The sequence below is a fragment of the Paenibacillus cymbidii genome (genome assembly GCF_004764705.1).
Classification (GTDB): Bacteria; Bacillota; Bacilli; order Paenibacillales; family NBRC-103111; genus Paenibacillus_AN; species Paenibacillus_AN cymbidii.
On record NZ_SHLX01000008.1, the window covers coordinates 113,991 to 171,661 of the forward strand.

General features: G+C 59.7%; 50 protein-coding genes, 1 pseudogene and 1 riboswitch (2 of these 52 cut by a window edge). Of the genes and pseudogenes, 4 read left to right on the plus strand and 47 right to left on the minus strand.

What is annotated here, in order from left to right; all coding sequences use genetic code 11:
* The 29 genes and pseudogenes from EXY20_RS13015 to EXY20_RS13150 form a co-directional block, all read right to left on the minus strand.
* Positions 1 to 576, minus strand: the 5' portion of a protein-coding gene (locus tag EXY20_RS13015; protein WP_135551623.1) for an HD-GYP domain-containing protein. 510 nt of this gene lie to the left of the window's left edge; the window shows 576 of its 1,086 coding nt (coding positions 1-576); it begins with the start codon at positions 574 to 576; the stop codon falls past the left edge of the window.
* 169 nt (positions 577 to 745) lie between these two features.
* Positions 746 to 1,453 carry a FadR/GntR family transcriptional regulator gene (locus tag EXY20_RS13020; protein ID WP_135551625.1) on the minus strand — a complete coding sequence of 236 codons (708 nt, stop codon included), beginning with the start codon at positions 1,451 to 1,453 and terminating at the stop codon, positions 746 to 748.
* Between the two features lie 192 nt (positions 1,454 to 1,645).
* Positions 1,646 to 2,134: a GerW family sporulation protein gene (gene ytfJ, locus EXY20_RS13025; RefSeq protein WP_135551627.1), complete on the minus strand. Its 489-nt coding sequence runs from the start codon at positions 2,132 to 2,134 to the stop codon at positions 1,646 to 1,648.
* Positions 2,104 to 2,775: a DUF2953 domain-containing protein gene (locus tag EXY20_RS13030; RefSeq protein WP_167859202.1), complete on the minus strand. Its 672-nt coding sequence runs from the start codon at positions 2,773 to 2,775 to the stop codon at positions 2,104 to 2,106. Before EXY20_RS13030 ends, ytfJ begins: the two co-directional genes overlap by 31 nt.
* 91 nt (positions 2,776 to 2,866) lie before the next feature.
* Positions 2,867 to 3,661, minus strand: a complete 795-nt coding sequence (locus EXY20_RS13035) for an MBL fold metallo-hydrolase (RefSeq protein ID WP_135551631.1) — start codon at positions 3,659 to 3,661, stop codon at positions 2,867 to 2,869.
* 265 nt (positions 3,662 to 3,926) lie between these two features.
* A pseudogene (gene scpB, locus EXY20_RS13040) lies at positions 3,927 to 4,520 on the minus strand (SMC-Scp complex subunit ScpB); the annotation flags it as partial.
* Positions 4,489 to 5,274: a segregation and condensation protein A gene (locus EXY20_RS13045; RefSeq protein ID WP_135551635.1), complete on the minus strand. Its 786-nt coding sequence runs from the start codon at positions 5,272 to 5,274 to the stop codon at positions 4,489 to 4,491. The pseudogene scpB and the gene EXY20_RS13045, both read right to left, overlap by 32 nt.
* A gap of 37 nt (positions 5,275 to 5,311) precedes the next feature.
* On the minus strand, positions 5,312 to 5,782 hold the full coding sequence (gene ribH, locus EXY20_RS13050) for a 6,7-dimethyl-8-ribityllumazine synthase (protein WP_135551637.1): 471 nt from the start codon (positions 5,780 to 5,782) through the stop codon (positions 5,312 to 5,314).
* A 44-nt stretch (positions 5,783 to 5,826) separates the two neighbouring features.
* Positions 5,827 to 7,065 (minus strand): bifunctional 3,4-dihydroxy-2-butanone-4-phosphate synthase/GTP cyclohydrolase II, encoded by a 1,239-nt coding sequence (locus tag EXY20_RS13055; RefSeq protein WP_135551639.1) that lies wholly within the window; start codon positions 7,063 to 7,065, stop codon positions 5,827 to 5,829.
* Positions 7,066 to 7,125: 60 nt separating this feature from the next.
* The gene (ribE, locus tag EXY20_RS13060; protein ID WP_135551641.1) at positions 7,126 to 7,809 is read right to left on the minus strand and encodes a riboflavin synthase; all 684 of its coding nucleotides are present in this window, start codon (positions 7,807 to 7,809) and stop codon (positions 7,126 to 7,128) included.
* Positions 7,809 to 8,915, minus strand: a complete 1,107-nt coding sequence (gene ribD / locus EXY20_RS13065; RefSeq protein WP_135551643.1) for a bifunctional diaminohydroxyphosphoribosylaminopyrimidine deaminase/5-amino-6-(5-phosphoribosylamino)uracil reductase RibD — start codon at positions 8,913 to 8,915, stop codon at positions 7,809 to 7,811. The genes ribE and ribD overlap by 1 nt, the downstream gene beginning before the upstream one ends.
* A 315-nt stretch (positions 8,916 to 9,230) precedes the next feature.
* A riboswitch (FMN riboswitch) is annotated at positions 9,231 to 9,408 on the minus strand.
* Positions 9,409 to 9,568: 160 nt separating this feature from the next.
* A complete protein-coding gene (locus EXY20_RS13070; protein ID WP_235885801.1) occupies positions 9,569 to 10,066 on the minus strand; it encodes an RpnC/YadD family protein in 498 nt (165 codons plus the stop codon).
* A complete protein-coding gene (locus EXY20_RS39820) occupies positions 10,060 to 10,392 on the minus strand; it encodes an Rpn family recombination-promoting nuclease/putative transposase (RefSeq protein WP_235885804.1) in 333 nt (110 codons plus the stop codon). Before EXY20_RS39820 ends, EXY20_RS13070 begins: the two co-directional genes overlap by 7 nt.
* Positions 10,393 to 10,579: 187 nt before the next feature.
* Entirely contained in the window at positions 10,580 to 13,465 is a 2,886-nt protein-coding gene (locus EXY20_RS13075) for a hypothetical protein (protein WP_135551645.1), read from the minus strand.
* A gap of 234 nt (positions 13,466 to 13,699) precedes the next feature.
* A complete protein-coding gene (locus EXY20_RS13080; RefSeq protein ID WP_235885806.1) occupies positions 13,700 to 15,181 on the minus strand; it encodes an ABC transporter substrate-binding protein in 1,482 nt (493 codons plus the stop codon).
* A gap of 51 nt (positions 15,182 to 15,232) precedes the next feature.
* On the minus strand, positions 15,233 to 16,105 hold the full coding sequence (locus EXY20_RS13085) for an ABC transporter ATP-binding protein (protein WP_135551972.1): 873 nt from the start codon (positions 16,103 to 16,105) through the stop codon (positions 15,233 to 15,235).
* Positions 16,106 to 16,112: 7 nt separating this feature from the next.
* Entirely contained in the window at positions 16,113 to 19,079 is a 2,967-nt protein-coding gene (locus EXY20_RS13090) for an ABC transporter permease (protein ID WP_135551649.1), read from the minus strand.
* Between the two features lie 5 nt (positions 19,080 to 19,084).
* Positions 19,085 to 20,158: an efflux RND transporter periplasmic adaptor subunit gene (locus tag EXY20_RS13095; RefSeq protein WP_135551651.1), complete on the minus strand. Its 1,074-nt coding sequence runs from the start codon at positions 20,156 to 20,158 to the stop codon at positions 19,085 to 19,087.
* The gene (locus EXY20_RS13100) at positions 20,118 to 20,843 is read right to left on the minus strand and encodes an ABC transporter ATP-binding protein (protein ID WP_235885859.1); all 726 of its coding nucleotides are present in this window, start codon (positions 20,841 to 20,843) and stop codon (positions 20,118 to 20,120) included. Before EXY20_RS13100 ends, EXY20_RS13095 begins: the two co-directional genes overlap by 41 nt.
* Before the next feature lie 892 nt (positions 20,844 to 21,735).
* Positions 21,736 to 22,533, minus strand: a complete 798-nt coding sequence (locus EXY20_RS13105) for a polysaccharide deacetylase family protein (RefSeq protein ID WP_135551655.1) — start codon at positions 22,531 to 22,533, stop codon at positions 21,736 to 21,738.
* A gap of 115 nt (positions 22,534 to 22,648) precedes the next feature.
* A complete protein-coding gene (locus EXY20_RS13110) occupies positions 22,649 to 23,083 on the minus strand; it encodes a peptidylprolyl isomerase (protein ID WP_135551657.1) in 435 nt (144 codons plus the stop codon).
* Positions 23,084 to 23,113: 30 nt separating this feature from the next.
* On the minus strand, positions 23,114 to 24,451 hold the full coding sequence (lysA, locus tag EXY20_RS13115) for a diaminopimelate decarboxylase (protein ID WP_135551659.1): 1,338 nt from the start codon (positions 24,449 to 24,451) through the stop codon (positions 23,114 to 23,116).
* Positions 24,452 to 24,562: 111 nt separating this feature from the next.
* Positions 24,563 to 26,113: a spore germination protein gene (locus tag EXY20_RS13120; protein WP_207671269.1), complete on the minus strand. Its 1,551-nt coding sequence runs from the start codon at positions 26,111 to 26,113 to the stop codon at positions 24,563 to 24,565.
* 226 nt (positions 26,114 to 26,339) lie between these two features.
* Positions 26,340 to 26,756, minus strand: coding sequence for a stage V sporulation protein AB (locus tag EXY20_RS13125; protein WP_135551664.1), 417 nt, complete (start codon positions 26,754 to 26,756; stop codon positions 26,340 to 26,342).
* Positions 26,753 to 27,460, minus strand: a complete 708-nt coding sequence (locus EXY20_RS13130; RefSeq protein WP_135551666.1) for a stage V sporulation protein AA — start codon at positions 27,458 to 27,460, stop codon at positions 26,753 to 26,755. Before EXY20_RS13130 ends, EXY20_RS13125 begins: the two co-directional genes overlap by 4 nt.
* 137 nt (positions 27,461 to 27,597) lie before the next feature.
* A complete protein-coding gene (gene sigF, locus EXY20_RS13135) occupies positions 27,598 to 28,353 on the minus strand; it encodes an RNA polymerase sporulation sigma factor SigF (protein ID WP_135551668.1) in 756 nt (251 codons plus the stop codon).
* A 12-nt stretch (positions 28,354 to 28,365) separates the two neighbouring features.
* Complete coding sequence (gene spoIIAB / locus EXY20_RS13140) at positions 28,366 to 28,809, minus strand: anti-sigma F factor (protein ID WP_135551670.1); 444 nt, start codon at positions 28,807 to 28,809, stop codon at positions 28,366 to 28,368.
* Positions 28,806 to 29,159 carry an anti-sigma F factor antagonist gene (gene spoIIAA / locus EXY20_RS13145; protein ID WP_135551672.1) on the minus strand — a complete coding sequence of 118 codons (354 nt, stop codon included), beginning with the start codon at positions 29,157 to 29,159 and terminating at the stop codon, positions 28,806 to 28,808. Before spoIIAA ends, spoIIAB begins: the two co-directional genes overlap by 4 nt.
* 194 nt (positions 29,160 to 29,353) lie before the next feature.
* Positions 29,354 to 30,526, minus strand: coding sequence for a D-alanyl-D-alanine carboxypeptidase family protein (locus tag EXY20_RS13150; RefSeq protein WP_135551674.1), 1,173 nt, complete (start codon positions 30,524 to 30,526; stop codon positions 29,354 to 29,356).
* Positions 30,527 to 30,733: 207 nt separating this feature from the next.
* Between EXY20_RS13150 and EXY20_RS13155 the strand changes: the two genes are divergently transcribed.
* Together EXY20_RS13155 and EXY20_RS13160 are read left to right on the plus strand one after the other, a co-directional pair.
* Positions 30,734 to 31,087, plus strand: a complete 354-nt coding sequence (locus EXY20_RS13155; protein WP_135551676.1) for a cupin domain-containing protein — start codon at positions 30,734 to 30,736, stop codon at positions 31,085 to 31,087.
* Positions 31,084 to 33,240 carry a heparinase II/III domain-containing protein gene (locus EXY20_RS13160; RefSeq protein WP_135551678.1) on the plus strand — a complete coding sequence of 719 codons (2,157 nt, stop codon included), beginning with the start codon at positions 31,084 to 31,086 and terminating at the stop codon, positions 33,238 to 33,240. The genes EXY20_RS13155 and EXY20_RS13160 overlap by 4 nt, the downstream gene beginning before the upstream one ends.
* 303 nt (positions 33,241 to 33,543) lie before the next feature.
* Here EXY20_RS13160 and lpdA read toward each other — a convergent pair whose 3' ends face one another.
* The 17 genes from lpdA to EXY20_RS13245 all read right to left on the minus strand — a co-directional run bounded on the left by lpdA (position 33,544) and on the right by EXY20_RS13245 (position 53,797).
* Positions 33,544 to 34,959, minus strand: a complete 1,416-nt coding sequence (gene lpdA / locus EXY20_RS13165) for a dihydrolipoyl dehydrogenase (protein WP_135551680.1) — start codon at positions 34,957 to 34,959, stop codon at positions 33,544 to 33,546.
* Positions 34,960 to 34,963: 4 nt separating this feature from the next.
* The gene (locus EXY20_RS13170; protein WP_135551682.1) at positions 34,964 to 36,301 is read right to left on the minus strand and encodes a dihydrolipoamide acetyltransferase family protein; all 1,338 of its coding nucleotides are present in this window, start codon (positions 36,299 to 36,301) and stop codon (positions 34,964 to 34,966) included.
* Between the two features lie 41 nt (positions 36,302 to 36,342).
* Positions 36,343 to 37,323: an alpha-ketoacid dehydrogenase subunit beta gene (locus EXY20_RS13175; protein WP_135551684.1), complete on the minus strand. Its 981-nt coding sequence runs from the start codon at positions 37,321 to 37,323 to the stop codon at positions 36,343 to 36,345.
* Positions 37,324 to 37,343: 20 nt separating this feature from the next.
* Positions 37,344 to 38,564 carry a pyruvate dehydrogenase (acetyl-transferring) E1 component subunit alpha gene (gene pdhA / locus EXY20_RS13180; RefSeq protein ID WP_235885808.1) on the minus strand — a complete coding sequence of 407 codons (1,221 nt, stop codon included), beginning with the start codon at positions 38,562 to 38,564 and terminating at the stop codon, positions 37,344 to 37,346.
* 667 nt (positions 38,565 to 39,231) lie between these two features.
* Positions 39,232 to 40,155 (minus strand): lipoate--protein ligase family protein, encoded by a 924-nt coding sequence (locus EXY20_RS13185; protein WP_135551686.1) that lies wholly within the window; start codon positions 40,153 to 40,155, stop codon positions 39,232 to 39,234.
* 30 nt (positions 40,156 to 40,185) lie between these two features.
* Positions 40,186 to 41,487 carry a pyrimidine-nucleoside phosphorylase gene (locus tag EXY20_RS13190; RefSeq protein WP_135551688.1) on the minus strand — a complete coding sequence of 434 codons (1,302 nt, stop codon included), beginning with the start codon at positions 41,485 to 41,487 and terminating at the stop codon, positions 40,186 to 40,188.
* Positions 41,484 to 42,353, minus strand: coding sequence for a purine-nucleoside phosphorylase (locus EXY20_RS13195; RefSeq protein ID WP_135551690.1), 870 nt, complete (start codon positions 42,351 to 42,353; stop codon positions 41,484 to 41,486). Before EXY20_RS13195 ends, EXY20_RS13190 begins: the two co-directional genes overlap by 4 nt.
* A 24-nt stretch (positions 42,354 to 42,377) precedes the next feature.
* Positions 42,378 to 43,202, minus strand: a complete 825-nt coding sequence (locus EXY20_RS13200) for a purine-nucleoside phosphorylase (RefSeq protein ID WP_135551692.1) — start codon at positions 43,200 to 43,202, stop codon at positions 42,378 to 42,380.
* A gap of 38 nt (positions 43,203 to 43,240) precedes the next feature.
* Positions 43,241 to 44,416, minus strand: a complete 1,176-nt coding sequence (gene deoB / locus EXY20_RS13205) for a phosphopentomutase (protein WP_135551694.1) — start codon at positions 44,414 to 44,416, stop codon at positions 43,241 to 43,243.
* Positions 44,417 to 44,551: 135 nt separating this feature from the next.
* Positions 44,552 to 45,448: a site-specific tyrosine recombinase XerD gene (gene xerD, locus EXY20_RS13210; RefSeq protein WP_135551696.1), complete on the minus strand. Its 897-nt coding sequence runs from the start codon at positions 45,446 to 45,448 to the stop codon at positions 44,552 to 44,554.
* 96 nt (positions 45,449 to 45,544) lie between these two features.
* Positions 45,545 to 45,784 (minus strand): DUF4227 family protein, encoded by a 240-nt coding sequence (locus EXY20_RS13215; protein WP_135551698.1) that lies wholly within the window; start codon positions 45,782 to 45,784, stop codon positions 45,545 to 45,547.
* Between the two features lie 87 nt (positions 45,785 to 45,871).
* A complete protein-coding gene (gene ald / locus EXY20_RS13220) occupies positions 45,872 to 46,996 on the minus strand; it encodes an alanine dehydrogenase (RefSeq protein ID WP_135551700.1) in 1,125 nt (374 codons plus the stop codon).
* A 156-nt stretch (positions 46,997 to 47,152) separates the two neighbouring features.
* The gene (locus tag EXY20_RS13225; RefSeq protein WP_135551702.1) at positions 47,153 to 48,493 is read right to left on the minus strand and encodes a hemolysin family protein; all 1,341 of its coding nucleotides are present in this window, start codon (positions 48,491 to 48,493) and stop codon (positions 47,153 to 47,155) included.
* Between the two features lie 201 nt (positions 48,494 to 48,694).
* Positions 48,695 to 49,156, minus strand: a complete 462-nt coding sequence (gene fur / locus EXY20_RS13230) for a ferric iron uptake transcriptional regulator (protein WP_135551705.1) — start codon at positions 49,154 to 49,156, stop codon at positions 48,695 to 48,697.
* A 121-nt stretch (positions 49,157 to 49,277) separates the two neighbouring features.
* On the minus strand, positions 49,278 to 51,119 hold the full coding sequence (locus EXY20_RS13235; RefSeq protein WP_135551707.1) for a cache domain-containing sensor histidine kinase: 1,842 nt from the start codon (positions 51,117 to 51,119) through the stop codon (positions 49,278 to 49,280).
* 28 nt (positions 51,120 to 51,147) lie between these two features.
* Positions 51,148 to 52,668: an extracellular solute-binding protein gene (locus EXY20_RS13240; protein WP_135551709.1), complete on the minus strand. Its 1,521-nt coding sequence runs from the start codon at positions 52,666 to 52,668 to the stop codon at positions 51,148 to 51,150.
* Between the two features lie 37 nt (positions 52,669 to 52,705).
* Positions 52,706 to 53,797 (minus strand): SGNH/GDSL hydrolase family protein, encoded by a 1,092-nt coding sequence (locus EXY20_RS13245; protein WP_135551711.1) that lies wholly within the window; start codon positions 53,795 to 53,797, stop codon positions 52,706 to 52,708.
* A 206-nt stretch (positions 53,798 to 54,003) separates the two neighbouring features.
* On the opposite strand from EXY20_RS13245, the gene EXY20_RS13250 reads away from it, so the two are divergent.
* Together EXY20_RS13250 and EXY20_RS13255 are read left to right on the plus strand one after the other, a co-directional pair.
* Positions 54,004 to 55,680, plus strand: a complete 1,677-nt coding sequence (locus tag EXY20_RS13250; RefSeq protein WP_135551713.1) for an FAD-dependent oxidoreductase — start codon at positions 54,004 to 54,006, stop codon at positions 55,678 to 55,680.
* Between the two features lie 38 nt (positions 55,681 to 55,718).
* On the plus strand, positions 55,719 to 56,780 hold the full coding sequence (locus tag EXY20_RS13255) for a Gfo/Idh/MocA family protein (RefSeq protein WP_135551715.1): 1,062 nt from the start codon (positions 55,719 to 55,721) through the stop codon (positions 56,778 to 56,780).
* Between the two features lie 743 nt (positions 56,781 to 57,523).
* On the opposite strand, the gene EXY20_RS13260 is transcribed toward EXY20_RS13255, so the two are convergent.
* Positions 57,524 to 57,671: the 3' end of a Gfo/Idh/MocA family oxidoreductase gene (locus tag EXY20_RS13260; protein ID WP_135551717.1), read on the minus strand. The gene runs 704 nt beyond the window's last position; 148 of the gene's 852 nt are visible here — the last part of the coding sequence; its start codon lies off the right edge, out of view — the gene reads right to left on this strand; the stop codon is at positions 57,524 to 57,526.

Consider the following 57,671-nt stretch of genomic DNA (forward strand, 5'->3'; position numbering starts at 1 on the left):
TTCCTCTTCCGTCAAGCTGCCCGGCTTGGACAAGATGTCCTGGCGGATCTTCGTCTTGCCGATGTCGTGCATCATCGAACCGAGCGCAAGCGTATACAAATCGTTGCGGGAATAGCCGTGGATAATGCCAAGCGTCGTCGTAATGATCGTAACGTTGAGCGAATGCTGGTACAGGTACGTGTTCATGACGTTCATATTCATCATCATGATGAGCGTATTCTTGTGCTCCACCAAGTCGTCGATAATCATATTGAGCACGTTGCTGAACGATTTGCCCAGCACCGGATGTTTGGCCACCCGCGTCTTGCTGTTCTCTTCCATCATGCTGCGAAAATTGGTGCGGATTTCGGTGATGGCGCGAAGCCGCGTTTCATCGGACAGCGGATCGATAATGTCCACGTCGGACGTATCCGGATCGTGTATGTACAAGTAGTCGATGCCAAGCTGCTGCAGCCGGTATATTAAATTTTGCGTCAGTTCCACTTGCGCACCAAGCAGAATGACGCCGTCCTCATTAAAAATGGGTTTGCCTAGCCGCATGCCGGGCTGGCATGATCTGGTCGGTAATAGTCGCATAAAAACCCTCACTCTTCTAGAGGTCGTGCTGAAAAGCCAACTATTTGAACATCAACTTCTCGATACGCTCCGTTCTTGTCTCTCTTCACTATATAAGAGCAGGCCAAAAAGAGCAATGCAAATTTAGGAAATTGGCCCTATGTCTTTCGCATTAACACGTGACAATTTATTACATTTGCGCACGTCTGAGCACATCTTCCACTTTTTGCAGATGTTCGCGCATTTTGTCCGAGGCCAACGCCCCGTCGCCTTTGCGAATCGCGTCCACGATGTCGCGGTGCTCCTGAAGCAGCCGTTTTGCGGTAGAGCTTTCGCCATAAAACCACAATTTTCGCGAACGTTTCATGCTGTCGTGCAGTCGGCCCGATAGCGACTCCATCAGATGGATCAGCAGCGAATTGTGCGTCGACGCCGCAAGCTGCAGATGAAACCGCACGTCCGCCGCTTCGCCCAGGTCCTCGTCGTCGAGAAAGGTTTCCATTTCGCCGACAATGGCTTCCAGCTTCGCCATATCGGCTGCCGCCCGTTTGGTCGCGGCAAGATGGGCACAGCCGGTTTCCAGCACCTTGCGTACTTCCAGCAGTTCCAGCAGAGACTCCGCTGTTTGGAACAAATCGTTCGCATCCGCCGGCTGCTCCTGCGGCAGCACCTCGACCGCATATGTGCCGCCGCCTTGCCGGATCGTCACAAGCCCCATCGCCTTGAGCGCGCTCAGCGCCTCGCGAATCGTCGAGCGGCCGACGCCGAATTGTTGCGCCAAATCGACGACCGAAGGAAGCTTGCCGCCTGGCATAATGTCGCCCGTTTCGATCCGGCCGCGGATTTGCTGCATGACGAGCTCGTACCCTTTTTGCGGTTGCACGCGATTGTATGCCATCTTTCCTCCCGCTCTCCAGTCGACTTCGTTCCTAATTACCGCATTGGGCCGCTCCACAGGTCCAATCGGCAATGATTTTCACCACTTGCGCCGGGCCTGCTTCGCTGTATTGCATCGATCAATAAATCATTATAACATGAAACGCAAAAAAGCTGCCCCGCTAAGAGCAGCCGCTTGTTGCCGTATGATTCGCTACATGGGGGAATGGCGATGGTCGTCGTGCGAATTGGCGATCGCTTCCGCCGCCGCGTTGTACGCGCTGACGGAGGATCGGCCCTTCATCATGCTTTGCAGCCTGTCGACGACTTGCGGCGCCGAATCGATCAACCGCTCGAACAGATGGGTTTGGTTGTCGAGCGGCACGATTTTGACCCCTTCCTTGCCAACGACGAGAAACGCGATCGGCGTAATCGAGACGCCGCCGCCGCTGCCGCCGCCGAACGGAAGCGCAACGGACGCATGCTGCGCGTCGCCGTGCGCCGTATGAGTCGTTTCGCGTTCGCCCTGGGAAGCGAATTCGCTGCCGCCCGCCGCAAAGCCGAAGCCGACTTTGCTGATCGGCATAATAACGCTGCCGTCGGGCGTCTCCACCGGATCGCCGACAATCGTATTGACGTCGACCATTTCCTTGATATTTTCCATGGCTACTTTCATGAGGCCTTGAATAGGATGCTCTGCCACGTTCTGATGCCTCCCTTCACTTTTAGGATGCCAAGCAGTAAACGGATTGCCGCCCCCATAGCATTGCCCAGTCGGATTTTGGCTATGCACTTCAGCTCCGTGTTGAACATGACGCGGTTGTACTGCGGCTGCACGTTAAGCTCCGGCTTGGCACGCCAGTCGAAGTAGCGGGCGACGAAGCCGAGCGCCGACGATTGCAGTCCCCACACGACGCCGGTGACAAAAGCGGTAGCGGCCGCATCCCCGATGCCGATGCGTGTTTGCCAGCGCATTTCCGTACAGCGAATGCGCGCCAGCAGCCGCCTCGTCCAGCGCTGCAAATCGTCCGCGTGCTCCGTGAGCAGGCGAAAATCGCGGTACATGCCGCGAATCCGCTCGAAATCGAAGCGGTCGTCAGCCTCGCAGTCCGCGCCGAAGCCGCCTGTTTCCTGCTTGATCGTTACCCCGTGCAGCAATCCTTCGAACTGAATGACCGGCACATGGACGGTGCGCCGAACGAGTCCGTACAATGCCCGCACCGACAGCTCGAACCGATCGTCCGATTCGACCCGGGAGAAATACACCGACAGCTGTACCTGGCTGTACCCGAGCGCCACCGCGATGGCGACCAGCGCCGCTGCAGCCGCATAAACCCATCCCATTGTCGCCAAAGCCTCCAGACGAACCCGACGTAACATGATCGCCTCTAGTATGGCCGATTGGCTGGCAACAAATGTACGGCCAGCCAAATCGTCAGCGAGCTGCCAATTCGATGCGCATGCCGGCGAACGCAAGCGCCGCCCTTGGCGGCAGCGGATATCCCGCACGCACGTCGATGCCGTGCGACATATGGGTGAAGCGCGTCAAACCGGGCTTTACTTCGGCCAGCAGCTCGGCCGCTTCGGCGATATCGTAAACCGAGCGGGTTTCATAGGCGGCTTCCTCCCGGTAATAGCTTGTGCCCAGCACGAGCAGATCGAGGCCGAACAACGGCTGCTTCTGCTCCGCTCGCAAGCCGATCGAATCCGGACAGTACGCCCAGTTGAAAGAAGATCCTTCGAAACGATAGGCGTAGGCGTGGCCGTTTTTGCCGTGGTTCACGCGCCACGGGGCGATGCGCCAACCGCCGAACGACCAGCCGTCGTCGATCGCTTCGTAGCTCAATTGCGATTCCAGCCACGGATACATGCGGCGCACGATGTCGAACACGGACGCGGGAGCGTAAGCGCGGCCCTTCGTCCCGAGCCAACGGCAGGCGTCCGCCCATTCGGGCAAGCCGCCGATATGGTCGATGTGCGCGTGCGTCAGCAGCACGCGCTCCGTACGCCGGCAGCCGAGCGTCTCCATCTGCCGGCGCCAATCGGGGCCGCAGTCGAGCAGCAGCGGCCCTTCGGGCGTTTCCAGCAGCGCCGACGAGCGCAGCCGGAGATTTGCCCCCGTGGCGCGCGCTTCGGCGCACACCGGGCAGTCGCAATATACGCGCGGCACTCCGAGCGAATCGCCGGTTCCGACAAAGGAAAGCGTTGAGCGTTTGGCCGATTGGCCCATCGTTGATCATCTCCTGTCTGCCTGCTTTTCCGTTCAACGATAAAAGCCCGCCGCCGCTTCGCAAGCGGCGCCGAGCTTCATTCAACTGTACGAACGCCGTCACATGCCCGCCATTCGTCCGCTAGCGGTCGTTTTCCTCGTCCTGAAGCGCGGCGGCGGATTCCGTCCGGTCGCGAGACAGCGGCTCGTCGGTCGGTTCATCCTGCCACGGCAGCGCTCCCTCCTGCATGCCGTCATCATCCAACTCGTCTTCGTCCATCGCGGCAATGTCGTCGATCGTCAATTGCTGCCCGCCAAGCTTGTCGAACAACATACGCGTGTCTTCTTCCAGCCCGATATCGTTCTCGAATGCCGCCGAATCCGGCAGCTCGCCAATGCCGCCCAGGCCGAAATAGTCTAGGAACGATTTGGTCGTGCCGTACAGGATCGGCCTTCCAAGCGCTTCGGCTCGTCCAACTTCTTCAATGAGGTCTTTGGCGACGAGCGTATGGATCGCACGATCGCATTTGACGCCGCGGATTTCTTCGACCGCGATACGGGTCAGCGGCTGGCGGTAGGCGATGATCGCCAGCGTCTCCAACGCCGCCTGCGACAGCGTGTTTTTCGCCGGCGAATAGGCGAGCCGCTCCAGATAAGGCGCATGAGCGGGCAGCGTCGTCAACTGGTACGAGCCGGCGATTTCGACCACTTGCACGCCCCGTTTCAGCCGCTTGAGATCGCGTTTCAAATCGTTCACCAAATCGGCAACCAGCTTGCTGTCCTGGTCGAGCACTTCGGCGAGCTGCCTCGCTGTCAGCCCTTCGTCGCCGGCGGCAAGCAGCAGCCCTTCAATAATCGATTTCAGCTTGGCCGCTTCCATCAAAGGTCCCCCCCTCCCGAGCCTGGATCACGATTTCGTCGAACAGCCGGTGCTGATAGCAGGTGATCCGTTTTACTTTCATCAGCTCCAGCACCGCAAGAAACGTCACGACGATATCGTCCCGGGTGATGTCGTTTTCGTCGAACAGCTTCGAGAACAGCAGGCTGCCGCCTTGCTGGTCTAGCAGATCGACAAGCTGCGCCATCCGGTCTTTGACGGAAATTTCGTCCCGGCGAATGCGGGCAACGAACTTGCGGCCGACAAGCCGGCGCAGCGCCTTGCGGAAGGCGCGCACGAGGTCGTCGACGTGAAGGCCGACCAGCGGCTGGTCCTTCACATCCGGCACGTACGGCGCCAAATCCAGCGGCTCCCGCGAATACAGCAGGCTGCGCTCCAGCTCCATGCCCCGCAAATGCTCGGCGACGCCTTTGAACTTGCGGTATTCGATCAGCTTCTGCACGAGTTCGGCGCGCGGATCGTCCATGTCGTCGTCCGCCCATTCGTCCTCGTACTCGATGACCGGCGGCTTCGGCAGCAGCATCTTGCTCTTGATGGAGAGCAGCGTCGCCGCCATCACCAGAAACTCGCTCGTGACGTCGAGCTCCAGCTCCTGCATCTGGCTCAAATACTCCATGTACTGATCGGTAATTTCCTTGATCGGGATATTGTAAATATCCACTTCGTTCTTGTCGATCAAATGCAGGAGCAAATCGAGCGGACCTTCGAACGTCTCGAGCTTGAAAGTAACTTTCATGCTTATTGCTTCACCTCGGAAACCGGATGCTTGCTTCTTACGCTTTCAACTGGCGGACGAGATTCGCCATCTCGATGGCGGCGGTCGCCGCCTCCCAGCCTTTGTTGCCCGCTTTCGTGCCGGCGCGTTCCACGGCCTGCTCGATCGAATCGGTCGTCAGCACGCCGAATATGGTCGGCACGCCCGTCTTCAGCGCAATGGCGGCAACGCCTTTGGCCGCTTCGTTGCACACGTAGTCGAAGTGCGGCGTCGATCCGCGGATTACCGCGCCGAGCGTAATGACGGCGTCGTATTTGCCGCTTTCGGCCATCTTCTGGGCGATCAGCGGGATTTCGAACGCGCCGGGCACCCAGGCGATTTCCACGTCGTCAACGCCTGCGCCGTGCCGTTTGAGCGCGTCAAGCGCACCGGCCAGCAGCTTGCCGGTAATAAATTCGTTGAAACGGCCCACCACAATGCCGTATTTGGCCTGTTCGGATACCAAGTGGCCTTCGTATGTTTTTGCCATGATCGTTCCATTCTCCTTTTCCTGTTGGACAAAAATTGTATCGATTACAGCATCGAAGAGTCTTCCGCCGTATCGGGAAATTGCAGCATATGGCCGAGCTTGCTTTTTTTCGTATGCAGGTAATTGCTGTTGCTTGCATTGGCTTCGATCTGCAGCGGCACCCGCTCGACGACTTCCAGCGAGTAGCCTTCGAGCCCGCGGATTTTGCGCGGATTGTTCGTCAGAAGCCGCATCTTGCGCACGCCGAGGTCTTTCAAAATTTGCGCGCCGATGCCGTACTCGCGCAAGTCCGGCGCGAACCCCAACTTAATATTCGCCTCGACCGTGTCCAATCCCTGCTCCTGCAGCTCGTAGGCTTTCAATTTGTTGAGCAGCCCGATGCCGCGCCCTTCCTGCCGCATGTACAGCAGCACGCCCGTGCCGGCTTCGTTGATTTGGTGCAGCGCCGCCTCCAGCTGCGGACCGCAGTCGCAGCGGTTCGAGTGGAATACGTCGCCGGTCAGACATTCCGAGTGGACGCGCACGAGCGTCGGCTGGTTGCTGTCGATTTTGCCTTTGACCAGTGCGACATGCTCCTTCCGGTCCACTTCATTCGAATACGCAATGGCGCGAAAATCGCCGTAATCGGTCGGCAGCTTCACTTCGGCCTCGCGTTTGACCAGCTTCTCCTTTTCGTTGCGGTAATGGATCAAATCTTCGATCGTAATCAGCTTCAGGTCGAATTTGCGGGCGATTTCCACGAGATCGGGCACCCGCGCCATTTCGCCGTCTTCCTTGATCACTTCGCAGATAACCGCCGCCGGATAAGACCCGCACATGCGCGCCAGATCGACCGCCGCTTCGGTATGGCCGGTGCGCCGCAGCACGCCGCCTTTTTTGGCAATCAGCGGAAAAATGTGACCGGGCCGGCGAAACTCGTTCGGCCGCGTCGCCGGGTCGATCAGCGCCTTGACCGTCGCCGACCGTTCGGAAGCGGAAATGCCGGTCGTCGTGGAGACGTGGTCAACCGAGACGGTGAACGCGGTGCCGTGATAATCGGTATTATGAGCGACCATCGGCGGCAAATCAAGCTCGTGCGCGCGCTCTTCGGTAATCGGGGCGCAGACGAGGCCACGTCCTTCCTTGATCATGAAATTGATGATTTCCGGTGTCGCCTTGTCCGCAAGCGCGATGAAGTCACCTTCATTCTCGCGGTTCTCGTCGTCGACGGCGATGATGACTTTTCCTAGCATCAGGTCGTAAATCGCTTCTTCGATCGAATGGAATTTGATGTCCTGGTTCATGTCGGTCACCTCGCTGGATTGGCGGCGCATGCCGTTCGTTCGGATGCGCTCTGCCGTCTTTCAAAACCCGTTGTCCGCCAAAAATTGCGCCGTCAAGCCGCCGCGGGCGCTTCGCGCAGCATCTGCCCCCGCCGCGCCTGCTCTTTCGCCTGCGCCAAAGCCAAGCAGTCGCTCCACGTATTTGCCCAGCACGTCGTATTCGATGTTGACCGTGTCGCCGGGCTGTTTCGTCTGCAAAATCGTTTGCGCCAGCGTATGCGGAATGATCGATACCGCAAGCTGCGTCTCGGTGACGCGAATCACCGTCAGGCTGATCCCGTCGAGCGTAATCGAACCGCGCGGAATAACGTAACGAAGCAGCCCCGGGTCGTCCGGCGCAATCGTAAACACCACGGCGTTCTCCTCCGGCTTGCGGGCCGTTACAGTGCCGGTGCCGTCGACGTGCCCTTGCACGATATGGCCGCCGAAGCGGCTTTTGCCCGCCATGGCGCGCTCGAGGTTGACGCGGTCGCCGATGTGAAGGCGGCGCAAATTCGTTTGCCGGAACGTTTCCGGCATGACGTCGAGCTGAATCGACGCCTCGTCGTAGGCGACCACCGTCAGGCAAACGCCGTTGACCGCAATGCTGTCGCCGATCGCCACATCTTCGAGTATGCGTTTCGCGGCAACGGTCAGCACCATCGCCTGGCCTTGCCGGTCGATGCGCCGCATCGTGCCCATTTCTTCGATCAAGCCTGTGAACATCAGGATCCGCTCCTTTCGTAAACCGGATAACCGGTCACGCAAATGTCGCGCCCGATCGTTTCCACCGCAACGTCAGCCAGTTCAATCGCATCGCTCATCCGCGCAAAACCGCGGAAGTCGAAATTGCCGGGGCCGCTTCCGCCGATCAGCTTCGGCGCGAAGAGCAGGTGGCACTTGTCGATCAACCGCCGCTCCAGCATCGCGCCGTTCAGCGTACCGCCGCCTTCGAGCAGCACGGAACCGATCTCGCGCTCGCCGAGCTGCCGCAGCATCAGCGCCAAATCGACGCGCGGGCCGTCGCCCGCTTCGAGCAGCTCGGCGCCGGCGGCAAGCAGCGCTTCGCGGCGTTGCTGCGACGCGCCGGCGGTCGTCGCGACGATCGTGCGGCCGCCGCCAGCGACGGCCAGCGCCTCCGGCGGCGTGCGCAACAACGAGTCGACGACGATGCGCACCGGATGCAGCGCCGGTACCGGCAGGCGTGTCGTCAGGCTCGGATTGTCCGCAAGCAATGTGCCGACGCCAACCATGATCGCCTGGTGCCGATGGCGCAGCGTGTGCACGAAGGCGCGCGCTTCTTCGCCGGTCACCCACTTGCTGTCGAAGGTGTTCGTCGCAATGCGGCCGTCCAGCGTGCTCGCCGTCTTGAGCGTCACGAACGGCGTCCGGGTTACGATGTATTTGGCGAACATTTCATTCAGCCGCCTGGCTTCGTCCCCGAGCAAGCCGACCTCCGTTTCGATGCCGGCTGCCTGCAGCCTGGCAATGCCGGTGCCGGCCACCTGCGGATTCGGATCGACGCAGGCGACGACCACTTTGGCCACCTTGTCCGCGATCAGCCGGTCGCAGCACGGCGGCGTGCGCCCATGGTGGGAACACGGCTCGAGCGTCACGTAAGCCGTAGCGCCTGCCGCATCGGCGCCGGCCATTTGCAGCGCGTGAACTTCGGCATGCGCCGCCCCCCGCTGCAGATGGGCGCCAAGCCCAACGATGCGGCCGTCCTTGACAATGACGCAGCCTACGACCGGATTGATCCCGGTTTGCCCGAGCGCCCCCGCAGCCAGCTGCAGCGCCAGCCGCATATACGTTTCCGCGTTCATCGTCTCCATCGTTTCGGCTGACCTCCTCTAACGCTATCTGCTCTTTGGCTTCAGGCTTGCTTGCACAAACAAAAACCCCTTATCGGCCGATAAGGGGCGTAATGAACAGGAAAAAACAAACGGTCGCGCCAATCGTGAAAGCTTTTTTTCACTTGCGGGCGCATGAAAACAAGCCATCGGCTTTTCAAAGCACCACATCCGCAAACAAAAGCAAGGTTTGCCGCCTTTGCAAACAGTCGCTGAAAGACAGCGCACACCGAACTTGCGTTCCGACGATTCGATTGTGAAAAAAAGTACATGCAATCCCGATCGACAACCGGTCTCCTGTTCCTTCTCCCATCCAGACTTTTACTGTCGGTCTTGGAGTTGCACCAAGTCCACCGGCCGAATGCAGCTCGCGCTGCAGAAGCATCGGCACGGGTCACGGACTGACTGCAGCGAAACCGAAGTTGCGCCGCCGATCACCGCCGGTGAGGAATTGCACCTCGCCCCGAAGAAACATATGGCGTCGGCAAGAACCGACGTTGAAAGCATAGTATCATTCTCGGATAAAAAATGCAACTATTCCAGCATAAACGAACCAGCTTCCGAAACCTGCCGCCCGTCTGGTCATACTGCTATATCGCGGGTGAGCAGCTTGTCGCTGCGGCCGGATAAACCGGCTACGAACGCATCGAGTCGACCCGATCGGCGGGCAGCCCGGTCGCTCTGGCGATCATATCCGATGCGAGCCCCAAGCGGAGCAAGTTGCGGGCGATTTTTTCACGCTCTTCGTTTTGTCCTTCTCTCTTGCCTTCTCGTTTGCCTTCTCTCTTGCCCTCTAGCATTCCTTCACGTTTGCCCTCCAGTTTTCCTTCTTGCTTGATATCGTCCAACACTTTTTCCAGTCCCATCATCGTCGCTCCTTTCTTGTCCTTGTCGATCCATACGGCCAAATCTCCGCTGCCTGCAGGCAATTTGCCTGCGATTACATTGGCCATCCACGTCAGAAACGGTTTCTGCTTCTCTTCCGGCATTTCGTTGATGACGCCCGGCAGCTTGCGCAGCCGATCAGCCAGCTGTTGCCGGGTTTTCGTCTGGTAGAGCAGGAAAACGGCGCCGATCGTATTGGCGAGCCCGAGCAGCTCCGCTTCGGAATAGCGGGCCACATCGATCAGCACGTAGGAAAAATCGACGATTTGATTGCCGAACCGCGACTATACGGCATCGAAAAGTCAACGCTGGATTGAAGTTCCACGAGCAAGTAAAACACCACCACTTGTCCGCGAATGGAAACCCGATATACGATATCTGCCTCTTTGCGCTTGAAATCCGGCAAAATGAAGGAGCGGGGAATTTGCTCCAGCCCTTCCTCATTTACTTCCTTCACCCATTCCCGGTTGACGAACGACCGGAGCAACTCGATCACGATCATATTGCTGGACAATAAGTACCGAAATGACGTGTCGTGTTGCGGGTGTTTAGGCGGGATATTGGTTTCGTTCAAACGAGATCCTCCAATAATCCAATTATACCATAACGACAGCCACAGCAATCGGCGCCATAAACAAAACGCCGCCCGATTCTCCCAAGGAGAACAGGCGGCGCGTGCTTCGCGTCCGTGTGTTGCAATGCCGCGATTATATCAGGCCGCCTGCGTCCGGCAATGCGAATGTGGATGCAGTTGGATCGCTTCAGTCAATCCCCATGTTCATCCACTTGTACGATTGTGTGGCGAGCTGTCGCCGGTAACCGGCGAATTCGTCATATACTTTGAGCGTATAATCTTGGGCCAGCATCGTTTTGTTGAAGAAGTTCGGGTCCGCGTCGTTGATCGTGAAGCTTGCGTTGCCCGAGCCGACAGCCAGCGTCTGCTCGGCGCCCGCCGCCTTGCCGAGGTCGAAGCTGCGTTCGTACTTGCGCCCTTGCGAATCGGTCAGCTCCAGCACGAGCCGGTGCGGCACGGTCAGCTCCGGAAGCGGTCCGTCCTCCTTCGCCAGCGTGTAGTCGAACGAATAGCTGAAGCTGTTCACCTGAGGCAGCGAATGGATGTTGCGGATCGCAACCGTGTACGGCGCAACGCGCAGCTTGTCCATCGGCTGGGATGCGGTGCTTTCCGCCGGCAGCTGCAGCAGCGCGCCGCGCACATAAGCGCCGGCCTGCCCGCCGTCCGCCGCGCCCGGCAGCGCCTCGCCGAGCAGCAGTTCGAGCTGGGCCGGCTGCACCCCTTTGGGCAGCTCGCCCCAGAGCGCAACGACGGCTTGGCTGCCGGGGCCGATTTTGCCGCTTGGCGATGTGATCGCCAGCGGATAGTACGTGTTGTCCGGCGAGCGGAAATAGCCGAACAGCTTGCCGGCCGCGGCAAGCCGCTTCTCCAGGTTGGTCAGCGTCAGCTCGACATAGGCGAGCGTGCCGGACACGCCGCTGTACGAGCGCAACTCGCGAGCGCCGACCGACGCCGAACGGCCGGTGCCGTTCATCTTGTAGCTGTCGCCCCTGGCGACGACGGGAAGCGCCAGCAAATCGGCATTGTGGCGGAATTCGACGACGGTGTCGGCCGTATCCGCGTCCTTCTTCTCCTGCAGCACCAGCTTGAGATCGGTGAACGTCGTCGCGTAAGGCATTTTGGCGTAAAAGACGACATTAATCCCCGAAGCGGCAGGCACGGCGATCGCCTGATCGAGCTTGTACAACTCGGCCGGCACTTTAACGCCCCCGTCGAGCATAAAGTACGCTTGCAAGTCGGGAATCGGCAGCGAGGCGGAGCCTTTGTTGCCGATCGTCACTTCCGCCGTCAGGATGTCCGCCTCGTCGAGCGGCAGCCGCTGCAGCGCATTCAGTTTGGCCGTATAACTGCCGGCCTTGTTCTGGAACGGGTAATCGACGCCAAGCGAAACGTCGCTGACCGTCGCCTTCGGCATCTGGAAGGTCGCGACCGGCACCAGGAAACGTTCGTCCACACCGTCCGTTGCGGGCGGGAGCACCTGCAGCCGCAAGCCGGCAACTCCCGCTTCGGCAGGCAAGGCGAACGATACCTGCGTCTCCCGCGACGCCTTCGGCGAAAGCGTCACATTGTTCAGCGCCGGCGAAGTTTGCGGATAGGCGAAGCCGCCTTCGGTGACGAGCCGGAACGAGTAGTTCGGCACGGCGGCCGCCTTCGTCCCCTGATTGGCGATACGGAAAAACACGTTCACCCAGTTGCCCGCATCCGACTTGCCCATCGAGACGCGCGCGATCGCGGCGGCCAGCTTGTTGCCGCCCGCGTCCAGCGTTATCGTTTCGCTGGAGCCGGCCGCCGCATCGCCGCTGCCTTCCGGCAGTTCGAACATGGCCACGGGAACCGTCAGTTTGGCCGCGGCATCTTCGACCGTCAGCACAAGCTTCCATTCCTCATCTTTCACCGCGTTCGGAATTGCCGCGTTCAGCTGCAGCTCCTTCTTCTCTTTTGGCGCAATCGTCATGTCTTTGGCTCCAGCCGCTGTCAACGGGTATTGATAGCCTTCGGGGGTGCGGATCGAATAGCCGTAATTCGGCACCGCCGCCGGCTTCAATCCGGTATTCTCAAGCGTGATGACGACGGAAACGAGCAAGGAGTCGGCATTCGTGTCGACGACCTTGCGCCCCACGGCAACGGCCAGCGTCGTATCGGACGACGCCAGGTCGATCGTGCGGCTCTCTCCGGGCGGCGTTGCCGCACCGCCTTGTCCGGGCTCGGGCAGCACGAACGATGCTACCGGGGCCTGCACCTTGAGCGCTTCGTCGTTCCGGGTGACGATCAGCTTCCAGCCTGTCGGCTCGATCTTCGCCGGAACCGTTGCCGTCAGCCGGTACGATTGGCCGGCCAGCGGCGCCACCGCGGCATCCTTGAGCGCGCTCGCGTCCAGCGGATAGACGTAGCCTTCCGCCGTTTCGATCGCGTAGCTGTAAGCCGGCATCGTTACGCTGCGATAACCGGCGTTCTCCACGTCAAGCCGGACGACGGCAAGCGTCGTATCGTCGATCGCGGTCGTATCGAATTTGCTCGCCGACCACCTTAGCGGCGTGCCGTCGATCGTCACGATCCGTTTCGTTCCCGCGGGCGTCAGCGTCGAATAGTCGGCCGGGACCGCGATGGCGCCAAGCTTGCGTTCGTAGTTGTAGACGCTGAAGTCCCAGCGGATAACCGTAAACGTAAAATCGGACAGCTTCGCACCGGCGCTTACTTTGGCATAAAAATGCAGGTCCAGCGCGCTTTGCGCCGGAATCCGGTTTTTGTCCTTGTCCGCTTGCGTCAGGCTGACGGCGTACGACTTGCCGCCGCTGCCCGCCAGCCGGACCCAATAGTCGATCGCTTGCATTTCCTGGTCGCCGCCGTTATGGAACGCAAGCGTAAACAGCAATGTGCCGTCGCCGTTGCCGGGCGCAACGACGGCGTCTTTCAGCTCGACATAGCTGCCGCCGCCGAGCGATACCGAACCGATTGCTTCCGGTTCGGCGATCGCTTCGGACGCATCGTCCGCCATAACCGAAGGCGCAAGCGCGAACAGCAGCGCGCTAACGAGCAGAAGTTGCAACAGCGGGTATCGTTTCTTACGGTTCACGCCAAAATCCTCCTTTAGAGGTTGTTCAAAAAGTCGACTTTTGATCACGAAGCTATTCAGGGAGTGTATTCGGCATCGAATCTTGCGTTCACCCTCGAAGTCCGTTGCTCATTTAGGTTTTGCCTAAACTCCGCTACTCCTTCTTCGGATTCTCGCAATCTTCTCGGTGCTGAAAAGCCGACTTTTTGAACACGCACTTTTCGCCGGATATGTCACCGGGTAGCCTCAGCCTGATCAGCCGGCCGGAACGGCGATCGCCGTTCCGCCGCCCATCATGCCGTTCATCTGTGCATTCGGATCGTTCTTCAGCTGCAGCAGCATCGCGTCGCCTTGCGTCTGCCACGCCTTCAGCGCTTCGCGTACGCCCTTGTTCCCTTGCAGAGCTTGCTGCATTTCGTTCTGGCCGATCCCCTGCGTCTGATAAACATACGGTTTGTCGCGCCCCAGCTTGCTTAATGGATTGTTCGTCGCGATCGGCTTGACGTTCGTGAACGCCTCGAGATGGAAGTCGCCGAACTTCGGCTTGTTGAACGATTTTCGCGAAACGAGCTGCGACATGCTGTTCGCGCGCAGCCGGGCCCAATCGTCGCCGTTGACGAAACGAATGAACTTCCAGGCGTCTTCGGCATTGCCGGCCTTGGCGTTGATGCCCATCAGACCGGACAAATAGACGCCGGTCGACGTGCCTTTGGCCGCCGGATCGCTCGGCACCGTAACGACGTCCCAGTCGATCGGCGTAAAGCCTTTGATGGTTTCGGCGTTTTTGTTGGCGTTGTAGATTTGGCTGAGCTGGCTGTAGTCCATGATCGTCATGGCGAGCCGGCCGGACAGGAAATCGTCGTTCATGAACGGATTGTACGAATCGGACGATTGCATTTTATTCATTTTGCTGTAATCGGGCGGCGGCGGCATCACATGGTCTTTGCTCAACTGGATCAACGTCGTCCACGCCTTCTCCCAGCTGTCGGTATCGACCGTCAGCTTCTCGCCGGCATCGTCAATGAAGTTCAGCTGCAGCGCCTGGGTATACATTTGCGAGCCATAGAACAGATCGCCGCCGGCGCTGGAATAAAAATTGAATCCGTAGCGCGGATTGTCGGCATCGGGTTTGGTCACGCGGCGGGCAAGGTCGAACGTTTCGTCCCAAGTCATGTTGTCCTGCGGAAACGATACGCCGGCGTCCAGAAACAGCTTCTTGTTGTAGATGAGTGCAGAGGACGAAAAAGTCGGCGCCAGCGCGTAGACCGCACCGTTGCCGAGCGCCTTGATCCCGTCCAGCACGGCGGGAACGATGTCGGCGGTGTTGAATTTGTCTTTGGTCATCCGATTGTCGAGCGGCGCCAGCATGTTGTTGTCGATCAGATCGCCGATCTGGCTGTAATCGACGACCACGATGTCCGGCGGATTGGCCCCTTGCATCATTTCCTTCATCTTCTCCATCGGGTCTTCCTGCTTCTGTCCGGGCTGCATCGGCGCATACATGTAACGCCCGCTGTCGACGGGAGAAACGATTTCGATTTTGATGTTCGGATTGGCGTACTCGAACACCTCGGTAAATTGCTGGCGGAAATAAGAATCGTCCGGCCCGTAATTGATCGTGGCGATTCGCAACGTCCGGTCGGCGCCGTCCTTTGATGTGCCCGACTGCGTGCAGGCGGCAATCGTCGGCAGCAGCAGCGTCGCCGCAAGCGCCAAAACGACTTTTGAAGTAGTCACGCTCGTTTTCTCCTCCATTAATTAATATTCATGCCCTTGCGGCATGTCGCATTATTTCGTTTGCCGTTCCGCCGGCGCCTTCAACACGATCCGGTCGCCTTCGATTTCCATTGTCGCCTTGCCGCCGATGCCGAGCCGTTCCAAATACGGCTTCGGCACCTGCAGCCGCCCCGCCCGGTCAAGCACGACAAATTCCTCGTGCGCGTCCTGCAGTTGGCCGAGCTCTGCCGAAGCGTCCAGATTCGGGTTGCGGCGAATGAATTCGGTGCTCGTCATGCCGTCGCGGATGGCGACGACGCGGTCGACTTTGCCGGCCAGCGCCATGTCGTGCGTAACGATAACGACCGTCAACCCCAATTCGCGATTCATCCGGCGGAAAATATCGAGAATCAGATCGGCCGTCTTCGTATCGACCGAGCCGGTCGGTTCGTCCGCCAGCAGCAATGCCGGCCGGTTGGCAAGCGCGATGGCGATCGCCACGCGCTGCTGTTCGCCGCCGGAAAGCGACTGCAGCCGGTTTTTCATCCGCTCCTTCAGCCCGACCCACTCGAGCAGCTGCCGCGCGTAAACGCGGTCGACTTTGCCGCTCAGCATCATCGGCATTTCCACATTTTCCAGCGCGGACAAGTACGGCAGCAGATTGCGGGCATTATTCTGCCAGATGAAGCCGACGGTGCGGCGCTTGTATTCGTCGAGCTGCTCGCTTGTTGCCTTCAGCAAATCCCATTCGCCAACGCGCACTTGCCCGGCGGACGGGCGATCCAGCCCGCCGAGAATGTTGAGCAGCGTCGACTTGCCGCTGCCGCTGTTGCCGATGATCGCCATCATTTCGCCCTTGTCGACGGTGATATTCAGTCCTTGCAAGGCGACGACTTCCAGTTGGTCCGACTTGTAAATTTTGACCAGTCCGTCGCATACGATCATCATCCGCTCAACGCTCCTCTCCCAGCTTGACCGCCTGGTGCACGCGCAGCCGGCGAATGTGCAGCAGCAGCAGCGCCGTGCCGATCATCATCATAACGGCAACCGTACCGTACAGCGGGTACTGGTCCCGCGCAAGGAACACGACGTGAAACGGCGGCGTTTGTGCGGCTGCGCCGCTGTCTGTCTGCAGAAACGGCAGGAACAGGTAGCTGATCAGTTTGCCGATGCCGATGCCGAGCGCAATCGACAGCAGGGCGGTGAACGCCTGCTCGAGCAACAGCATGCCGGTCAATTGCCGGCGCTTCAGCCCCATCGCCCGCAGCACGCCGAATTGCACGACGCGGCCGGACAGATGGAAAAACCAGTACAGCGCATAGCCGAACAACGAAATGAATACCGATACCGCAAATCCCAGGCTCAAAATGCCGAACACGCCGCCTCGCGACGGATGTTTGCTTTGCGCCAGCAGCTCGTTCCGCACATCGCGCGGATTCGATGCAAGCTCAATGTGCTGCTTCTTCAGCGCCTCGATCATCGGCGCCAGCTTCGCGTCCGGCTTCACTTTCAGCCATATTTCGTACGGCATAAGCGGACTTTGGTCAAAAATGTAATCCAGGTTGGCGATAAAAAACGGCGCCTGGTCCGGGTATTCGCTCGGCCAGTACGGCACGATGCCGACGACAACAAATTCGATCGGCTGGCCGCTCACCGCGATGGTGATCACATCGCCTTCCTTAAGCTGCTGTTTTTCGGCAAAACCGGACGGGATCAGCACGCCTTGCCCATCGAACAGGCCAAGCGCGTCGAGATACCGGTACGGATGAACCGGGAACAGGTCGCTGCGGAACCAGGCCACCCGGGCAAAATCGACGTTGTCGATGCCCATCAGATTGCCTTGGCCGGCCGACTTGCCCGACACGATAACGCTGCCTTTCGTCCGCAGCACACGGGCGGCGTGAAGGGCGCCATCCAGTTTGCCGAACGCCTGGAACGGCGGCTCGATGTAGCGGATCGGCGCCGGCGGTCCTTCGTTCGGGTTGCCTCCGGGGCCGCCCTGACCTCCGCCCTGGCCTCCGCCTTGGCCGCCTCCCGAGCCGCTTTGACCGCCTCCATTGCTGCCATTGCCGCCTTGGCCGCCGTTGCCTCCAGCGCCTCCGTTGCCGCCCTGGCCTCCTTGGCCGCTGCCTTGCCCGCCGCTTGTGTCCGGCAGATCGTCGGTAACGCCTTCCCACACCGGCTGCATAATGACATCGGTGCCGTATTGGTATTTGACGCGTTCGACCGAGTTCAGGTCGATCGTACGCGCCGCCGAGGCGTTGTACACGCCGAGCCCAAGCGTCAGCACAAGCAGCAGCATCAGCGGATAGTACGACCCGGCGGAGCGCGACATTTGCGTCAGCGTCAAGTAAAGCGGCACGGAAAGCACGCGGCGCAGCGCCCAGCCGAACAGCCGCAGCAGCCAGGGAAAAACGCGAAGAAAGAACAAACCAAGCGCAAATATCGACAGTGCCGGCACAAAAAACAGCAGCGGCTGCACATGCAGCTCATCGGCCGACAGCCCCGTCTGCAGCGACAGCAGCTTGTTCTCGCGGAACGAATACCAGCCGTAAGCGGACACGGCAAGCAGAACGATGTCGAGATACCAGCGCTGCCAAAACGGCGAACGGTCGCTGCGCGCCTGCTTCTGGCGGTAGCCGACGATCGAAGCCCGGGCGTACGCGATCGCCGGCACGACCGTCGCCGCAATCGCCACAATGACGGCGCCGATGCCGTACAACCAGGCGTCCAGCGTCAAACCGACGGGAACCGACTTGCGGTCGACAAACGTCAGGAAGCCGTTCGAAGAGCCGATCGCCTTTGCCATTACCCAACCGATGGCAGGCCCGAGCGCAAGCGCCGCCAGTCCGAGCAGCGCGCCCTCCAGCGCATACATGCGCACAAGCTGGCGCGTATTGCCGCCGCGCGAACGGATGACCGCCATGTCGCTGCGCTGCCGTTCCAGCGTTTGCCGCGCGTTCATGACAACAAAATAAACGACCATAGCCAGCATCGGCGCCGCAAGCGTAAACAGCAGCAATTGCAGCTGCAGGCTCGTTTTCTTGAAGTCGTCCAGCATCGACAGGAAGGACAAATCGACGCGCGTTTCCTTCAGCTTCTGATATAGCGTGTTGTCGAGCCGTTGCAGCTTGCCGGAAAGCGGCGACAGCTCACTTGTTTTGATTTCGCGCAAATCGAACGCATAATACCAGTGCGCCGCGTTAAGCGGCAGCTTCTTCGCCTGCAGCAGCTCGCCGCGAAACAGCTTGTCGCTGACCAGCAGGCTGCCGAGCAGCCCTTCGAAGCCCTGGAACCAGTAGGCGTCGTCTTCGTCTTTTGGCTGCACCGTACCGACGATCTTCACCTTCAGCTGCGCCCCTGCAACCGGGTACAAATACACGTCGCCGATATGAACGTCGTTGCGATACAATGCGTCTTCGAGCGCCACCGCTTCGATAACGCCTCCCGCTGCCGAACTCGAATCGGCGTACATGCGGCCGCCGGTCAATTCGACATGCGCCGGCAGTTCGCTCAGGCCGGCGAGCGTCATTTGCCGCCGCTTGCTTCTGTCCACCTGCGTCGAGGCGTCCGGCGTCAGCTGCGCCGCTCGCAGCGACAGAACGGTTGCGTACGTCAGATGGGGAAACCCGATCTGCTTGGGCAGGTCGGCGGCAATGTATTGGTCCACATCCGTAAAATCTTCGTAATCGGCCCTTTCGGCGCCGACCGCCTGGTACCGCATGAGCAGCGATCCCGCCGGCAATCCGGCGCTGTCCTGCTGCTCGAGCGACTTGGCGACTACCCGCTTGAGCGCGCCGTCCGCATACATGGGGATGCTCGTCGTGAACGACACGGCAACTACCAAACCGAGCAGCGCGCTCAGCGTAAACCAGCGGTTGTTCCACATTTTGCGCGCAAGAAACCGGAGCATCGCCATACGCGTTATCGACCTACGACTTTCTGGCCGGCAGTCAATCCTTTGACGATTTCGACCGCCGTCGACGTCGTTTGCCCGACTTCCACGTCCACTTCCCGTTTGGCGCCGCTGTCGTCGACGACCTGCACGTAATTGCGTCCCGTAATGGTACGCAGCGCGGCAGGTGGAATCGTCAGCACGTTTTCCTTGCGCGAGACGATGACTGTGGCCGTCAGCGGCGTCCCCCGAGTCAAACCGGCAGGCATCGAATCGAGTTCAATCAGCACGTAATCGTTTGGCGAATCTTTCGGCCTGCCGTTGTTCGGATCGCCGTTGTTGTTATTGTCCTTCGGCACCGGCAGCTGCTTCACTTTGCCTTTCACCTGACCCGCCGTGTTGATATCGACGGCCGCTTCCATGCCGACGGCGATTTTTTTCACGTCGTCCGCCGGAATCGCCGCCGCCACCGTCAGCTTGCTTACGTCGGCAATCACCGCCACCGTGCTGTAGGCTTGCACGGCGTCGCCTTTTTTGGCGAGCACGCTGACGATCGTGCCGGCGAACGGCGCCGTCAGCTTCGCTTGCGCGATTTTGTCCTCCAGATCGGACACTTCCGTCCGCTTCAGTTCAAAATCGATGCGCGCTTGCTCGATTTCTTCCGACGTTTTGTCGCCGGCGTCGCGCAGCAGTTGAATCATCGCCAGCTCGTCCTTGCGCGTTTGCAGCCTTTTCTGGGTGAGCTGGCTTTCCAGATCGGTGACGTCCAGTTCGGCGAGCGTCTGGCTCGCCTGGACGGCGTCGCCGACTTGAACGGCCACGCTTTTGAGCCGTTTGCCTTCGAGCTTGAAGAACAGCTCTTCCTCCTGCAGCGACATCATTTTGCCGTTGCCGCGCACTTTCGTTTCGAGCGTTTCGGTTTTCACTATGTACGTTGGTTTCTGGGACAGCTTCGGCGGATTGATCGTCGGCAGCGCCTCCTCCTCGCCTTCCTTCGGCAGCAGCGAGCAGCCGGAAGCGAGCAGCAGCGCGGCAACCACGGCAACCAGCGCCACGCGCCGCCTAAGCGGAGACGAACTTGCCGTCCGCCATCTCGAAAACATGATCGGCAACCTCCATTATCGTAGGATCGTGCGTAGTCATGCAGATCGTCATTTGTTCGGTTTCCATCACGTGCCGGAACACCGTCATGATCTGCGCCCCCATCTGCGAGTCCAGCTCCGCTGTAGGTTCATCCGCCAGCAGCAGCGGCGGCCGGTGCGCAATCGCTTTGGCGATCGCCACGCGCTGCTGTTCGCCGCCGGACAGCTCGAACGGCCGGTGAAACATGCGCCGCCGGAGCCCGACCAGCTCCAGGCAAAACTCGGCGCGTTCCTTCCATGTCGCGCGCGGCGCGCCTGCCAGCCGCAGCGACAGCTCGACGTTTTCGTAAGCGGACAACAGCGGCAGCAGCGCAAACGATTGAAAAATGAAGCCGATCTCCTTGCGCCGCACCTCCGTCCGCTGCTCGTCGTTCCACTCGTGCAGCGGCTTGCCGCTGAAGACGATGCTGCCGCGGTCCGGCACGTCGAGTCCGCCGATCAGATTGAGCAGCGTCGTTTTGCCCGAGCCGGAACGGCCGCGCAGCATGACGAGCTGCTTGCGGCGAAGCGTCAGGTTGATGCCTTTCAGCACGTCGAGCCGGGCACCGTTCGCCACGAACGACCGTTCCACCCCTGTTACCGCCAGAATCGTATCGTCTTCGGCCGGTTTTCGCTCCCCCTCGTCGCCGGAAGGCGACTGGAAAATATCCAACTATCTCCACCCCCTACTCTCGTAGACGAGCCAACCTTCCAAAAGGTTACATGAAACGGACATCTTTTTAGGTCATTTCTTCCCGAATGGTTGTCGTCAGCATGCCTTCACCGCATGACTAGTCGGATGAAATCAGCGCGAGCACTTGTTGCCTTCATACAAAATAATTAAACATGATAAATATTAATGTGGATAAGAAAAGCTTCTATCGAAGCACTTCGAAGAAGTTGACCCGGCTTTAGCGGTAACTTTTCATGCCGAATCAGGAAGTTCCGCTCCGAAGCTTATACTTTCTGATTCTGTAAGAAAACCGTCAGGGAAAATCACCCTGACGGTCCTTTTGAGTTTGGATTCTGAAAGCGGCTGCTTTTTTTGCCCCGCGGCCATTGGGGCAAGCGCAATGCCGCGCTTTCAATCTGGCTTGGCCGGCAACTGCCAAGTCTCCAGCGGGGCCGGGGCCGGGGCCGATGCAAGGGAAGGCCTGCCTTGTGAGAGAGGATCGCCTATCATGGAACAGACACTTTGCTTCAACCGCGCCATTCCCGCATCTGCCAACTCCCCCTTGCAAAATAGGCCCTATTTTCTTGCCTTTTTCGCCAAAAACGGGCCGCCCCTACGAAATAGCAAGTGATTTCACTGGCTATTTCGCCTAAAGTGCCTATTTGAAGGCGGCCTGGGGCAAATAACCAGTGTTTTCACTGGCTATTTCCGACTCGCCACCCCAAATTGGGCAAACAAGCCATTTTTCATGGGCTATTTTGGTTGCCGAGCAATCAATCGGGCCACACAGGGGGCGGCTCGCCAGGATAGGCTTCTTGCAGCAGCGCGCGCGTACGCTCGTTCACGAAGGAGCGGAGCGGATGAGGCGTGAAGCTTGGAATAAACGCTACAACGTCACCGTCGCCCCGCCGCCGATTTGCACCGGTTCGCCGTCCGCGCTGATCCACACCGGGATCGCCGAAGGATTGTGCACGATCCGGCCGTCGGCCGAAGTTTGCAGCCGGCGAAGAGCCTGCAAATAACGCACGATGTCGCGGTTCGTCGCGAACCAGACATCCGTGCGGCCGCCGGCAGCGGCGCAAAACTGTTCGATCAGCTGCCAGTTGTTGTTCCGCTCGAATTCGTAGCTGTGTCCCCACACATACATGAGCAGCATGTTGTCGCGATGCCAGGCCGACAGAAACTTGTCGAACGTCTCCATAAGCTGGTTATCGTGATGGCAGGTCGGGTTCCAGCGCAGCAAATCGTGCGGAATGCCGAAGTTGCCGGTCGACACAACGGTACGTCCGTAGTCAAAGCCAAGCTGGGCAAGCGCGCCCGCCACTGTATCATTCACCGAGCCGTACGGGTACGACATCCCTTTGACCGGATAACCGGCCAGTTCCTCCAGCCGTTTGCGGTCCTCCCACATCTCGCCCGCAATCCGGTCGAACGGCACCTGCGTCAGGTGCGGATGCGTCACGCTGTGCGCCGACACTTCATGACCGTCGTACAGCGTTTTCACTTCCGCGGCAGTGACGAATCCGGGCTGGTCCAGCTTGCCCGAAATCAAATGAAACGTCCCGCGAATGCCGTGTCGGTTGAAAATGTCGACCAGTCTGCGGTCATAATCGATGCCGTCGTCGTAACTCATCGTCAGCGCGCGCTGCACGCCTCCCGGATAGCGATCCAGGCATAGTTTCATCGGAAGTTCCTCCTCTTCGTCGTCGTGCCCTGGTCAAGACAGACGAAACGGGCACAAATGACGGCTGCCCGACACTTCTGCCCGTTTCCATTTTCCGTTCGCCGAAGACCGGCGACTATTCGTCCCACACTTCAACTTTCTCCATTTTGTCGCCCGCTTTAACCGCGTCGACATGCTCCATGCCGCTCGTTACTTTGCCGAATACGGTGTGTACGCCGTTCAAATGCGGCTGCGGCTCGTACACGACAAAAAACTGCGAGCTGCCGGTATCTTTGCCGGCATGGGCCATCGACAGCACGCCGCGCTCGTGTCTAGTCGTGTTCGTTGCGGTTTCGCATTTGATCGTTTTGCCGCTGCCGCCGGTGCCGTTGCCGCGCGGGCAACCGCCCTGGGCGACGAAACCTTTGATGACGCGGTGGAACGTCAATCCGTTATAAAAGCCGCTGTTCGCCAGCTCCTCGAAGTTGGCTACTGTATTCGGCGCCTCTTCCGATAAAAAGTCGATTTCCACTACGTTGCCGTTTGCCAGGGTAATGCGTCCTTTTTTCATCGTTGCAATCGCTCCTTGGTTATAAATTGACTAAGCTTCCGCATTGGCCGGTTGTTTGGCCAGACGTGCCGGAATGACATCGTTGCGCAAAATGTCATCCAGCGATTCGCGGTTGACCGCCACATCCGCCTGCCCGTCCTTGACGAATACGACGGCCGGACGGCGGATGCGGTTGTAATTGCTTGCCATGGCATAATTATAGGCGCCCGTGCACGCAACGGCAAGCAGATCTCCCGCGTTCACCTTCGGCAGCGAAGCGTCCCAGATCAGCATGTCGCCGCTTTCGCAGCATTTGCCGGCGATCGACACGACTTCCTCGCCCTTGTCGTTCGCCCGGTTCGCCAGCAATGCCTCGTAGCGCGATTCGTACAACGCCGGCCGCGGATTGTCCGTCATGCCGCCGTCGACCGCCACATATTTGCGCACGCCGGGAATGTCCTTGGTCGAACCGATCGTATACAGCGTCGTGCCGGCGTCGCCGACGATGCTGCGGCCCGGCTCGATCCAAATGTCCGGCAGCGGATAACCGCTGTCGGCGAATCCTTCGCGCACGCTGGCGGCAATGGCGCCGACGTATTCGGCCGCAGGCAGCGGCGTGTCGCCGTCGACGTAACGAATGCCGAAGCCGCCGCCGAGGTTAATCACCGCAAACGTGGCGCCAAGCTTCGCGCGTACGTCCAGCGCAAAGGCGACCACCTTCGCGGCGGCAAGCCGGAAGCCCGGCAGCTCGAAAATTTGCGAGCCGATGTGCGAGTGGACGCCGAGCAGCCGCAGCCGCGGCAAGCCGAGCGTCGTTTCGACGGCGCGGAACGCGGCGCCGCTCTTCAAGTCGAAGCCGAACTTCGAATCTTCCTGACCGGTCGTAATATATTCATGCGTATGGGCGTGTACGCCAGGCGTAATGCGCAGCAGCACCTGCACCGTGCGGCCCTTCTCCGCGGCGATGGCATTCAGCAGCGCCAGCTCGGTGAAATTGTCGGCGACGAAGCAGCCGATACCGGCGTCGATCGCCATCTCGATTTCGGACGGCGTCTTGTTGTTGCCGTGGAAATGGATGCGGTCGGCCGGGAAACCGGCCTGCAGCGCGGTGTAAAGCTCGCCTTCGGAAACGACGTCGAGCGACAAGCCTTCGTCTTCGACGATGCGGCACATCGCTTTGACGCAAAACGCTTTGCTGGCGTAAGCAACCTGAAAGCCGAGGCCGCTCTCGCGGAAGGCGCCGACAAATTCGCGGCAGCGCTGGCGAATAAGCGCCTCGTCCATAACGTACAGCGGCGTGCCGAAGGTCGCCGCCAGCTCCGTGGCGTCGCAGCCGCCGATTTGCAAATGTCCGCGATCGTTGATCGCACTGGTGCCGTGTAAATGCAAAGCAATCTCTCCCCATTTGTCGAACGTCTTTTATTAACTAAAGTACCATATCGACAAGCCGATGACAACAGAAGCGGACGCCCGGCATGCGGACAGCCGCTCCGGCAGACATCAGGCGGGTTGGCGCGTTTTGTCTTTCGGCTTCGTCAGCGAAAGCCGGGTTTTGGCGGTCGGGAACGGCTTGCGCACGATGATCGCAAGCAGCGCTTTGCCGTTGAACGGAATGAACGGCCATAAATAAGGCGAATTGTATGAACGCGTGAAAGCAAGCACAAGCACCCATACGGTGATGCCGCCGATAAAGCCGGTGACGTCGAACAGCGCAGTCGACAGCAGCAGCAGGAGGCGTACGATGCGATTGGCCAGACCGAGCTCGTAGCTGGGCGTAGCGAACATGCCGATCGCCGCGACGGCCAAATACAGGATGACTTCGTTGACGAACAGCCCGGTTTTGACCGCAATGTCGCCGACCAGGATCGCCGCCACCAGGCCCATCGCCGTCGCCAGAGGCGTCGGAGTATGCACGGCCGCCATCCGCATCAGGTCGATGCCGATTTCGGCGAACAGAAACTGCAGCAGCAGCGGCAGATGGCCCGGCTGCTGCGGGCCGATCCATTCCAGCGTCGGCGGTTTCAGCTCCGGATGTACGACCATCAAGTACCACAGCGGCAGCAGGAAAATCGAAGCGATCATGCCGATGAACCGCACCCAGCGCAAATATGTGCCAACCGTCGGCGTCTGCCGGTACTCTTCCGCATGCTGGATCAGCGTAAACACTGTCGTCGGCATAATCATCACGCTCGGCGACGTGTCGACGAATACGACGACATAGCCTTCGAGCAGATGCGCGGCGATGACGTCGGGCCGCTCCGAATACCGCACGTGCGGATACGGGTTCCAGTTTTTGCGGACGATCGCTTCCTCCAGCTGCTTGTCGGCCAGCGGCAGGCCGTCGGCATCGACGCCCTTGATTTTGTCGCGGAGCGACTCGACCAGGTTCTGATCGGCAATGTCGTTGATGTAGCCGATGCACACATCGGTTTTGGTCCTTGCGCCGATTTGCAGGATCTCCAGCTTCAGCCGCGGATCGCGCAGCCGCCTGCGCACCAGCGACACGTTCGTCAGCAGCGTTTCGGTAAAGCCGTCGCGCGCGCCGCGCACGACCCGCTCCAGCGCCGGCTCCTCGATCGAGCGCACCGGGAAGCTTTTGGAATCGATTACGAGGGCGCCGGTTTGCTGCTCGACGAACAGTGCCGCCGAACCGGACAGCACCTTGAGCACGATGTCGTCCAGCTTCTCCGATTCTTCGACCTGGATGTGCGGGATGAGATGATCCATCAGCCGCTCCAGCGGGTGGTCGGCGATTTCGCCGATCGTCGCGTACGTCAGCCGGGTCAGGATATCGGTCAGCACCGTATCCTTGGCGAAGCCGTTGACATACAGCAAACCGGTATGTACCGTACCGAACACCATTTCGCGAAACACGATATCGAAACTTTTGCTCAGGCCGACTTTCTCCTCCAGCACTCGTTTCAACTCCGCAAATGTCGGCGGCACGGCCGCCGCCTCCATGAACCGCTTCTCCTCGTCGGTCAGCACCTCCTGATCGTTCGGCTTTTCCCGCTGCGCCATTTTTTTGTCCGCCGCCGTTGGAGCCGCCATGCCCGCAGCCGCGTCGCCTCCCGCATGCGCTCCGGCGTCGTCGCCGTTCTGCCGAACCCGAGCTTGCTCTTCCTGCGTGCGCCATTCCCCGTTTTCCGGCTCGTACGCGCCGCCGTTTGCCACTGCCTCGTGGGGCGGACCGGGTTCATGCCCTTGTTCCTGTCCTTGCCCTTGTTCGTGCGTGTCTGCCAACCGAAACCCCTCCTTGCACATGATCGCGCAACTTCTAATAAACGAGCCACTCGAACAGCGAACCCGCCACTTTGCCAAAAATCATCGCCATCAGCAGCAGCCAAATATGGCGGCGCATGCCGATGCGACCGGCCAAAATCGGCAGCACATTGATCACTTCGGTGAGCGCCGCCGCCAGCATGCCGACGAAGCAGCCCGCGAACAAGCCGACAATCGCCGCGGACAGCGGGGAAAGCGAGCCGCGGGCATCGAACAAGTCGGCGGCGCTGCCGGCCAGCGAACCGAGGATAACAGCCGCTTCGTACTGCCGCAGCTTGCCGTAGGAGCGCGACAGCTGCGCCAGCCGGGGAATAATGTCGAGGACGATCAGGAAGGCGACCATGCCGCTGCCGACCGCGATTCCTCCCGCCAGGCCGATGAACAGCTGCACCGCCGCATAAGCGGCATTCATGCGCGGCCGCCTCCCCCATCTCCGCCCGGGTCGTCCTGAAGCGGCCGGTTCGCCGCTAATTCGCCAGACGCAACTTTAAGACGCTGCTTGCCATATTCTTCCGTCACGACATACCGATGGATGCTCTCCTGATACATGAACATTTCCACCTCAAGCGGGCTCGGCTCGTCATTAAACCGCTTGCGGAACATATGGTTGAAAAACAGCGCCATGCCAAGCCCGATGCCGAGCGAATACGGAATTTGCAGCAACAGCGGATGTTCGCTCGTTCTGCCGGTCAACAGCTCGTAGATGCGGCGATGCACGGCCAGCATGCTGACGTCGGCATGGAAGTTCATGATCGCCAGGCCCGAGCCGATAAACAGCAGCAGCCAGACGAGAGCGACGAGCACCGGATGCGCCTTGCGTTCGTCCGTCCAAATGTCGACCAGCACGTGCGGATCGCCGAAATGTTCGATCTGGATGGCCGGAACGGCTTGACGCACGGCGGCGACAATCGTCATGATGTCGATCAGCAGCAGCGTGCCGTCCGGTTTGCCCGGCGTGCAGAGCGGAAGCGCGGACAGCTGCGGCAGCAGCTCGGGTTCGGTAAGCAATTGGGCGACGTCGCGCAGCCGAATCGTTTCGCCCGCCTTCGCCCGAAACCGCTTGTGCAGGCGAATGTACAGCACAGGCGCTTCATTGCCTGCGGCTTGCCGATCCATCGGCACCACCTCCTTCGATTGCTCAGTCCCGGCGAATGTTGCCATTTTCCCGTAGTATGCAAAAAGAACGCGGCGATTACTCGCGGCGCTCCCTGTGTATAGACGGTAGTATATGGAAAAGAAAGCAACCAGACCGCTTACTGCGCGATCTGGTCCTTGATCGATTGCAATATTTTTTTCTCCAGGCGCGAAACCTGCACCTGCGAAATGCCGAGCCGGCTCGCCACCTCGGATTGCGTCTGGTCGCGGAAGTAGCGCAAGTACACGATCAACCGCTCGCGTTCGTTCAGCGCGCCGATCGCTTGGTTGAGCGCCAGCTTGTCGAACCATTTGTCCTGCGATTCGTCGGCAATTTGGTCCATCAGCGTGATCGGGTCGCCGTCGTTTTCGAACACCGTCTCGTGAATCGAGGAAGGCGGCTTGTTCGCTTCCTGGGCGAAGACGACATCTTCCGGCGAAATGCCGAGCTCGGCGGCCACTTCCTTGATCGTCGGCTGACGGCCGAACCGCTTGGACAGCTCATCCTTCGTCTTCCGCACCTTGTTCGCCAGTTCCTTGAGCGAGCGGCTCACCTTGAGCGTGCCGTCGTCGCGCAGGAAACGCTGGATTTCGCCGATAATCATAGGCACGGCGTAAGTGGAAAATTTGACGTCGTAAGACAGGTCGAATTTGTCCACCGATTTGAGCAGCCCGATGCAGCCGATCTGAAACAAGTCCTCCGCTTCGTAGCCGCGGCCGAGAAACCGCTGCACGACGGACCAGACGAGGCGGATGTTGCAATTGACAAGCGTATCGCGGGCAAGCGTGTCCCCGGATTGGCTGAGCGCAATCAGCCGCTTCACTTCAGCGTCTTCCAAATACGTGTGGGAGGCGTGTTTCAAGTCGACATCCATAGCTCAAGACCCCTAATTCACGAGCGCCCGCTTCGACTCGATGCGCTTCGTCATTTTGACGATCGTGCCTTTTCCTGGTGCGGAAGTGATCTGAACTTCGTCCATGAAATTTTCCATAATCGTAAACCCCATGCCGGACCGTTCCAGCTCCGGTTTGGTCGTAAACAGCGGCTGCCGGGCCATCTCCAGATCGGCGATGCCGACCCCGTTGTCCATGACCGTAACCGTCACGCTGTCGTCCTCGATGGAAGCCGCGATCGTGATGACGCCGTCGGGATCGTTTTCGTAGCCGTGAATGATCGCGTTCGTTACCGCTTCGGATACGACCGTCTTCAGGTCGGTCAATTCCGCGACAGTCGGGTCGAGCTGGGATGCAAAAGCGGCCACCGTCGCCCGCGCGAACGATTCGTTCTCCGATCGGCTGGAAAATTGCAGCGACATTTGGTTGGCGCTCATGATACGACCCCCAGACTCGAAAGCGCGCTGCGCTCGTTATCCTGGAACGTCAATATTTTCGGCAGGCCGGACATTTCGAACAGCCGGTAGACGGCCGGGCTGACGTCGCAGACGACCATTTTGCCGCCTTTGCCGGAAATTTGCTTGTAGCGGCCCAGAATAACGCCGAGCCCCGAGCTGTCCATAAAACTAAGATCTTTCAAGTTCAGCACGACATGAGCGGCATTCCCTTGTTCGATCGCCTGTTCCATCCGCGACCTGACGATTTCGGCCGTATGGTGGTCGAGCTCGCCCTTCAGCCGGACGATCAGCGCCTTCCTTCCCTGCTCCAAATCCATTTGCAGACTCATGTGTTCGCTCCTCCCAGGATGCATGGGCGAGCAGTTCGCCGTCAGACGAACGACCAGCCTTGATGAACACTGAATTCTACGAGGGCGAAGACGATTCCTGCACCGCCGACAAAACTAGAAGCAATGCGCCATAACTAGTTGCGGCTCGACATGAGGAGGCGGGAAGCAAGCGACCGTTCGACGAAAATCGCGCGTCAATCCAGGAAAAACAGATGAGCGGCCGTCCGTTTCATCATCGTCCAAAGGCCCGCTTTATCGACGCTAACCGGCGATTCGATCGGGAATTCGGCGACTTGTTTGTCTCCCCGGTACACGACCAGCTTGCCGATCGGCTGTCCGGCGGTTATCGGCGCCTTCAGGCCGTCGTTCATTTGCAGCTCGTGACGAATATCATCACCCGCTTCGCCTTTGCGGACGAGCAGGCTGTACGGATGTTTGGCGGTCAACGGCACGTCGCGTTGTTCGCCTTTGCTGACGCGGAACGTGCCCATCGGGTCGCCGGTTTTGAAGATGGAATGACTGGCGTAATGGGAAAAAGCGTAGTCGAACATTTGCGACACTTCCGTATTGCGCGTTTTCGTGTTCGGCTCCCCGAGCACGACGGCGATCACCCGCAAATTGTCGCGCTTCGCCGACGCCGACAGGCAAAACTTCGCTTCCGCGGTATACCCCGTCTTCAGCCCGTCCGCGCCGCTGTAGAAACGAACCAGTTTGTTCGTATTGACGAGCCAGAAAGGCTTGGCGGTATCCTTGCGCAAGTAATCCTGATAAGCGCTGGTGAATTGGGTAATTTCCGGGTGCTTGAGCAGCTCCCGCGACATGATCGCAATATCGCGCGCGCTCGTGTAGTGGCCTTCGGCGGGCAAACCGTTGCAGTTCATGAAATGGGTGTTTTTCATGCCAAGCTGCTTGGCCCGTTCGTTCATCATCTTCACGAACGCTTCCTCCGAGCCGGCGATCTTCTCCGCCATCGCTACGGACGCGTCGTTGCCGGACGCCATGGCGATCCCCTTGAGCATATCGCGCACCGTCATTTCTTCGCCCGGCTCGAGGAAAATTTGCGAGCCGCCCATCGATGCGGCGTATTCGCTCGTGCGCACCTTGTCGTCCATGGACAGCTTGCCTTTATCGATCGCTTCCATGATGAGCAGCATCGTCATAATTTTGGTGATGCTGGCCGGGGGCAGTTTTTCGTCGGCGTTCTTATCGAGCATGACCGTGCCGGTATCGGCATCGAGCAATACGGCGGAGCGTGCGTTCGGCGCCATATTCGGCACTGTCGGCGCTTGTTCTTCCGCATACGCGGCGGGTCCGGCCGCAAGCAGCAGCATGAACAAGATTAACGGGACGATCGTCCACTTTTTCATCAATATTATCCCTCCACCGTAACGGATCGGCATTTCCATTCGTTCTCCATTGTTCCCCCGATTGCAGTAAAATATTCCAGCCCCTCCTTTCGCGCTGCGAAATAACCGGCCCTTGCCGGATCCGGCGACATTGGAAAAAAGATTTGCCCCTCTGCGACCCAAAAGCTATACTGTAGAACGGAATACGAACAAAAGGAGCTGGCGGAATTGAGCAAAATCGGGATCTGGGAACAAGCCGAGCCCGGCGTAACAAGAAAAATACTAAACGCAGGCGACAGCTTGATGATGATGGAAGTTCATTTTGAGGCGGGAGCGGTCGGCAACATGCACAGCCATCCGCATGAGCAAATGACGTATTGCTTGCGGGGCAGCTTTGATTTTACGATCGACGGGGTCGTGCACCGACTTCGGGCAGGCGAAACGATCGACATCCCCGGCGGCGCCGCGCACGGCGTCAAGGCGCTCGAGCCGGGCGCGCTGCTGGATGCCTTTACGCCGCTGCGCGAAGATTTGCTTTATGGAACGGCCGCATCCGCTTACGCCAAGGAAGATCGGTCATGAATGCGGCAAGACGCGACAAGCTGCGGGCAAATGCGCAACGGCCGGAGCTGCAGCCGGCATTGGAGCAGCTGCGCAAACGGGCGGACACCGGGCTCGGCATAGAATTCCCGATTGTCGCCGGCGAGCAGGCGGGCTGGGGCCACTATTATTATTGCGAAGACGGCACGGGTCTGCGGTTCGACTGGAACGATCGCAGCCGCCACACTTGCCCTGCTTGCGGGAAAGTATATACCGGCGAGCCTTACGACAGCGCCTGGCTTGGAGCGGCGCATGGGATCACATGCGGCAATTTGATGAGCATGGGGCATATGTACGCCATCAGCGGCGACAATCGGTTTGCGGAGCGGGTCGTCAAGGACCTGCTTGCCTATGCGGAACACTACGAGGGATATACGATCCACGGCGACATTCCGTACAACGGCCCCGGCAAGCTGTTCGCCCAGACGCTGGACGAAGCGCAATGGATCATGAATTTGACCGCCGCTTATGCCTGTGTCGCAGAGCGGCTTGATCCGGAGCAGAAACGGCTGATTGCGGACGGCTTGCTGCGTCCGTGCGCCGCGTTTCTGATCGGGCACAAGGAGCGGCAGCTGCATAATCACGCCATCATCATTACGAGCGCGATTGGCATGCTCGGTTATTTGCTGGAGGACGAAACGATTCATCGCGCCGGCCTGGACGGGCCGTACGGCTTGCTCGATCAAATCGAAAGAGGCGTATTGGGCGACGGCTTCTGGTATGAAGGCGCCTTCGGTTACCACTTCTACGCGCTCCATCCGATTCTAAAATACTGTCAAATCGTCGAAGGTTCGCCGTGGGATTTGCGCTGCCACGCGGCGCTGAAACGGATGTTCGTCTTTCCGCTGCGCTACCTGTTGACCGACGGTTCGTTTCCTTCCGTCAACGATGGCAGCCGCCACGCGATGATGCACAGCTTCGCCTGGGCTTACGAGGTTGCGCTCGAGTGGTATGGCGACAATCTGTACCGGCAATATTTGCGCTGCGCTTACGGCATAAACGACGAACATCAACACGCGTTCCCGCACGCCGCAATTGTGCCGGTGTCCAGAAGTTCACTCGAGGCGCTGCTTTTTGGCGGGGAGTTGCGCGCGGATGCGGCGGATTCGGATGCAGCAGAGGTTTCGGATACGGCGATTGACCAATTCAATCTTGCGCGGATGGTCCGCACCCATTCCGCTTCGGTTTCGGGCGGACTGACGAAGCTGGCCAACGACCGGGGCTGGAACCTGATCGTCAAACATGGCACCTTTGGCGGCGAACACGACCATATGGACAGGCTCGGGCTTTCGTTTACGGCCGGCGGCACCCCGCTCATCGCCGATGTCGGAACGACCGCTTACGGCATTCCCGCTCATTACGGCTGGTTCAAACACACGTATTCGCACAACACCGTCAACATCGACGGCAAAGACCAGCCTCCGACGGACGGCACGTTGAAACAATTTCGCGAAGAACCGTGGGGCGCCTGGCTGGAAAGCGCTGTCGACTGGAACGGCAGGGGCTATTATTTGCAGGACAAAATCATCCTTCCGTCCGAAATGTGCCCTTGGGACGAGGAGGCATACGACGGGGTGTCGATCCGCCGCATCAATGCGCTGAGCGGCGATTGTTTGATCGATATCGTCAAAGTTGCCGTTCCCCTGGCGCGCTACGTTCAGCTGAACTATCATGTGAGCGGCACGCTTGCGCAAGGCGACGGATGGTCGCCTACGGAGGAGCCGTTCGGCGCGCTGGAGGCGATCTGGTTCGGCGACAAGCGCACGAAACGGATGCAGCCGAACGAAACGATCGAATGGGCAGTCAAAAACGGCTTGCTGCTGCAAGGCGGCTGGTGTTCGCGCGACGCCGCGCTGTATACGGCCGAAACGCCGGACAATCCGCCATCCGGCTGCCGGCAGTCGCTCATTCAGCAAGTCCGCACGGACGGCGAAGTTGTTTTCGTCAATGTGTTCGCCTTGGTCGAAGCCGGCGGCAATAACGACCGGGAGCCATTGTCGGTGCGAGTGACGGACAGTACAGACGGCCCGAACGGACTGGCGGCATTCACGCTTGACGTGCGACTGCCAGGGCGTACGGCGCAGTACAAGTTCGGGTGGAGCGAGGATGAAGCGCATTTCGCTGCCATAGGCTGAGCATTCTCCATTCGCCAGCCAAATAGGCCATGTTTTATTGCCTATTTGGCTAAAAACGGGCAGCCTCTCCGAAATAAACAGTGAAATCGCTGGCTATTTCAGCTAAAGCAGCTGATTCGGGGCCAGGCGGAGCAAATAAGCCATGTTTTCACTGGCTATTTTCGAGGAGGCAGGCGAAATCGGGCAAATAAGCCATTTTTCAATGGCTATTCAGGTTACCCGGCCCGAAAGTATTGAAAAAAGCCGTCCCATCGGCGCCTTGCGGCCCGAGGGACGGCTATGCTGTTTTGCATCGACAAATAATTATTTGTTCATCTGGTGCACGGCGTGGCCGAGAGCGGCTTCCGCCGCTTCCATCACGATTTCGCCGAGCGTCGGGTGCGCGTGAATAGTCAACGCGATATCTTCGAGCGTAGCGCCCATTTCGATCGCGAGGCCAAGCTCGGCGATCAGATTGGACGCCTCGGCGCCGACGATTTGCGCGCCGATGACGAGCCCGCTCTTCTTGTCCGCGACAAGCTTCACGAAGCCGTCGGTAGCGGCCAGCGACAGCGCGCGGCCATTGACGGCAAAGTTGAATTTGCCTGCCGTCACTTCGTAGCCCTTCGCTTTCGCTTCGGTTTCGCTCAAGCCGACGCCGGCGATTTCCGGATCGGAGAACACGACGGCCGGAATCGCTTTGTAGTCGACGGCGCTGGGTTGCCCGGCGATCGCTTCCGCGGCGACTTTGCCTTCGTAGCTCGCCTTGTGCGCAAGCGCCGGTCCGGCGACGATATCGCCGATTGCAAAGATGTGCGGCACGCTTGTGCGGCACTGCTCGTCAACTTCGATCAACCCGCGGTCGGTTTGCTTCAGCTTGATCAAATCGAGCCCAAGCTCGCCGTCCGTATTCGGCCGGCGGCCGACGGTGACGAGCACGTATTCGGCCGTGACCGATTTCTCTTCTTCGCCGACCTTATACTTGACGGTAACGGCATTATCCGCTTTGTCGTATCCTTGCGCCAGCGCGCCGGTAACAACGTCGACTTTGGCTTTCGCCAAATGTTTGCCGACGAAACGGGTCAATTCTTTTTCGAACCCGGGCAAAATCGCTTCACTGCCTTCAAGAATCGTCACCTTGGTGCCGAATTTGGCGAACATTTGCCCCAGCTCTATGCCGATGTAGCCGCCGCCGATCACTACGAGGCTTTGCGGAATGTGCGGCAGCTCCAGCGCCTCCGTCGACGACAGGATCCGATCGCCGTACGGAAAAGCTTTCAGCTCGATCGGCCGCGAGCCGGTGGCGATTATGCAATGCTTGAAGCGGTATCGCGGCGCTTCGCTTTCGTTGAACAACCGCGCTTCGTGCTCGTTGATGAACATCGCTTCGCCGCGGAACACCTGGACGTTGTTGCCTTTCAGCAAGCTGCCGACGCCGCCGGTCAGCTTCGAAACGACAGACGATTTCCACGCCTGCACTTTGGCAAAATCGACTTTGACCCCTTCCACGGAAATGCCGATATCCGCCGAGTCGTTCGCCTGTTCGTACCGGTGCGCGGCGGATATGAGCGCCTTGGAAGGAATGCAGCCGCGGTTCAAACAAACGCCGCCAAGCTCGGACTTGTCGACGATCAAAACTTGCTGCCCGAGCTGCGCCGCGCGGATAGCCGCGACGTAACCGCCGGGACCTGCACCAATGACGAGCGTGTCGATATCGAGGGATGCGTCTCCCACTACCATATGGTTACACCTCCATTACAAGCAGATCCGGATCGGACAGGAGCTGCTTGACCATGTTCAAGCATTGCTGCGCGGTTGCCCCGTCGATGAGGCGGTGATCGAAGCTGAACGACAGCGCCATAACCGGCGCGATGACGATTTCGCCGCCACGGACGATCGGTTTTTCGGTGATGCGGCCGGTGCCGAGAATCGCGGCTTCCGGGAAGTTGATGACCGGCGTGAAAAACATCCCGCCCGCCGAGCCGATGTTCGTAATGCTGATCGTGCTGCCGCGCATTTCCTGCGCCGTCAGCTTGCCGTCGCGGCCGCGAGCCGCCAAATCCTTGATCGCCGAAGCGATCGACCAAATGTTGCGGCGATCGGCGTCCTTCACGACGGGAACGATCAGGCCGTTCTCCGTATCGGTGGCAATGCCGATGTCGTAATATTTCTTGTATACAACTTCGCCGCGCTCTTCGTCAAGCGCCGCGTTGACGATCGGGAACGAACGGGCAGCGGCGACCAGCGCCTTGACCACGAAGGGCAAGTACGTCAGCTTGACGCCCTTCTGCTCCGCCAGCGGTTTCGCTTTTTCGCGCAGGGCAACGAGCCGCGTAACGTCGACTTCGTCCATCAGCGTCACATGCGGCGCCGTATACATCGACTTGACCATCGCCGCGGCGATCGCCTTGCGGATGCCTTTGAACGGCACTCGCTCCTCGGCGCGATCGCCTGTTGCCGGCGCCGCTGCTGCAGGCGCCGTTGTTGCCGCCGCTTGCGCCGTTGTTGCCGCCGCTTGCGCCGTTTCGGCTGGCGCAGCCGCTGCCGCAGGCGCGCCGCCTTCGGCAGCCGCCAGCACGTCTTCGCGCGTCACGCGTCCGCCACGGCCAGTCGCCGGCACACTTGCGAGCGCCACGCCGCGCTCGCGGGCAAGCTTGCGCACGCTTGGCGTTGCCAGCACGCTGCGCGCGTCGCCGGCAGGCGCTTCCGCCTGCGCTGCTGCCGCAGCTGGCGCCGGTGCAGCGGACGCCGGTCCCGGAGCGGACGCCGCCGCTGCAGGAGCAGGCTGAGCCGGAGCCGCCGCATGTGCGGAAGCTTGCTGCGCCGCCGCCGGCAGTTCGCCGGCCACTTCGATGATCGCCACCGTTTCGCCAACGGTGCAAACCTGGCCTTCTTTCACCTTCACTTCGAGCACTTTGCCGGTTACCGGACAAGGCACGTCGACGACGGCTTTGTCGTTCTGCACTTCCATAATCGTATCGTCTTCGTTGATCGTATCGCCGGGCTTGATGTTGATTTTGACGATTTCGCCTTCGTGAATGCCTTCGCCAAGCTCCGGAAATGGATAAGTAAACGTAGCCACGCTGTTTCCTCCCGCCTTCTCGCTATCGTATGGATCGCAGCTTAAAAATCAAGCACTTCATTCAGCGCCGCCACGACGCGCGCCGGGTTCGGCAGCCATTCGTCCTCGATTTGCGCGAACGGATACACCGTGTCCGGACCGCATACGCGAAGCACCGGCGCTTCCAGATGGAGAATCGCCTTTTCGTTGATCTGGGCGATGATTTCGGCGGCGGCCCCCGCCGTTTTTTGCGCTTCTTGCACCACAATCGCCCGATTCGTCTTCTTGATCGAAGCGACGATCGTGTCGATGTCCAGCGGAATCAGCGTGCGCAAATCGATCACTTCCGCTTTGGCCCCGCGCGTTTTCTCCAGCTCCTCGGCCGCTTTGACCGCTGTCTGCACCATCGCGCCATACGCGATAATCGTCACGTCGCCGCCTTCGCGGACGACGTTCGCTTTGCCCAGCGGAATCGTATAATCGCCTTCCGGCACTTCGGCGCGAAGCGATCGATACAAATTCATATGCTCCATATAAAAGACGGGGTCATTGTCGCGAATGGCCGAGATCAGCAGCCCTTTGGCGTCGTAAGGATTGGACGGCACGACAACCTTGATCCCCGGCGTTTGCATCATCAAGCCTTCCAGCGAGTCCGTATGCAGCTCCGCCGCCTTCACGCCGCCGCCGAACGGCGTCCGGAACGTGATCGGCGAGTTGTAGCGACCGCCGGAACGGTACCGCATCCGGGCCGCCTGCACGCACATCTGGTCGAGCGCTTCGTAGATGAAGCCGACGAACTGAATTTCCGCCACGCTGCGAATTCCTTGCACGCCAAGCCCTACGGCCATGCCGGCAATCGCGGATTCCGCCAGCGGCGTATCGAATACGCGCTCCTCGCCGAACTGTTCCTGCAGCCCTTCCGTGGCGCGGAATACGCCGCCGACCTTGCCGACGTCCTCGCCAAAGATCAGCAGCTCGGAATCGCGCTCGAGCTCGACGCGCATCGCGTCTTTTATCGCTTGAATCATCGTCATTTGAGCCATTGTGCCTGGTGCCTCCTCGTTTACTTAGCCATGAAAGGAGCTTTTTGCTCCTCCAGATGGGCAGGCGTCGTTTCGAACATGCTGTCGATCAGCCCGGGAACGGTCATTTTTTCGGTTTCTTCCGCTTTTTTGATGTGTTCGGCAACCGCAGCTTTCGCTTCATCCTTCACGCGGTTCGTGTCCTCTTCCGTCCACAGACCTTTTTGCTGCAAATAGGCGCCGAACCGCACGATCGGATCTTTGGCCGACCATTCGCCTTCTTCGTCCTTCGTCCGGTATTTCGTCGTGTCGTCCGCCATCGAGTGAGGGCGGAACCGGTAAGTGAGCGCTTCGATCAGCGTCGCTCCGCCGCCGCTCCGCGCGCGTTCCCCGGCTTCGCTTACGGCTTTGTAGACGGCGAGCGGATCGTTGCCGTCCACTTGCACGCCGGCGATGCCGGCTGCGACCGCTTTATGCGCGATCGACAAGGCTGCCGTTTGTTTGGCGAACGGCGTCGTGATGGCGTAGCGGTTGTTTTGCACGAAATAGATGACCGGAAGCTTAAACGCTCCAGCGAAGTTCATCGATTCGTAGAAATCGCCTTCCGACGAGCCGCCGTCGCCGGTATAAGCGATCGCAACACGATCCTGCTTGCGCTTCTTGAACGCCATTGCAACCCCGGAAGCGTGAAGCACTTGCGCGCCGATAATGATTTGCGGCATGAGCACATGCACGTCCTGCGGAATTTGTCCGCCGTGCTGATGGCCGCGGGAGTATAGGAATGCCTGGTACAACGGCAAGCCGTGCCAAACGATTTGCGGCATGTCGCGATAGCCCGGGCAGATGAAATCGTCCTTGCGCAGCGCAAATTCGCTGGCAACCATCGCCGCTTCCTGTCCGGAAACGGGCGCATAGAAGCCGAGCCGGCCCTGACGGCCCAAATTGACCGCACGTTCGTCCCACGTCCGCGTAAATACCATGCGGCGCATGATTTCCTTCAATTGCTCGTCGCTGAGCTGCGGCACGAGCGATTCGTTTGTGATGCTGCCGTCCGGGGTAAGAATGGTCAAAGGCTTGACCGGTTCGGTTCTGACCTCATATTCGTTAGCGGCTGCAGCCGACGGGCCGGCACTGGTCCGGGTTTCCGCAGGCTCCTGCGGCGTGCGGGTTGCGAAGGCGTTGTTTTGCTGCTCTTTCGTCTTCTCTTGACCGGCTTGTGCCTCCGGCTGCACTTTCGTTTCGTTCTCGAGCATTTTGCTCATGATGATGCCACCTCGCTTATGTCTGTTCGTGTACCCTTGTGTCGAGTACCTGTTATATCAATATCATGATACTGTATAATTCTTATTTACACAATACATACAATAAACAAACAATTTCCGCCACTTACGCTTGTATAACAGTTCAAACTTTATACTATAACAGATACCGAAACCGGCTTCATTCGCCATCTATTGTGCCCCTGAAAGGCCTCGTTCAACCGGCGAATTCCGCTGCCGCTCGACACGCAACCGTTTACATGTTCATGGGCAAAAAAAAGAAACGGCAGTCGGCCATTTCTGAAAATCGGGCTTATGCGGTTGGTCGTACCGGCGATCTTGCCGCTGCGAAGGAGAATGGTGGGCGGGCAAGTCAGATGGTCCAGTCCCCCACTCCGGTGCAAAAACGATTCCGCGAGTCGCCTCCCTAAAATAGGCAATAAAAAATGGCTTATTCGCACCTTTTGCCACGCCTCGCCGAAAATAGCCAGTGATTTCGCTGGCTATTCCGTCCAAATGACGCCAAAAGCGGACTTTCCGAGGAAATAGCCAGTGTTTTCACTGGCTATTTCCTTGCTGACATCCTTTTTCCACGCAATAGCCAATAAAACATGGCCTATTTCGGAGGGAACCTTATGCGAGGCCCGGAAAAGGCCGGTAATGTCGCTGCCTACCCCGCTTCGCCTGGCGCCGGCGCGATACCAGCGTCGCCGCCGCCCGCAATCGGCCGGATCGGCGCTCCGTACCGCCGCTCCAGCTCGCCGCACATCTGCTCGACCTCCGCCGTCGCAAACGGCAGTTCCGCGGCGGACATCGACTGGCCGCCGGCCGCCTGCAGAAGCCCTACGAGATCGGCGGCAAACGCCCCCCCCGCGCCATCGCCGAGCAATTCGTCGATGCTGGCGGTGCTCGCCGCAGCGACGCGGGGAAAACATAACCCCCCGCCATCCACAGCGCACGACGCGGCCGATAACGAATCTTCGCCAACCGCCACATCGTAGAAGCGTTTGGCCAACTCCGCCCTCTCCCGCCCGCTTCCCTGGGCGACAACGAAAGCATGCAGCACGAAGCTGCGCATTTGACGGCGCTGCGAAATGCCGCAAAACTTGCGGCCGCCGACGCTGACGTCGTAATCGCCGGGACAATAAGCGCCGGCGATTTCGCCAAAGGCGACGGCATCGGTGCGCCGCTTCAAGGCGCCGCGAATCAGCTCCGCCATAAGCGGAAAGTCGGCGCGAAAATCGCCGGCCGGCGGCACGATCGGCAGCACGACGGAAACATTGACGACGCCGTCGTCAAGCGGAACCGCCGCGCCGCCGGAGTTGCGCACCGCAGGCTCGTAACCTTGCGCCCGCAGCCAGTCGGCGGCTTCGCGAATATGCGGCAGCCGGCTGTCGCGCAGCCCGAGCACCACCGCGCGCGGATGCCGCCACAGGTGCACGACCGGCGGATGCCCGGCGCCAACGGCGCGGCAAAGCAGCTCGTCGCGCGCAAACGGCGTCAGAATCGGCTCGCCCGCGCCGGAGGCCGTCAGATCGAGAATGCGGCATTCCGCCGCCCAATTCGCGTGATCGGCCGCTGGTGTAGTCGTCATGAGTCCGTCTCCTTCCTTTCCTTGCCCGTCTCACCGGACGGTATCCAATATATACTCGCGCGGCGCCGGTCGGTCCGCGCCGATCGTATATGCGCGCTCCAGCAAGCGAGCCGCTTCGTCCGCGTTGTCGCCGTTGGTGTGCATCACGCACAACGGTTCGCCCGCTTCGACCCGCTCGCCCGTTTTGCGCAGCAGCGTTACGCCGGCAGCGTGATCGACGGAGTCGTCCTTGCGCCTCCGGCCCGCGCCGAGCGCCATCGCCGCCAGCCCGACTGCTTCGGCGTCGATGCCGGCGACGTAACCGGCCGCCGCGGCGCGCACGTCGATATGCCGCTTCGCCTGCGGCAGCAGCTCCGGCCGGTCGACGCAAGCGGCGTCTCCGCCTTGCGCCAGCACGAAGCGGCGGAACACCGCCAGCGCTTCGCCGGAAGCAAGCATCGCGGCAAGCCGCTCGTGCGCGGCGCCGTAGTCCGGGAACGCGCCGCCGAGCACGGCCATATGCGATGCCAGCGCAAGCGAAATGGCGGCGATATCGGCCGGCCCTTCGCCGCGCAGCGTAGCGATCGCTTCGCGAATTTCATTCGCGTTGCCGATTTCGCGGCCGAGCGGCTCGTTCATGTCGCTGATGACGGCAACGGTGCGCCTGCCGAGCGACTTGCCGATCGCCACCATCGCTTCGGCTAGTAGCCGGGCTTCGGCCGCCGTTTTCATGAAGGCGCCGCTGCCCGTTTTGACATCGAGCACGATGCAGTCGGCGCCGGAGGCGATTTTTTTGCTCATGACGGAGCTGGCGATGAGTGGAATCGAATCGACGGTGCCGGTGACGTCGCGCAGCGCGTACAGCTTCTTGTCCGCCGGTGCGAGATTGCCGGTTTGGCCGACAATCGCCATGCCGTAGCGGTTGACATTGTCCAGGAACTGCTCATTCGGCAGTTCCGTGCGAAAGCCGGGGATCGACTCCAGCTTGTCGATCGTGCCGCCGGTGTGGCCAAGTCCGCGTCCGGACATTTTGGCCACGGGGATGCCGGCGGCAGCCACAAGCGGCGCCACCACGAAGCTGATTTTGTCGCCGACGCCGCCGGTGGAATGTTTGTCCACCTTGACGCCGCGCACGGCGGACAAGTCGATGCGGTCGCCCGAATCGGCCATCGCCAGCGTCAGGTCGGCCGTCTCCCGCGCATCCATGCCGCGGAAACAAATCGCCATCAGCAGCGCCGACGCCTGGTAATCCGGGATATCGCCCCGGGTGTAGCCGGCGATGAAGCCGCCGATTTCTTCCTTGGTCAGCGGCTCGCCGCGGCGCTTCTTGCGGATCAGCTCGACCATGTTCACGGGGCGTCGCTCCTTCCCGCTTCGCGCACGAACGCTTTCACAAGCGCGGCAAACGCCGGCTTCGTGCGATTCGCCACCGCCACGACCTGCTCGTGTGTCAGCGGCTCCAGTTCTTCGCCGATCGCCATATCGGTAATGCACGAGATGCCAAGCACGTCAAGGCCGCAATGGCGCGCCGCTATCGTTTCGGCGACCGTCGACATGCCGACGGCGTCGCCGCCGAGCCGCGCCAGCATCGTCAACTCGGCCGGCGTCATGTAAGCGGGCCCGCTGATGCCGCAATAAACGCCTTCCACGAGCCGCATCTGCTGGCCATTTGCGCCTGCGATGCCGGCGGCCAATCGTTTGAGCAAGGTGCGGTACCGACTGCTGTAGGCTTCCGACATGTCGGGGAAACGCACGCCAAGCGACGAATCGTTCGGCCCGACAAGCGGATTGGCGCCGGTCAGGTTGATATGATCGGCGATCAGCATCAAATCGCCTGGCCGAAACGTCCGGTTCATCCCGCCGGCCGCATTCGTCAGCACCAGCGTGCGGATGCCGAGCTTTTTCAGCGTATAAACGGGCAATACGACCTGCCGCATCGCGTAGCCCTCATAATAGTGAAACCGGCCCTGCATCGCGATGACCGGTCTTCCTTCCAGCATGCCGGCGACGAATCGGCCCGCATGCCCTTCCACCGTGGAGACTGGAAAATGCGGCACGTCTGCATAATCGACGGAAACACCGTCCGTTATTTGATCCGCCAGATCGCCGAGACCGGAACCGAGCACAAGCCCGATTTCCGGTTGTCGGCCGTCCAGTCTCCGCTCCAGCGCAGCGGCAGCTTCTTCGATTTGACGCCCATAAAGATGATTCCCGTCCATTTTCGTCCCTCCTGCCCGCGATCGTTACAACGCTTCGACGATTCCCGCCACCAGTTGCATAAACTGCAGCTTCACCCGCTCCGTCGTTTCCATCACTTCTTCGTGCGTCAGCGGCTGCTCCGTCATGCCGGACGCCATGTTCGTCACGCACGAAATGCCCAGCACCTCCATGCCGGCATGCCGCGCCACAATTACCTCCGGCACCGTCGACATGCCGACGGCGTCCGCCCCGAGCGTGCGCAGCATGCGAATTTCCGCCGGCGTCTCGAAAGACGGGCCAAGCACGGAAGCGTAAACGCCTTCCTGCAGCCGGACTCCTTGCGCCGCAGCCGTATCGTGCGCCAGGGTGCGCAGCCGTTTGCTGTACGCTTCCGACATATCGGGAAAACGCACGCCGAAGGTCGGCTCGTTGCGGCCGATCAGCGGATTGTCGCCGGTCAGATTGAGGTGATCGCGGATCAGCATCAGCTCGCCGACGGCGTACCGTTCATTAATGCCGCCGGCGGCATTCGTAACGATCAGCGTATGGACGCCGAGCGCTTTCATTACCCGCATCGGAAACGTCACCATTTCGTACGGGTAGCCTTCGTAACGGTGAAAGCGGCCTTTCATCAGCAGCACGGGGTTCTCTCCGATCCGCCCGCCCACCAGCACACCCGCATGGCTCGCCACCGTCGACAGCGGAAAATGGGGAATGTCGCCGTACGGTATCACGTTCGGTTCCATGACAGAATCGGCAAGTCCTCCGAGACCGGAACCGAGAATAAGCCCCACGGTTGGCTGAACGGCCAGCTTCGGCCGCAAATAAGCAGCCGCTTCCTCTACTTGCAGCAGCAATGCTTGGCTCATCAGTGTCGTTGCTCCTCTCGCTTATTTGCGCTCTTTCGTTACCGCAGCATGTCGAGAAAACTGGCGCCATGCTCCGGCATCGCCACGCCAAAATTATCGGCGATTGTCGCCCCGAGGTCGGCGAACGTAGCCCGTATGCCAAGCGACCCCGGCGTCTTGAGCCCCGGGCCCCATGCCAGCAGCGGTACAAACTCGCGCGTATGATCGGTGCCCGGATGCGTCGGATCGTTGCCGTGATCGGCCGTAAGCAGCAGCAGATCGTCTTCGCCGAGCTTCTCCATCAGCTCGGGCAGCCGCCGATCGAACGCCATCAGCGCCGCCGCGTATCCTTCGGGATCGCGGCGATGGCCGTACAACGAATCGAAATCGACCAAATTCGTAAACGCCAGCCCGCAAAACCTGCTCTCCAGCACGGCGATCGTCCGGCTTATGCCGTCGTCGTTGCTTTTGGTCGAATAAGCCGCCGTAACGCCTTCCCCGGAATAAATGTCGTTGATTTTGCCGATGGCGATGCAGTCGAACCCGCCGTCCTTCAGCCGGTTCATCACGGTTGGCGCCGGCGGTTTGACAGCGTAATCGTGGCGGCCGGACGTACGGACAAAATGGCCGGGCTCGCCGTCATAAGGACGGGCGATCACGCGGCCGACGACGACATCGCCCGACAGCGTCATCCGGCGCGCGATTTCGCAGCCGCGGTACAGCTCCGCGAGCGGAATGACCCGCTCGTGGGCGGCAATTTGCAGCACGCTGTCGGCCGACGTATATACAATCCAGGCGCCCGTGCGCAGCTGTTCCTCGCCGAGTTCGGCGATGATTTCCGTCCCCGAAGCAGGTTTGTTGCCGATTACCGGGCGCCCCGTTTCGCGTTCGAACGCTTCGATCAGCGAAGGCGGAAACCCTTGCGGGTAAGTTTGGAACGGAATGTCGACATTCAGCCCCATCAGCTCCCAATGCCCCGTCATCGTATCTTTGCCGACGGACACCTCGGTCATTTTGCCGTAATAGGCGGTTGGTTCAGGCTGTTGCGCGATGCCCCGGAGCGCGGCAATATTGCCGAGCCCGAATCGCTGCAAGTTCGGCAGCGCCAGCTGCGGCACCCGCTCCGCGATGTGGCCCAGCGTGTGGGTTCCGGCGTCGCCGAACGATGCCGCGTCATGCTGCGCGCCGATGCCGACGCTGTCCAGCACGATCAGCGCGATTTTGCGAAAACGCATATGCCCCTCCTCCTTGTCGTGCCCTTATTGTATCGCAATCGCGACGGTCTGCTCAAACGACCGCAGCCTGCAAGCAAAAAAATCCCGCCCTGCCAGGAGGCTCCTGTCAAAGGCGGGACTTCGGCGCCGCTTGCGTTACCGTTTGGCCCGCGGATGCGTCCGGTTGAATACATCCTTGAGCCGCGATTTGGTGACGTGCGTATAAATTTGCGTCGTGGCGATGTCGGCATGGCCGAGCATTTCCTGCACCGCGCGCAAATCGGCTCCGTTCTCCAGCAGATGAGTGGCGAACGAATGGCGCAGCGTATGCGGCGTAATTTCTTTGCGGATGTGCGATTCCTTCGCGTACTTCTTGATGATTTTCCAAAACCCCTGGCGCGTGAGCCGGGTTCCCAAATGATTGATGAACAGCGCATCCTCGGCTTTGCCCGGTTTGAGCAGCTTCGCCCTGTCCCCGCGTATGTACGTATCGAGCCAGCCGGCTGCCGTCCGGCCTACCGGGATGATGCGCTCCTTCGAGCCTTTGCCGATGCAGCGAACGAAGCCCATGCCGAGGTTGACGTTGCCTAGATCGAGCGTCATCAACTCGGTGACGCGGATGCCCGTGGCGTACAGCAGCTCCAGCATCGCCTTGTCGCGCATGCCTTGCGGCGTCGACGTGCTCGGCGCTTCCAGCAGCGCTTCGACTTCGGGGACGGACAACACCTTGGGCAATCGTTTGTCGAGCTTCGGCGTCTCCATATTTTGCGACGGATCGGAATCCATGAACCGCTCGCGCAGCATGAACTGGTAGAACGAACGAATCGACACCATGCAGCGAGACACGGTCGAACCGGAGCGCCCCAGCTTCTTCAGCTGCTGCAAATAAGAGGCGATGTTCGTCTTGCTGGACTCCTGCAATGTGGCGACGCCGTTCTTCTCCAGGAAGTTGATGTATTGCGTCAAATCGCGCTCGTAGGAATGAAGCGTATTCATCGCAAGACCTCGTTCCACCGATAAAAAATGGATAAAAGTCTGCAGAAACTGTTTCATGCCGTTTCGTGCCCCTTATGTGTATAGTCTGCGGCTTTTCATTGCGTTAACTATACATTCCACACGAAGATGCCTTTTCCTGCTGCCGCACGGCCGTTATTGCTCGCCGTACCAGTAAAATCGGCGCAACCGGTCGCCCATGGTCAACTTCCCGTCGTCCTCCGCCTCCTGCTGGAACACTTTGACCGATTTGCCCGAAGGTGTCCGGTAGCGGCTTTCGTCCGGCTGCATCCAGGCCGAAACGGCGGCCAGCATCTGATACAGTACGTAGGTGAACAATACGAACAATAAGATAAACTTGGCGCGCTGCACCCATTTGCGTACGGAAACGACCATGTCAGTCTGCCTCCTCCTCGTTCTTGCGGGGCGGAATTGCCGTTACCTATTCGTATGACAAGCCCAGCCCCATTATGAGCGGGCACGCTACAACCATTCGGCCCCCGCCGGCAGCGGCCGATAAGGCAGACCCACCGCTTCCGCCACCGCCGGATGCGTGACGCTGCCGCGAAACGTGTTGAAGCCAAGCAGCAGCGCCTGGTTTTGCATCGCCGCCATTTTCGCTCCTTTGTTCGCCAGTTCCATCGCATACGGCATCGTTGCGTTCGTCAGCGCCAGCGTCGATGTGCGCGGCACCGCGCCCGGCATGTTCGCCACCGCATAATGAAGCACGCCGTGCTTCACATACGTCGGCTCGTCGTGCGTTGTCACGCGGTCAATCGTTTCGATCGTGCCGCCCTGATCGACAGCGACGTCGACGATGACGGCGCCGGCTTTCATTTCGCCGACCATCTGCTCGCTCACCAGCTTGGGAGCTCTCGCGCCGGGAATGAGCACAGCGCCGATCAGCAGATCGGCTTTCTGCGTAGCGCCGGAAATATTGAACGGATTCGCCGCAAGCGTCGACAGCCGGCCGCCAAACACGTCGTCGAGATACCGCATGCGCTCCGCGCTTTTTTCGATCACGACGACGCTGGCGCCGAGACCGAGCGCCATCTTGGCCGCGTTCGTGCCCACGACGCCGCCGCCGAGGATGACGACATTTGCCGGCGGCACCCCGGGCACGCCTCCGAGCAGCACGCCGCGGCCGCCGCTGTACCGCTCGAGGAACCGGGCGCCGACCTGCACCGACATGCGCCCCGCCACTTCGCTCATCGGCGTCAGGAGCGGCAGGCTGCCGTTCGGCAGCTGGATCGTTTCGTAGGCGACTCCGGTGACGGCTTTGTCGACAAGCGCCGCGGTCAAATCGCCGGCAGCGGCAAGGTGCAAATACGTAAACAGCACCAGATTTTCGCGAAAATAACCGAACTCCTCCGGCAGCGGCTCCTTGACCTTCATGATCATGTCCGCCTCTGCCCACACGTCCGCCGCTTCTTCCCGCAATTCCGCGCCGGATCGCTCATAGTCCTCGTCGGCAAACCCGCTGCCGACGCCGGCCGAACGCTCCACCACGACGCGGTGGCCCGCTTTGACAAACATATCTGCGCCTGCGGGCGTTAAGGCGACGCGGAACTCGTTGTTTTTGATTTCTTTCGGCACGCCGATTATCACCTGTCATCGCTCCTTTTGCGCCATAGTGTGCGCCAAACGAAAGCCGAATATGGCCGCTAAAAAACGCCACAAAGGAGGAAAGCAATTAGCGGTTCTGACCGATCAAAAAAAGAACCGCCCTGGCTCAACAAGAGCCCGGTGCGGTTCCGAATCGTTTTATGATGCCCCTTGCAATGCCGTTTCGTCCGCGCTTTCTTCCGGCGCCGTACGGATGACGGTAATGCGCGAAATGCGGAGATGGTCCACCTCGGCGATAATAAACGAAAAGCCGCGGTACATGATTCGCTGGTTTTTGCGCGGCGGCACTTCGACTTGCGAATACATCCAGCCGCCGATCGTATCGTGATCCTCCGACTCGATATCGAGCTGGAAGTAATCGTTCACTTCGTCAATGTGCAGCAGCCCGTCGATCGAGAAGCTGCCGTCTTCGACCAGCTCGATCGGAGCGCGTCCCTTATCGAACTCGTCATGGATTTCGCCGACGATCTCCTCGAGAATGTCCTCGACCGTCACCAGACCCGACGTCCCGCCGTATTCGTCGATGAGCAGCGCCACTTCCGTGCGCTTCTTCTGCATCAGCCGCAGCAGCGAGCTGATCGGCATCGACTCCGGTACGCTCATCAGCGGACGGGCGATGCGGCGAATGTCGTCGAGCCCTTTGCGCGCCTTGAGCAAATCTTTAATATGAATGTAACCGATAATATTGTCCTTATCGGGATCGCACAGCGGATAACGCGTATGGACGCCGTTCGTCGCCACTTCGAGAATGTGTTCGAACGGATCGGCCGCATAGAAGCAAACCAGCTCCGTCCGCGGAATCATAATCTCGCGGGCATTCGTTTCGGCGAACTCGAATACGTTGTTGACCAGCGTCAGCTCCGTGTTGTCGATCAGGCCGCTCTTGTGGCTTTCGTGCATGAGCAGCTTGATTTCCTCCTCGGAGTGCACGTCCTCGTGATCGCCTTCCGGCTCGATGCCGGATTTGCGCAGCAGCCAGTTGGAGGCGCCGTTCAAAACAACGATCAGCGGGTACATCACTTTGTGAAACACGACCATCGGAATCGACGCGATCAGCGTAATTTGCTCCGACTTGCGAATGGCGTACGTCTTCGGATACTGTTCGCCGATCGTAATGTGAAACGCGGTGATGATCGTAAAGCCGATAAGGAACGAAATGACGTGCATCAATGTTTCCGGCATGTCGAAACGGGACAGCAGCGGCTTCAGCATTGCGGCCACCGCCGGCTCCCCGACCCAGCCGAGTCCCAGCGAAGTAAGCGTAATCCCCAGTTGGCAGGCGGATAAATAGGCGTTCAAATTACCGACAATACGGCTTGCATATTTCGCGGCGAATCTGCGTTCCTGTACGAGCGCGTCAATGCGGCTTGTTCTCACCTTCACCATGGCGAACTCCGCGGCGACGAAAAATCCGTTCAAAACGACAAGAATCAACACGATGATAATGCTTAACCATATCGGTAACGGGTCACTACCCAAACCGTTCCCTATCTTCCTCCGCAGAGGCCGATAGGTGCACCTCCCTTATGAGTTGGAATGAAATCAAACCTTTTTAAGCTGATTACAATTATAGGGGCAGAGCAGGCATGCGGTCAAATGAGCCGTCCGGCAAAAAACGCGCCGACGAGCCGGTTGCAAAAAGCCCGCTGCGCCTTGCGGCACAAGCGGGCAAAGTCCCGGTCAGCTCTCGTCCTGCTTCTTCTCCTTGTTGTTGCAGCGGTGGCAAATGCCCTGGAAATCGAGCCGGTGATCGATGACGCGGAAATTGAAATCCCGCTCCAGCCGTTCTTCCAGCGGCAACAGCCAGTCGTCCATAATTTCATCGACTGAACCGCACTGCACGCAGATCAAATGATGGTGATGATGATGAGAATTATCGCTGCGCAAATCGTAACGCGCCACGCCGTCGCCAAAATTCATCTTCTCCAGCACATGCATTTCGCTGAGCAGCTCGAGCGTACGGTATACGGTGGCAAGTCCGATCTCCGGCGCCTTGTCCTTCACCAGCATAAACACGTCCTCGGCGCTCAAATGGTCCTCTTCGTTCTCGAGCAGCACGCGAACGGTTGCCTCCCGCTGCGGGGTGAGCTTAAAGCCCTGCGATTGCAATTGTTGCTTGATCTTTTCTATCCGCGCTTCCATCCTTTTCCCCCTAACAGCCGCCGCTCGAAAGTGCCCATCTGACGCACATTTGTTTCCATTATAGGGCGTCAGCCGAGACAAAGTCAAACGTTTTCAGGCAAGACCCCGTACCGCGAGTCGCTTACGACGCTGCATCTTCGGCAGATTTGGCGCATATGTCCAGCGGCAGCCGCAGCGTCATCCGGGTTCCCGCCCCGGCATCGCTGTCGAACGCATACGCCGATTCGGCGCCGTAGTACATTCGCGTGCGCGTCACCACGTTGCGCAAGCCGAATAAATCCTTGTCTCCCTTGAGGTTGGTCGAAATGCCTTCCGCCGCCTGCTCCCACGCTTCATCCAGCTTCGAGCGGATATACATCAGCTTGTCCGTGCCCATGCCTGCGCCGTTGTCGCTCACTTCCAGCACAAGCCGTTCCGCTTCGAGACGGGAGGCGATCACCAACTCGCCGCCGCCGGTTTGTTTCTCCAGCCCGTGCAGCACGGCGTTTTCGACCAGCGGCTGCAGCAGCAGCTTCAGCACGTGGTACGGCTTGCTCTCCTCGGCAATGTCGAAACGCACGACAAAATGATCCAGGAACCGCAGCTGCTGCACTTTGATGTAGTACTGCAGATGCTCGATCGTTTCGGCGACGCTGAACGATTCGTTGCCTTTGTTCAGGCTGAGCCGGAAAAACTTCGACAGGTTCAGAACCATGTCGCTGATTTCGTCGGCTTCGTAATTTTTGGCCGCCCAGTAGATCGAATCGAGCGTGTTGTACAAAAAGTGCGGATTGATTTGCGACTGCAAAAATTTGATTTCCATTTTGGACAGCAGCAGCTGCTTTTCGTAATGGTCGCGAATAAGCGTCTTCTGGTTTTCGGCCAGCTTGTTGAACGATTCGACGACGTAGCCGAGTTCGTCCACCCGCTTTTCTTCCAGTTGGATCGCGTAATGGCCGGTGCGCAGCTGCTTCATCCCGTAAGCGAGCTTGCGCAGCGGAGCGGAGATGCCGCGATAAACGATCCACGAAATCATTACCGCCAGCACAAGACTGACCGCAAGAATGCCGTACGTATACGCCTTCAGCGTGTCGGTGTGGCGGCGAATTTCCCGCAGCGGCTGCTCCATCAGCAGCGACCAGCCGGCATACTTGGATTTGACGCTGATTGTGACCATGTCCGTGTCCGTTCCCGCCGCCTTGCGGATCGTTGTCGTCTCCCCGTCGCTCATGCCCGGCAATCGATCGCCGGGCCCGGTACCCGCAATCAGCCCCCCATCGTTGCCGAAAAAGAATATGTTCGTTTGTGGCGATGGCAGCAGCGGTTTGGCCAGCTCGACGAGCGAGCTTTTTTTGATCGATACGACCAGCAGGCTGGGGTTGATAATCGTGCGGTTGTACGGATCCATTGTCCGGACCAGGTGAACGCTGTCCGCGTCCAAATACGATTCCCCCGGCTTCGGCGAATAGTAGATCGTACCGCCTCCCGATTCCATCAACTGGCGATACCACAGCTGCTTCTCCGCGCCTTCCGGCAGCTTGCGCCCGCCGTCCTTGGTCGAAATGACGGTGCGCGACGGCATATGAATGACGGCGATCTGATCGATCATCAAATTGACGCTCGTCATGCTGGTCAGTTGGTCCATCACTTGCGCGAACTGGACGTATGCCTGTTTGCCGGGCACCTTGCCTACCGCTTGCAGCGTTGTGTTGATATTCATGTCGAAGGCGATCAGCGTCGACAGCTGTTCAATATTTTGCAGCGTCGAGTCGACGTAGTCGGCCATCGTATGCAGCGCGCCTTCCGACCGCTGGCTTGTCTGGTCCTGCACGATTGCCTGCGACTTGGCGATGGCGAACAGGCTCAGGGCCGCAAGCGGGAGTAAAATCAACAGGAAATACCAGGTCAGCCGAATTTGAATATAGCCGGCCGCAAGCTTGCGCAGCTTCGGCAACAGGTTGCGGATCGTTCCATGGATGTTCACATTCGGCCGCCTCCTCCTTCGTCTCCCGTCAATTCCCGCCCGTCCGGCCCGCCGCCCGCCACCATTCGTTCACCTCGCCGGTAATTTCGTCGCCTCCGGCTTCCTTCCACTTCTTCACGAACGAATCGAATTCGCCGAGCGGACTTAAGCCGGCGACGATTTTCGTAAACGTCTCTTCCTGCAGCTTCGTCAGCTTCACCAGATGTTTGCCCATCGCGGGCGTTGGCGGGCCGCCGAACCGATTCGGCATCAGGTTGGCGTCAATTTGCCGCACATTGTCGTAAAGCCGGTATTGCGCGCCGAGCGCTTCCAGCCGGTTCTTCGTAATGAGCGGGTCGGCAATGTCGGCGAGCGCGCCGTAAATGCCGCGGTAGCCTTGCTTCGAATGCGCTTCGAAATTGATCCGCAGCTTGCCGTCCGCTTCCGCTTGCCAGACGTCGTTCTCGAAGCCGAGCTTCAGCGTCTTGAACCCGGGGCCGGCGATAAAATCGAGCAGCTTGACGACGTCCTCGGCGCGGCGGCTTTTGATCGGCACCACATTGTAGGAACGGACGACGGCAATTTCGTACACGCCTTTGCCTCCGGGTCCGACGGGATATTCGAGCGGCACCCAGACGGCCGACGGATCGTTTTTCGCGCTCTGGGCGATATACGACCGGGTATCGGACCAGGCCGCCGAATAAAGGCCGACTTTGCCCGTCGCCACCTTGTCGCCGAGCACCTCGATCGTGTTCAGCGGAAATTCCGGATCGAGAATGTCGCGTTCGTACAAGTCGTGCAAATACGCCAGCGCCTGTTTCATTTCCGGCAAAATGCCGGCATAAGCCAGCTTGCCGTCGCGTTCGTACCAGGCGTTCATCTGCGTGCCGAACGCGCCGAGAAACGGCGACGTGCGCCCGAACCGTTCGACGATCGACAAGCCGTACGTGTCGTCGATGCCATTGCCGTCCGGATCGTTCCTGGCGAACGCCTCCATTACTTTCGTATATTCGGCAATCGTGCGCGGCGGCTGCAAGCCAAGCTTGTCCAGCCAATCCTTGCGCACGTAGACGATTTCCGTGCCTTGCACTTCGTTGAGGCTTGGAATCGCATAAATGCTGCCGTCGACGGTCACGTTGTCCCAGGCTTCCTGCGGGATGTACTTCTTCAGGTTGGCGCCATACTTGTCGATCGCGTCGTTAAGCGGCGTCAGCGCCTGCTGGTTGACATAGTTCATGAACCACGAAGGGTTGCTCGTATTAAGCAGATCGGGCGGTTCTCCCGAAGTCATGATGACGTTCAGCCGCTCGTCATAGCCGTTCAGCGGCGGAAGCGTCACGTTGACCCGAACGCCGGTGTTTTTTTCGATGTAATCGAGGTAGGGGTTGGCGTTTTCGTCCATGCCCGCCGGGAACGTTTGGCCGAGGCTGTTGACGACGATGCGAATCGCCGCACTCCCCTCGCCCGCCGCTTCGTTCCGTCCGTTTCCGCCGGAGCCGGGGCTGCAGCCGGAGACGATGAAGCCCGCGGCAACAAACAGTATGACGGTTTTGGCCCAGCGCCTCTTCATCTCCCGACTCCCCTTTCGCGTTCCGTATCACGCTCTTTTAGCCGCCAACGATTTCCTTGAGCACCGGCGTCAGCCCATCGGCCATGCGCAGAAAGCCGAGATCGGTCGGATGAACGCCGTCCACCGTGCATTCTTCCGCCCCGTCCCCGAGCAGCAAGTCGCCGTCATAAAAATAAATGTTGCCGTCGCCCGCCTGCCGTCTGCGCTCGACCTCGCCTTGCTGGATTCGCTTGCGCTCTTCGTGCGTCCGCGCTCCTTCCGGATTGAACGCATCGTGCGAATAGGTGATCCGCGACACGATAAGAATCGGCGTCAGCGGATGCTTCTCGCGGTAGATCGATACGAAGTCGGGCAGCGTCTTCGCCAGCAGCTCCGTCGAAACGCAGTTGGCTTCGTAGTCGAGCACGAAGCACGCCGGATCGGCAATTTGCGCGCACAGCCGGGCGAGCTCGGGTTCGCCCTTGCCGCTGCCGGAGAAGCCGAGATTGACAAATTCCAGGTTGATGCGCCGCGACATAATATTCGGATACGCCATGCCCGGACGCATCGCGCAGCCGCCTTGCGTAATGGACGTGCCGTAGATGACGATTTTGCGCTCGTTGTCGTAGGCGGGCGGCGATGCGACGATTGCCCCGGGGTCAAGCCCAATCCATACTTCCTCCACGCCCTGGTAAAGCGGCATATTCAGCGTCACCAGTCGGGTGCGGCGCTCGTGATCGGCGAACAGGACGCATTCGTATTCCGTCAGTTGGTGATTGTAGCGGGTCGTGCTGCAATACCGGTTGTCGATGTAGCAATCGAAGCCGCATTGCCCCGTGGCCGGCATATGATACATGTTCGCCGGACCGGCCAGCTTCACTTTGAGCGACAGTTTGCCCGTATTCGTCAGGAAACGAATTTGGCCGCCCGCGGTACAGTTCGCCAATTGATCGACCGCATCCGGAATCGTCCATTCCGGTTTGGACGGCAGCCGGCGATAACGCGCTTCTTCGCGCAACCAGCCGAAGCCGGAGATCTGAAACGGCTGCTCCTGCGGCGAATGCCACACCACATCGTTTTCCTGCGTCTGCTGCACCCGCATGTTGGCATCCAATTGCGTTGCGTTGACTCCCGAACGTTCCTTCGCCATGACCGTAGCCTCCATCATTTCATCTTATTCCGATTCCGCGCGGCCGCCTAGAGGGCGGATCGATTTCCCAGCCGCACCGCATGCGCCCGATAGCGGATGAATTCGTCCGCTTGCCGGCTATTCCTGCCGGCTCCGGGAACAGTAGTTATGAGAGTACCAAAAGAAGTCATCGTCCTCCGCTGTAGCGCCGCTTTCGCTATATTACAATGGGAAAAGCGCATCGGTCTACCGCAATTCGGCGGCAGCATCCGATTCATCCGCAAAACCTTTCAGGAGGCGATGAACCGTTGGCTCAATCGAACGAACGACAACCGCAGGAACGCCGCGCCGACATCGCGATTATCGGCGGCGGGACGGGCGGCTGCGCCGCGGCGCTGGCCGCCGCCGAGTCCGGCAAAACCGTCATCATGACCGAAGAAACCGACTGGATCGGCGGTCAATTGACCAGCCAGGCCGTTCCGCCGGATGAACATCCCTGGATCGAACAATTCGGCTGCACCCGCACCTACCGGCAATTTCGCGACGGGGTGCGCGATTACTACCGCCGCCTGTTCCCGCTGACAAGCGAAGCCCGTTCGCGCGCCGCGCTCAACCCCGGCAACGGCAGCGTCTCGCGGCTGTGCCACGAACCGCGCGCGGCGCTTGCCGTGCTGCAGGACATGCTGGCGCCTTATGTTTACAGCGGCCGGCTGACGATCCTGACCCGGCATCGCGCTGTCGCCGCCTCCGTCGACGGCGACGACATTCGTTCGGTGACGGTGCGTGACGCCGGCACCGGCCTACTGACGACCATCGCCGCGGCGTATTTCCTCGACGCGACAGAATGCGGCGACCTGCTGCCGCTCGCCGGGGCGGAATACGTCACCGGCGCCGAATCGTTCGCCGAAACCGGCGAGCCGCACGCGGTACAGGGCGAGCCGCTGCCGCAGGACATGCAGGGCTTTACGTACTGCTTCGCGATGGATTACATCCCGGGCGAAGACCATACGATCGAACGGCCGGAGCGCTATGAGTTCTGGCGGCAGTACAAGGCCGATTTTTGGCCGGACAAGCTGCTCAGCTGGACCGGCGTGCGCCCGCATACGCTGGAGCCGGTTACGTACGAACTTTTTGAAGGAACGGACAAATTTTCGCTGTTCGGCTACCGGCGCATCGTCGACAAGCGCAACTTTGCGGACGGCTTCTACCCCGGCAGCGTTACGCTGGTCAACTGGCCGCAGAACGATTATTGGCTCGGCTCGGTCATCGACGTCAGCGACGAAGAGCGCGAGCGGCACCTGTACGACGCGAAGCAGCTCAGCTTGTCGCTGCTGTACTGGCTGCAGACGGAAGCGCCGCGGCCGGACGGCGGCCAGGGCTACCCGGGGCTGCGGCTTCGCAAGGATGTCGTCGGCACCGACGACGGTCTGGCGATGTATCCGTATATTCGCGAATCGCGGAGGATCAAGGCCGAATTCACCGTGCTCGAGCAGCACGTGGCTACCGCCTGCCGACCGGACGGCAAAGCGGAAACGTTCGACGACTCTGTCGGCATCGGCTGCTATCGAATCGACCTGCACCCCAGCACGGGCAACCGCCACTATATCGACATCTCTTCACTGCCGTTCCAAATTCCGCTCGGTTGCCTGATTCCGATCCGGCTGAACAACCTGCTGGCCGCCTGCAAGAACATCGGCGTCACGCACATTACGAACGGCTGCTACCGGCTCCATCCGGTCGAATGGAACATCGGCGAAGCGGCGGGCCACCTGGCCGCAGGCTGCATCGACCGCGGCTTGTCTCCCCGCGGCTTGCGCGGAAGCGAGCCTGAGCTGCGCGCGTTCCAGCGCCGGCTGACCGCAAGCGGCATCGAGCTCGCCTGGCCGGCGACCCGGCCGGTGTAACATCATCTTTTCCAAACAAACAAGGAGAGTTGCCTATTATGAACAAAGTACGCATCGCCGTCATCGGCGCCGGCTCCATATCCGACATGCATCTGCGGTCATACCAGAACAACGGGGAAGCGGAGCTTGTCGCCATCTGCGATCTGAACGAGGAGCGCGCCCGGGCGAAAGCCGACAAATACGGCATCGGCCGCGTCTATACCGATTACAGGGAGCTGCTGGCCAGCGCCGATATCGACGCGGTGAGCATCTGCACCTGGAACAACAGCCACGCGCCGATCTCCATCGCCGCGCTCGGAGCGGGCAAACACGTGCTGACCGAAAAGCCGCTGTGCAAAACGGTGGCGGAAGCGCTGGAAGTGGAAGCCGCGGCACTCCGCTCCGGCAAAACGCTGCAGGTCGGCTTCGTCCGCCGCTACGCCTCGAATACGGGCATCGTCAAATCGTTCCTCGACAACGGCGAGCTTGGCGACATTTATTATGCCAAAGCTTCCTGCATCCGCAGACTCGGCAATCCGGGCGGCTGGTTTTCCGACATTGATCGGTCCGGCGGCGGGCCGCTGATCGACGTTGGCGTCCATGTGATCGATCTTTGCTGGTATTTGATGGGACGGCCGAAAGTGAAGTCGATTTCCGGCAACACGTACAAGCGGCTCGGCAACCGCGTCAACGTGCGCAACCTTGCCTACTACAAAGCCGCCGACTACGATGCGACGAACAACACGGTTGAGGATATGGCCAATGCGATGATCCGCTTCGAGAACGGCGCCTCCCTGCTCGTCGACGTCAGCTTCACGCTGCACGCCAAGGAAGATGAACTGACCGTCAAGCTGTACGGCGACAAAGGCGGCGCGGAGCTCGAGCCGAAGCTTGCCATCGTCACCGAAAAATACGATACCATCCTCAACCTGACACCGCAAATCAACAACCTGTCGTTCGATTTCGTCGCCGGCTTCCAGGATGAAATCAACCATTTCATCGACGTTTGCCAAGGGCGCAAAGAGACGCTTTCCCCCGTACAGGACGGCGTCGAAATGATGAAAATTTTGTGCGGCGTTTACGAATCGAGCGAAAAAGGCGAAGAAATTCGCTTCTTGTAATTGGTGTGGCGCGTGAAGCGCAACCAAGCTCACGCTTCAGCCGCTGCGCGGAAGGGCTGCTCCGATCGCTTGTAGTTTTCGGATGCCGAGAATCAAATGGGGCCAAGGGAACCAAAGGCGAACGCAGCCTAATCACCCGAAGCCGCTTTCTTACAGGAAGCGCTCCGCTTCTCCAGAGCAGCGCTTCCGCTTCGCTGCTTCGTAAACGAGCGGTACTCGCACGCTGTTGCAAAGAGCAAACCCTGACGAGCCGCCCCCTGAGTGGCCCGACTGATTGCTCGGCAACCCAAATAGCCCATGAAAAATGGCCTATTTGAACCATTTCGGGTGCCTCGTCGGAAATAGCCAGTGGAAACACTGGTTATTTGCCCCGGATTGCCTTTAAATAGGCATTTCATATGAAATAGCCAGTGAAATCACTGGCTATTTCGTATGAACGGCCCGTTTTTGGCGAAATAGGCAATAAAACATGGCCTATTTTGCAAGGTGTTCGTTGGCGGATGGGAGTGGCGCGCCATCGTGCGAAGAATTCGGAAAACATGAAGCGATCGGAATCCCAACCCTCACGCGCTCACTCAGCGTCCGCCGCGGCCTTATGCAACGCGTTTAGCGCATGTTTCATGCGCTGCAGCACATCTAAACATGGATATTTATACCATTATCAATTAGGAAATAGATTCTTTACAAACGAAAATAGCGCCACTCCACGGGCGGGAATGGCGCTATTGTTGCGCGTGCCAAATCTATTTCGCCACGGCGATCCACTCGAACGGAGCGGCCGCTGCCTTCTCGCCGGCTTCGAGGACAGCTGCAATCGCCAGCGTTTCCTCCTTCGCAACCGGCGGTTCGCCGCCGTCGAAAAACTCAACCAGCTTCGCGATGAACGCGGCG

Bases quoted from the DNA above. Each gene is read 5' to 3' on its own strand.
- EXY20_RS13150 (WP_135551674.1), bottom strand. From the start codon at position 30,526: ATGAAAAAGTGGACGATCGTCCCGTTAATCTTGTTCATGCTGCTGCTT.
- EXY20_RS13255 (WP_135551715.1), top strand. From the start codon at position 55,719: ATGAACAAAGTACGCATCGCCGTCATCGGCGCCGGCTCCATATCCGAC.
- EXY20_RS13105 (WP_135551655.1), bottom strand. From the start codon at position 22,533: ATGAAACTATGCCTGGATCGCTATCCGGGAGGCGTGCAGCGCGCGCTG.
- sigF (WP_135551668.1), bottom strand. From the start codon at position 28,353: ATGGATGTCGACTTGAAACACGCCTCCCACACGTATTTGGAAGACGCT.
- lpdA (WP_135551680.1), bottom strand. From the start codon at position 34,959: ATGGTAGTGGGAGACGCATCCCTCGATATCGACACGCTCGTCATTGGT.
- EXY20_RS13125 (WP_135551664.1), bottom strand. From the start codon at position 26,756: ATGAATGCCGCTTATGCGGCGGTGCAGCTGTTCATCGGCCTGGCGGGA.
- EXY20_RS13130 (WP_135551666.1), bottom strand. From the start codon at position 27,460: ATGGATCGGCAAGCCGCAGGCAATGAAGCGCCTGTGCTGTACATTCGC.
- deoB (WP_135551694.1), bottom strand. From the start codon at position 44,416: ATGCGTTTTCGCAAAATCGCGCTGATCGTGCTGGACAGCGTCGGCATC.
- ribH (WP_135551637.1), bottom strand. From the start codon at position 5,782: ATGGCAAAAACATACGAAGGCCACTTGGTATCCGAACAGGCCAAATAC.
- EXY20_RS13215 (WP_135551698.1), bottom strand. From the start codon at position 45,784: ATGGTCGTTTCCGTACGCAAATGGGTGCAGCGCGCCAAGTTTATCTTA.
- EXY20_RS13175 (WP_135551684.1), bottom strand. From the start codon at position 37,323: ATGGCTCAAATGACGATGATTCAAGCGATAAAAGACGCGATGCGCGTC.
- EXY20_RS13035 (WP_135551631.1), bottom strand. From the start codon at position 3,661: ATGGGCCAATCGGCCAAACGCTCAACGCTTTCCTTTGTCGGAACCGGC.
- EXY20_RS13030 (WP_167859202.1), bottom strand. From the start codon at position 2,775: ATGGGATGGGTTTATGCGGCTGCAGCGGCGCTGGTCGCCATCGCGGTG.
- EXY20_RS13160 (WP_135551678.1), top strand. From the start codon at position 31,084: ATGAATGCGGCAAGACGCGACAAGCTGCGGGCAAATGCGCAACGGCCG.
- EXY20_RS13020 (WP_135551625.1), bottom strand. From the start codon at position 1,453: ATGGCATACAATCGCGTGCAACCGCAAAAAGGGTACGAGCTCGTCATG.
- EXY20_RS13085 (WP_135551972.1), bottom strand. From the start codon at position 16,105: ATGATCGTATGCGACGGACTGGTCAAAATTTACAAGTCGGACCAACTG.
- spoIIAA (WP_135551672.1), bottom strand. From the start codon at position 29,159: ATGAGTCTGCAAATGGATTTGGAGCAGGGAAGGAAGGCGCTGATCGTC.
- EXY20_RS13185 (WP_135551686.1), bottom strand. From the start codon at position 40,155: ATGACGACTACACCAGCGGCCGATCACGCGAATTGGGCGGCGGAATGC.
- EXY20_RS13095 (WP_135551651.1), bottom strand. From the start codon at position 20,158: ATGTTTTCGAGATGGCGGACGGCAAGTTCGTCTCCGCTTAGGCGGCGC.
- ribE (WP_135551641.1), bottom strand. From the start codon at position 7,809: ATGTTCACAGGCTTGATCGAAGAAATGGGCACGATGCGGCGCATCGAC.
- fur (WP_135551705.1), bottom strand. From the start codon at position 49,156: ATGGAAGCGCGGATAGAAAAGATCAAGCAACAATTGCAATCGCAGGGC.
- spoIIAB (WP_135551670.1), bottom strand. From the start codon at position 28,809: ATGAGCGCCAACCAAATGTCGCTGCAATTTTCCAGCCGATCGGAGAAC.
- pdhA (WP_235885808.1), bottom strand. From the start codon at position 38,564: ATGAGCAAAATGCTCGAGAACGAAACGAAAGTGCAGCCGGAGGCACAA.
- EXY20_RS13240 (WP_135551709.1), bottom strand. From the start codon at position 52,668: ATGAAGAGGCGCTGGGCCAAAACCGTCATACTGTTTGTTGCCGCGGGC.
- EXY20_RS13120 (WP_207671269.1), bottom strand. From the start codon at position 26,113: ATGGCGGCTCCAACGGCGGCGGACAAAAAAATGGCGCAGCGGGAAAAG.
- EXY20_RS13200 (WP_135551692.1), bottom strand. From the start codon at position 43,202: ATGAGCCAAGCATTGCTGCTGCAAGTAGAGGAAGCGGCTGCTTATTTG.
- EXY20_RS13250 (WP_135551713.1), top strand. From the start codon at position 54,004: ATGGGAAAAGCGCATCGGTCTACCGCAATTCGGCGGCAGCATCCGATT.
- EXY20_RS13055 (WP_135551639.1), bottom strand. From the start codon at position 7,065: ATGAACCAGGACATCAAATTCCATTCGATCGAAGAAGCGATTTACGAC.
- EXY20_RS13245 (WP_135551711.1), bottom strand. From the start codon at position 53,797: ATGGCGAAGGAACGTTCGGGAGTCAACGCAACGCAATTGGATGCCAAC.
- xerD (WP_135551696.1), bottom strand. From the start codon at position 45,448: ATGAAACAGTTTCTGCAGACTTTTATCCATTTTTTATCGGTGGAACGA.
- EXY20_RS13045 (WP_135551635.1), bottom strand. From the start codon at position 5,274: ATGAAAGTTACTTTCAAGCTCGAGACGTTCGAAGGTCCGCTCGATTTG.
- EXY20_RS13090 (WP_135551649.1), bottom strand. From the start codon at position 19,079: ATGGCGATGCTCCGGTTTCTTGCGCGCAAAATGTGGAACAACCGCTGG.
- EXY20_RS13110 (WP_135551657.1), bottom strand. From the start codon at position 23,083: ATGAAAAAAGGACGCATTACCCTGGCAAACGGCAACGTAGTGGAAATC.
- ribD (WP_135551643.1), bottom strand. From the start codon at position 8,915: ATGGAGACGATGAACGCGGAAACGTATATGCGGCTGGCGCTGCAGCTG.
- EXY20_RS13195 (WP_135551690.1), bottom strand. From the start codon at position 42,353: ATGGACGGGAATCATCTTTATGGGCGTCAAATCGAAGAAGCTGCCGCT.